Origin of the sequence: Pseudomonas sp. CCNWLW23, from assembly GCF_037095675.1 — a bacterium.
Classification (GTDB): Bacteria; Pseudomonadota; Gammaproteobacteria; order Pseudomonadales; family Pseudomonadaceae; genus Aquipseudomonas; species Aquipseudomonas atacamensis.
In genome coordinates this window covers 1-56,137 of the sequence record NZ_JBAWKM010000023.1, presented here as the reverse complement: position 1 = coordinate 56,137, position 56,137 = coordinate 1, and the positions used below count along the sequence as shown (strand labels likewise).

Genomic DNA, 56,137 nt, shown 5'->3' with positions numbered 1-56,137 from the left:
GCTTCCTTGAACTCGATCACCCGACGAGCGGTGAGCGCATGAGCTGGGAATCGCCGCTGCCGGAAGATTTCGTCTGGCTGCTGACCCTGCTCAAGCAGGATCGCGAGGCCTTCGTCGGATGAACTGGCTGACGCCGGACTGGCCTGCGCCGGCCAGCGTCAGGGCCTGTGTCACCACCCGCGAGGGTGGTGTCAGCGAGGCGCCGTTCGACAGCCTGAATCTGGGGGATCACGTCGATGATCGCCCGCAAGCGGTGGCCGAAAATCGTCGCCGCTTGACCGAACACTTCTCCATACAGCCTGCCTGGTTGCAGCAAGTGCACGGGATCACCGTTGCGCATGCTGATCCGGGCATCGTTGCGACTGCAGATGCCAGTTGGACGGCAACGCCGGGTATTGCCTGTGCGGCGATGACGGCAGACTGTTTGCCGGCATTGTTCTGCGATCGTGCCGGCACGCGTGTCGCGGCCGCTCATGCCGGTTGGCGTGGGCTGGCGGCGGGCGTGCTTGAGGCAACTCTCGACAGCCTCGATGTTCCTGCTCACGAGGTACTGGTCTGGTTCGGCCCGGCCATTGGCCCCAAAGCCTTTGAGGTCGGTCCGGAAGTACGGGAAGTCTTCATCAATCAACTGCCTGAAGCAGCAGAAGCGTTCGTACCGAGCAACAATGCCGGCAAGTTCATGGCTGATATCTATCTGCTGGCGCGCCTGCGTCTGGCTGAACGGGGTGTCACGGCTGTTTATGGTGGCGGTTTCTGCACCGTGACCGATCCGCGTTTCTTTTCTTACCGCCGTGCGTCGCGCACCGGTCGTTTCGCCTCCCTTGTTTGGCTCACCCGCTAAACTCTCTGATCTGCATCAACTCTCCGACGCTTGAATCTCCCAGAATCGACCGCATCTACAGTGGTATCTGGCAGGTTTCTTTATTCAGGATGGTTTCTTAGGTCCGGCCTGCTCAAAAGGAAGGTGACCCATGCGTATTGACCGTTTAACCAGTAAATTACAGTTGGCCCTGTCCGACGCCCAGTCGTTGGCGGTTGGCCACGATCATCCGGCCATCGAGCCGGCGCACTTGATGCAGGCCATGCTTGAACAGCAGGGCGGTTCGATCAAGCCGTTGCTGATGCAAGTAGGCTTCGACGTCAACAGCTTGCGTAAAGAGCTGACCAAAGAGCTTGATCAACTACCGAAAATCCAGAACCCGACCGGCGACGTCAACATGTCGCAGGATCTGGCGCGTCTGCTCAATCAGGCTGACCGTCTGGCTCAGCAGAAGGGCGACCAGTTCATTTCCAGCGAACTGGTGCTGCTCGCCGCGATGGACGAGAACAGCAAGCTCGGCAAGTTGCTGCTCGGCCAAGGCGTGAGCAAGAAAGCCCTGGAAAACGCGATCAACAACCTGCGTGGTGGCGAAGCGGTAAATGACGCCAACCACGAAGAGTCGCGGCAGGCCTTGGACAAATACACCGTCGACCTGACCAAGCGCGCCGAAGACGGCAAGCTTGACCCGGTGATCGGCCGTGACGACGAGATCCGCCGCACCATTCAGGTTCTGCAACGCCGCACCAAGAACAACCCGGTGCTGATCGGTGAGCCTGGCGTGGGTAAAACCGCGATCGCCGAAGGCTTGGCCCAGCGCATCATCAACGGCGAAGTGCCGGACGGCCTTAAAGGCAAGCGCCTGCTGTCGCTGGACATGGGCGCGCTGATCGCCGGCGCCAAGTATCGCGGCGAGTTCGAAGAGCGCCTGAAAGGCTTGCTCAACGAGCTGTCGAAGCAGGAAGGGCAGATCATTCTGTTCATCGACGAACTGCACACCATGGTCGGCGCTGGTAAAGGCGAAGGCTCGATGGACGCTGGCAACATGCTCAAGCCTGCGCTGGCTCGCGGCGAGTTGCACTGCGTCGGCGCGACCACGCTCAACGAGTATCGCCAATATATAGAGAAGGACGCGGCGCTCGAGCGGCGTTTCCAGAAAGTCCTGGTGGACGAGCCGAGTGAAGAAGACACCATCGCCATTCTGCGTGGCCTTAAAGAGCGTTACGAGGTCCACCACAAGGTGGCGATCACTGACGGTGCGATCATCGCCGCAGCCAAGCTCAGCCATCGCTACATCACGGATCGGCAGCTGCCGGACAAGGCCATCGACTTGATCGATGAGGCCGCCAGCCGTATCCGTATGGAGATCGACTCCAAACCGGAAGTACTCGATCGTCTGGAGCGGCGCCTGATTCAGTTGAAAGTGGAATCCCAGGCGCTGAAGAAAGAAAGCGACGACGCAGCGAAGAAACGCCTGGAAAAACTCCAGGAAGAAATCGAGCGTCACGAACGTGAGTACTCGGATCTGGAAGAAATCTGGAACTCGGAAAAAGCCGAGGTGCAGGGTTCTGCGCAGATTCAGCAGAAGATCGAACAGTCGCGCCAGGAACTGGAAGCCGCACGCCGCAAAGGCGACCTGAACCGCATGGCCGAGTTGCAGTACGGGGTGATCCCCGATCTGGAACGCAGCCTGCAAATGGTCGACCAGCACGGCAAGAGCGAAAACCAGTTGCTGCGCAGCAAGGTGACTGAAGAAGAGATTGCCGAAGTCGTGTCGAAGTGGACCGGCATCCCGGTGTCGAAAATGCTCGAAGGCGAGCGCGACAAGCTGATGAAGATGGAGAGCCTGTTGCACAAACGGGTCATCGGTCAGGAAGAGGCGGTCGTGGCTGTGGCCAACGCCGTGCGGCGTTCCCGCGCCGGGCTGTCCGACCCGAATCGTCCGAGCGGCTCGTTCATGTTCCTCGGCCCTACCGGTGTCGGTAAAACCGAGCTGTGCAAGGCCTTGGCCGAATTCCTTTTCGATACCGAAGAGGCGATGGTGCGGATCGACATGTCCGAGTTCATGGAGAAACACTCCGTGGCTCGTCTGATTGGTGCGCCACCGGGCTACGTCGGCTATGAAGAGGGCGGTTATCTGACCGAAGCGGTGCGTCGCAAGCCGTACTCGGTGATCCTCATGGACGAAGTCGAGAAGGCGCACCCGGATGTGTTCAACATCCTTCTGCAAGTGCTTGAGGATGGCCGGCTGACCGACAGTCACGGGCGTACGGTGGACTTCCGCAACACGGTGATCGTGATGACCTCCAACCTCGGGTCGATGCAGATCCAGGAACTGGTCGGTGATCGTGAAGCGCAGCGTGCTGCGGTGATGGACGCGCTGACCTCGCACTTCCGTCCTGAGTTCATTAACCGGGTTGACGAGGTGGTGATCTTCGAGCCGTTGGCGCGGGATCAGATCGCCGGGATTACCGAGATCCAGTTGGGTCGCCTGCGCAGCCGCCTGGCCGAGCGCGAGCTGAAGCTGGAGCTGAGCCCGGAAGCGATGGACAAGCTGATCGCCGTCGGTTACGACCCGGTGTATGGCGCGCGTCCTTTGAAACGGGCGATCCAACGCTGGATCGAAAACCCGCTGGCGCAGTTGATCCTGTCGGGTCATTTCATGCCGGGCGACACCGCCACCGGCAAGGTCGAGAACGACGAAATCGTTTTCGGCTAAGCCTCAGCGGCAATGAAACCGGGAAGGCCTCGCATTGCGAGGCCTTTTTTTCGCCAGGCTGTTGAACTCAAAGGAAAAGGCTTGTAAAGTGCGCCCCGCAGTCAGTCACCGGCAGCGTTTCAACCCACCGGGTTGGAATCTGAAATAAGTTGCAAATCATTAACTTGAAAGCAATTTAGGGGGTTGACAGAGGTGTTCTAGGTTGTAGAATAGCGCGCCTCAGACACACGAACGCAGCGATGCGAACGAGTGGCGAGATGCAACAAAGCTTCACCGTTGTAAATTGAAATATGTAGTTCCGTGATAGCTCAGTCGGTAGAGCAAATGACTGTTAATCATTGGGTCCCAGGTTCGAGTCCTGGTCACGGAGCCAATTTCAAACCGGGGTATAGCGCAGTCCGGTAGCGCGCCTGCTTTGGGAGCAGGATGTCAGGAGTTCGAATCCCCTTACCCCGACCATATTTGGGTCGTTAGCTCAGTTGGTAGAGCAGTTGGCTTTTAACCAATTGGTCGTAGGTTCGAATCCCACACGACCCACCATTTTTGAAACCAGTTTGCGCTGGGATCGAATCTTAAGATCAGAGGCCAAAAGCGCTGATCGAAGAAGGCGATCTTTGAAAGGTCGCCTTTTTTTTACCGGGGTATAGCGCAGTCCGGTAGCGCGCCTGCTTTGGGAGCAGGATGTCAGGAGTTCGAATCCCCTTACCCCGACCATATTGAAAATCCTCGTATCGAAAGATACGGGGATTTTTTTTGCCTGCCGAAAGCTGAATCCCTTCAAGTCGTCATACAACCTGCCGATAGCCCGCTAACACGAGGGGACTGCCAACGCTTCGCCCCTTGATCTGGCCATTACAAGAATAAGGGCGTTCGTCATGTTGCTTCGTCAGTTGAATATTGCTCCCCGGGCTGCCTTGGGATTTGCCCTGATCGCGGTGTTGGTGGCCTTGCTCGGCGTGTTTGCGCTGGGGCAGATGTCGAGCATCCGCGACAGTGAGGTGGCGGTGGAGAACCGTTGGTTGCCGAGCATCCGTGGCGGCGACGAGATCCGCGAACTGATGCTGCGCATCCGCACCATCTCTCTGCGCATGGCGCTCGATCAGGATTCGGCCAATATCGCCACCTATCGCGGCCAGATGGACACCCGCGACAAGGAACTGAGCGAGAAGATCGCCGCCTACGACAAACTGGTCGACACTGCCGAAGGCCAGCAGCTGTATGACCAGTTCAAGAAAACCTTCGCCGCCTATCGCACTGGCATTGCCCAGTCGTTCACCCTTGCCGAGCAAGGCAAGCGTGACGAGCTGACCAAATTGCTCCTGGTTGACATGAAGACCGTGGTCGACGGCTCCGGCAAGCAACTCAACGATCTCGCTGATCTGTTCGCCCGCCAGGTCGCCGCCGAAAGCGAGAAGTCCGCCGCGCATTATGAAACCTCGCGCACCATCGTTACTCTTTTCATTGCCTTGGCAGCGCTGGCCACGGTGGCGCTGGCGATGTTGCTCACGCGCAGTATCGTGCGCCCGCTGAGCAGCGCCGTGGATGCCGCAGAAAGTGTCGCCAAGGGCGATCTCACGCGGCCGATCGAAACCCATGGCAACGACGAAGTCAGCCGCTTGCTCAAAGCCTTGGCGACGATGCAACAAAACCTGCGCGAGACGCTGCAAGGTATCAGCGGCTCAGCCACACAACTGGCCACCGCCGCTGACGAACTGAGTGCCGTCACCGTCGACAGCACCCAAGGCCTGCAAGAGCAGAACAACGAAATCGAACAGGCCGCCACGGCGGTTAACGAGATGACCGCTGCGGTGGAGGAGGTCGCGCGCAACGCGGTGTCGACGTCCGATGCCACGCGCCAGTCCAGTCAGTCGGCGCAATTGGGCCAGGAGCGCGTCAGCGAAACCGCCAGCGCGATCAATGCGCTGGCCAGTGATGTGCAGAACACCGGTGAACTGGTGCAGTCGCTGGCCAATCAGTCGCAGGACATCGGCAAGGTTCTGGACGTGATTCGCGCCATCGCCGAGCAGACCAATCTGCTGGCGCTCAACGCTGCCATCGAAGCAGCACGCGCCGGTGAAAGCGGTCGCGGCTTTGCGGTGGTAGCCGACGAAGTGCGCGCGCTGGCGTATCGCACCCAGCAATCGACGCAGGAAATCGAACAGATGGTGCAAGGCATGCGCAGCGGTTCGAGCCAGGCGCTGGAATCAATGCAGGCCAGCGCATCTCGTGCGGCGAGCACGCTGGTTCTTGCAGAGCGGGCAGGTGAGGCGTTGGTGACGATCACGGCGTCGGTGCACGAGATTCACGAGCGCAACCTGGTGATCGCCAGCGCCGCCGAGGAGCAGGCGCAAGTGGCGCGGGAAGTGGATCGCAATCTGGTGAATATTCGCGACCTGTCGGTGCGTTCGGCTGCGGGGGCTGATCAGACCAGCACATCGAGCCACGAACTGTCGCAACTGGCCAATGCGCTGCAGGGCATGGTGCGGCGCTTCCAGCTGTGATGAACAGCGATTCATTGCAGGCCTTCGCCCACTGATTTGAGAACAGCACGAAACAATGTGGGAGCGAGCCTGCTCGCGAAGGGGCCGGATCATTCAACGACAGTGTTGACAGACCCACCGCTTTCGCGAGCAGGCTCGCTCCCACAGGTTGGCGTTTTAGTGCAGCTTCAGACGCGGTTCGGTGCCACGACCAATCTTGCTCCCCAGCATCAGCATCGCCGTGCGGAACGGCCCGTACAGCGCCATCTGGTGCATACGGTACAGCGACACATAGAACATCCGCGCCAGCCAGCCTTCGAGCATGACGCTGCCGGTCAGGTTACCCATCAAGTTACCCACAGCAGAAAAACGCGACAGCGAGATCAGCGAGCCGTAGTCGGTGTACTTGTACTCCGGCAGGGTCTTGCCTTCGATGCGCAGTTTCAGCGACTTGGCCAGCAGCGACGCCTGTTGATGCGCCGCTTGTGCCCGTGGCGGCACGTTGCGATCAGTGCCCGGTTGCGGGCAGGCCGCGCAGTCACCGAAGGCAAAGATGTTTTCGTCGCGCGTGGTTTGCAGAGTCGGCAGCACTTGCAGCTGATTGATGCGGTTGGTTTCCAGACCGTCGATGTCCTTGAGGAAGCCCGGTGCGCGAATGCCGGCAGCCCAGACTTTCAGGCTGGCCTTGATCTCGTTGCCATCGGCGGTGATCAGGCTGTCGGCAGTCACTTCGCTGACTGCTGCGTTGGTCATCACATTGACCCCGAGCTTCTCCAGGGTTTTGTGCACCGGCCCGCTGATGCGCTCCGGCAGGGCAGGCAGCACTCGTGGGCCGGCTTCGATCAGCGTGATGTGCATGTTTTCCGGTTTGATCCGGTCCAGACCATACGCGGCCAATTCATGGGCGGCGTTGTGCAGCTCTGCCGCCAGTTCGACGCCAGTGGCGCCAGCGCCGACGATGGCCACGCTGATTTGCTCGACCACATCGGTCTGCCCGGCGTGGGCGCGCAGATAGTGATTGAGCAATTGCTGGTGGAAGCGCTCAGCCTGTTTGCGCGTATCGAGGAACAGGCAATGCTGCGCCGCGCCCTGGGTGCCGAAATCGTTGGTGGTGCTGCCGACGCTGATCACCAGCGAGTCATAAGCCACTTCACGCGCCGGCACCAGCTCGACGCCGTTTTCGTCATAGGTCGCGGCCAGCTGGATTTTCTTCTGCGCGCGATCGAGCCCGCTCATGCGCCCGAGCTGGAACTCGAAGTGGTTCCATTTCGCCTGGGCGACATAGTTGAGTTCGTCTTCGGAGGAGTTCAGGGAACCGGCGGCCACTTCGTGCAGCAGCGGTTTCCAGATGTGGGTCAGGTTCGCGTCGACCAGCATCACGCTGGCCGTGCCGCGCTTGCCCAGAGTCTTACCCAGACGGGTAGCCAACTCCAGACCGCCGGCGCCGCCGCCGACAATGACAATACGATGGGACATAGGGATAACTCGCAAGGTTTTTAAAGGAAATCGGTGCGGTTACCCGAGGGAGCGCAAGGCAGCTCATAACGTCAGGTAACTGATAAATCGGCTCAACAGGCCCAGACCAATGGTCACTGCCAGCACCAGCACCAGGAGCATCCACGGCCGGAAAGGCCGGCGCTCGACACGGTGTTGGGACAGTTGCAGGTACTCTTCGACATGCTTTTGGTCTTCGGGGTTCAGGCGGCTGGTCATATTTGCCTCGTCAGGTAGACGTTACTGAATGAGCACAGGCTACAGCGGTTTTCAGCCCGGATTGAACGCAGCGTAGCCGCTGTCCGGAACCGGTTCGACACACACGCTATCGTCGAGGCGAATGATGCCGCTTTGTAACACCCGGGCGGTGATCCCGCCATGCCCGCGCACGGCTTGAAAAGTGCCCGGGCCGAGATTGTTCTGCAAGCGTGCACAGGGCTGACACCAGCCAGTGGTTTCGAGTATCGCCTGCCCGATGCGAAAGCGCCGCCCCTTCAGGCTAAACAAATTGATTCCGCTTATAACGAGATTGCGCCGCAGATCTTCAGGCCGGACTGGCTGGTCAGCGGGACGGCCCATCAATGCGTTGATCACCGCCAGGTGCTCCCACTGAATCAGCGTCACCTGTCGCGCATTGCGAATGCCCGGGCGGGCGTGGTCGCCGGTGAGCCCGGCCTCCAGCCGCGCCTCGACCGCGTCGAGCTCAAGCATCGGCCCACGGGATTCTGGACGCACGCCGATCCAGCGCACACGACCGGTTTGCGGAACCTCGGCGATCAACTGCTGCAGCGGCGTCACAGGCTGATGCCCACGTCGAACACAATGCTGCGGCCGAGGTTGCTGCGCAGAAAGTCCGGTGCGTCGGGGTGGGCGAACAGCACGCGGGCGAATGTCGGGCCGACCAGCGACAGCGAGCGCCAGCCCTGACGCAGGTATTCGGTCGGTGGCGGGAAATGACTGTTGAGGTCGAGCACTTCGCGCTTGAGGCTGGCGAAGGCGATGATGTCAAGTTCACCCAGATCCATGCCGCGTTCCTTGTAGTTGTGCGCCTTCTTGCGCAGGGTCGGCGCCAGACGCAGGAGAAATTCATTGGCCGGGATGCGCTTGGGTTTGGCTTCGCGGCGCACCAGTTGGCTCAGGGAAAACGCGCTGCGCCGACGCTGCAATTCGTCGCGCCACTCGTCATTGAGACGGCGGCCTTCATCGAGGACGAAAAAAACTTCGAAATTGGCATCGCGGAACAACACGTCCGGCGGCTCACCGGCCGGGGCGAACTCATCGGCGCGGTAGGGGATGTTCAGACCTTGCAGCAGGCGCTGGCAGACCCAACGCTCACGCTCCCATTTGCGGGCATTGGACAGGAACGCATTGGCCTGCTCGGCCGCGATGGTCAGCAGGCGTAAATAATCTGAATCATCCATAAGCCCAAGCTTAGCGTCCAAATGCGACAAGCAGATAGCTTTGCATCGGCTGGTGCACATACATCGGCGGTGTAGACTGCGACAAAGCGGTAAGTCCATGGAGAAGGTGAGGGAATCATGATCGGTGCCGAACTGCTGTCCTCGGCAAGCCTGACGCTCGGCTGGCTGATTTATCTGCCGGTGCTGCTCTGGGCGATCATGCGTGCGCCATGGGTCGAGCTGTTCAGCGACAGTCGCCGGCAGCACTTGCTGTTCGGCACGGTGTTCGCGCTGTTTCTGCTGTGGCTGGTGCGCAGGGATTTCGACACCGGCGTGTCTTATCACTTCATCGGCATGACGGCCGTGACGCTGCTGCTCGATTGGCCGCTGGCGATCGTCGGCGGGCTGGTTGCGCAGATTGGCCTGGTGCTTTTGGGCCGTCAGGACCTGGCTGCGGTCGGCGTCAATGGCGGGTTACTGATTCTGCTGCCAGTGCTGATCACCGAATGCGTGGCAATCCTCGTGGAGCGTGCGCAGCCACGAAATCCGTTCGTTTACATCTTCTGTTCCGGTTTCTTCGCCGCTGCGTTGTCAGGCCTGTTGTGCCTGATTCTGAGCCTGACGTTGCTGTGGTACGACGGCCTCTTCGCCATGCCGGAATGGCTGGAAGATTTCGTCGGCTACCTGTGGTTGCTGCTGTTTCCCGAGGCCTTTATCAACGGCATGGTTGTCAGTGCGTTGGTGGTGTTCTGCCCGGAATGGCTGGAGACCTTCAACCGCACCCGTTACCTTTCAGCGCCGTGGAAGGACGACGATCCGAAGTCTTGATCCACATCAAACCGGCCATGCCGCAGAGATTTCATGCTCGCGCAAATTCCTTCAGGAGCAGTGGCATGGGCGTTTACGAATGGGCGCGGCAGGAAACCCGGCAGAGTCTGGAGCTGGCGCAGGAGGTGGGCTTTGACCCGGGCCTGAGTTTGCGCGCCCTGCTCAGCGCCGTGGTGCAGCAGAGCAAGGCCGTGCGCAATGCCGAAGACCTGGCCGACGAGTTGCGCTTTCTCGCGGAGAACCTCGACGACAGTCAGGACTACGGCTTTATGCGGCCCTGATCAGCGATCAGTGACGCGGATCGAAATCGCCGGAAAACAGCTCGTCTTCGGCATCCGGGGCGACCGGAATCTTGTGCTCTTCCGAGGCCCAGGCGCCGAGGTCGATCAGTTTGCAGCGATCGGAGCAGAACGGACGGAATTTGTTCGCCGGGGTGAATTCGACGGGGGCGCCGCAGGTTGGGCATTCAACGGTTGGAATCTGGCTCATGCTTGGCCTCCGGATAAAGTCAGATAAAAGTGATGCAGACGCTCGACCTCGCTGTGCAGCCAGGCGAGGTCGCGGTCGTTGACGATCACATCGTCGGCACGGCTCACGCGGTCTTCACGGCTCGATTGCGCCTTGAGGATCGCCTGCACTTGTTGTTCGCTGGTCTGGTCACGCTGCAAGGTGCGTTCGATCTGCAGTTGTTGCGGCGCATCGATGACCAGAATGCGCTGGGTCATCGCGTATTGCCCGGATTCGATCAGCAACGGTGAAACCAGAATCGCGTAAGGCGATTTTGCCTGCGCCAGGTGATGAGCGATTTCTTCGCCGATCAACGGATGCAACAGCGCCTCTAGCCAACGCCGCTGTTCAGGGTCTTCAAAAATCAGTTTGCGCAGGGCGGCGCGGTCCAGCGTGCCATCGGCCTGCAACACGCCGGAACCGAAATGCTCGGCGATTTTCGCCAGCGCCGGACGCCCCGGCTCGACTACCCAGCGCGCCGCATGATCAGCGTCCACCACGTGCACGCCGAGGTCGATGAAGTGCTGCGCCGCCGCACTTTTGCCGCTGCCGATGCCGCCGGTCAGGCCGAGGATCCAGGGTTTTTCCACAGGGGTATTCATTTCAAACCGACAGACTGCCAATAGAAGTCGGTTATTTGACCACCCCAGAGCAAGGCAATCCAGCCGGCAATTGCCAGAAAGGGTCCGAAGGGGATCGGCGTCGAGGTTGCCTGGGCGCGCAGGCGCAGCATGACGACGCCCAAAATCGCCCCCACCAAGGATGACAACAGAATCGTCAGCGGCAGAATCTGCCAGCCACCCCAAGCGCCAAGCAAGGCCAGCAGCTTGAAATCACCATGACCGATGCCGTCCTTGCCGGTGAGCAGTTTGAACAGCCAGAACACCGACCACAGCGCCAGATAACCCGCGACCGCGCCCCACAACGCATCGGGCAACGCCACGAACACGCCGAAGCTGTTGACGATCAGCCCCAGCCACAGCAGCGGCAGCACCAGCACATCGGGCAGCAGCTGATGTTCGCAGTCGATCAGACTCATCGCCAGCAAGCCCCACGTCAGCAAGATCAGCAAGCCCGCCGGCCAGCCGAAGCCCAGATGCCAGGCAATGAATGCCGACAGCAGGCCGCAGGCCAGTTCGGTCAGCGGGTAACGTTTACTGATCGGCGCCGAACAAGCCGAGCAGCGCCCGCGCAGGCACAGATAACTGAGCAGCGGAATGTTTTCCCACGGGCGGATTCGATGTCCGCAATGCGGGCACGCGGAGTGCGGCAGCATCAGGTTGTAGGTCGGCACGGGCGTTTCGCTGGGCAGGCCGAGCACATCATGGGCTTGCTGGCGCCAGTCACGCTCAAGCATCTTCGGCAGGCGCCAGACCACAACATTGAGGAAGCTGCCGACCACCAGCCCGAGCAGCAGCGCGCTGACCACAAAGGCCAGCGGATACACGGCAAACAGTTCATCGATAGGCATGTCAGATCGCTGAGCCGAGTTGGAAGATCGGCAGGTACATGGCCACCACCAGTCCACCGACGATGACCCCCAGCACCACCATGATGAACGGCTCCATCAGGCTGGTGAGGTTGTCGACCATGTTATCGACTTCCGCTTCATAAAAACCGGCGACCTTGTCGAGCATGTCATCCAGCGCGCCCGATTCCTCGCCGATGGCGGTCATCTGCACCGCCATGTTCGGAAACACACCGGTGCTGCGCATCGAGAAATTGAGCTGCATGCCGGTCGAGACGTCCTGCCGCACGCGCAGCACCGCGCGCTTGAACACCACGTTGCCGGTGGCGCCGGCGACCGAATCCAGCGCCTCCACCAACGGCACCCCCGCCGCGAAAGTGGTCGACAGGGTGCGGGCAAAGCGGGCAACGGCGGACTTGTACATCAAAGTGCCTACCAGCGGCAGCTTCAGCAGCCAGGCATCGCGCCGGTCGCGCAGGGCCTGCGAAGTCTTCAACGCGTGGCGAGTGCCGAAAAACGCTGCCACCAGCGCAAAAAGAATCGCCCACCACCACTGCTGCATGAATTCCGACAGGCTGATGATCATCAGGGTGAAGCCCGGCAGTTCTGCGCCGAACCCGGAAAACACCGACTGGAACTGCGGCACCACCTTGACCAGCAGAATGCCGGTCACCACCGCCGCCACCAGCACCACGGCGGTGGGGTAGGTCATGGCCTTCTTGATCTTGGCCTTGAGCGCTTCGCTTTTTTCCTTATAGGTCGCGACCCGTTCGAGCAAAGTGTCGAGGGCACCGGACTGTTCGCCGGCGTCGACCAGGTTGCAGTACAACTCGTCGAAGTATTGCGGCTTCTTGCGCAGGGCCGTGGCGAAGCTGTTACCGGCGGCGACCTCCTGTTTGACCTCGTCGACCAGCTTGCGCATGGCCGGGTTTTCGAAGCCCTCGCCGATGATGTCGAAGGACTGTAACAGCGGTACACCGGCCTTCATCATCGTTGCCATCTGCCGGGTGAACAGGGCGATGTCCTGCGGTTTGATGCGTTTGCCCAAGCTCAGCAGGGAGGCGGATTTCTTGCGCACCTTGCCCGGGTTGATCCCTTGTTTGCGCAGCTGCGCCTTGATCAGTGCGGGGTTCTGCCCGCTCAACTCGCCGCTGACTTTACTGCCTTTGCGGTCGGTGCCTTCCCAGGCGTAAACGCTGACTTTCGCTGCCTTGACCGCCATGTTCAATCCTTGGTGACCCGGTTGATTTCCTCAAGGCTGGTGATGCCTTGCATGGCCTTGTGCAGCCCGGAGGTGCGCAGATCGGCGAAACCGTCGCGGCGCATCTGAATGTCGATTTCCAGCGAATTGCCTTCGGCCATGATCAACCGTTGCAGGTCCGGTGTGTTCTTTACCACTTCATAAATCCCCACGCGTCCTTTGTATCCGCCGTTGCAGTGATCGCAACCGACCGGCTCGTAGATCGTGAAATGACCGATGCGTTCCTCGGGGAAGCCTTCCTTGAGCAAGGTTTCGTGCGGGATTTCCAGCGGCCGCTTGCAGTGCGCGCACAATTTGCGCGCCAGACGCTGGGCGATGATCAGGCTGACCGAGGTGGCGATGTTGAACCCGGGAATGCCCATGTTGTGCAGGCGCGTGAGGGTTTCCGCTGCGCTATTGGTGTGCAGGGTCGACAGCACCAGGTGGCCGGTCTGCGCGGCCTTGATCGCGATCTCGGCGGTTTCCAGGTCGCGGATCTCGCCGACCATGATCACATCCGGGTCCTGACGCAGAAATGAGCGCAGCGCCTGGGCAAAGTCCAGCCCTTGGCGAGGATTGACGTTGACCTGATTGATGCCTGCCATGTTGATTTCCACCGGGTCTTCGGCGGTGGAAATATTGATGTCGACGGTGTTCAGGATGTTCAGCCCGGTGTACAGCGACACGGTTTTACCGGAGCCGGTGGGGCCGGTGACCAGAATCATCCCTTGCGGCTGTTTCAGCGCGGCCAGGTACAAGGCCTTCTGTTCGGCCTCGTAGCCCAGCGCATCGATGCCCATCTGCGCACTGGACGGGTCGAGAATCCGGATCACCACTTTTTCGCCCCACAGGGTCGGCAGGGTGTTGACGCGAAAATCGATGGATTTGCTTTTGGACAGGCGCATCTTGATCCGCCCGTCCTGGGGTTTGCGTCGTTCCGAAATATCCAGACTGGCCATGACCTTCAAACGTGCGGCAATACGCCCGGCCAGCTGAATCGGCGGCTTGGCCACCTCGCGCAGCATGCCGTCGGTGCGCATGCGCACCCGGTAGTTTTTTTCGTACGGCTCGAAATGCAGGTCGGACGAGCCGCTCTTGATCGCATCGAGCAGCATCTTGTGCACGAAGCGCACGACCGGGGCATCGTCGGCATCGAGGCCGCCGATCACGTCCTGTTTGTTGTCATCAATGGACTCGACGTCGAGGCCGTCGAGATCGACATCGGCCATTTCTTCCAGACCCGAGGCGTGGCTGTCGAAGAACTTGTCGATGGCGTCGCTGAGTTTGTCGTCCTCGACCAGAATCGCTTCGGTGCTCAGGCCGGTGCTGAACTGGATGTCGCTGATCGCCTGCTGATTGCTCGGGTCGGAAAGGCCCACGAACAGTTTGTTGCCGCGCCGCCACAAGGGCAGGGCGCAATGCTGACGAACCAGTTTTTCACTGACCAGCCCCTTGGGCTGAGTCTCCTTGTCGAGGCAATGCAGATCGAGCAGGGCCATGCCGAAATGTTCGGAAGCGATCTCGGCGATCTGCCGGCTGTTGACCAGTTTGTTGTGTACCAGGTAATTGACCAGCGACACGCGATTGCGCTGGGCCTGCGCCCAGGATTGCCGTGCGCTTGTTTCCGTGAGCAGTTCGGCCTGGACCAATTGCTTGGCCAGACCGCTCAGAGCGATGTCATTCATGGGGATTCCGCACGCTTGCCGTTCATGACTTATAGCCTAGTCAAGTGACAGCGCCAAACACGGCCGGTGCAGGTGACAAAAAGTGTCAGATAGTGCGGTTGCGGGTTGTAGGAAACGGCGCAGAAAATCGCGCGCGCCCAGCAGGCGGGGCCTGAAAGGCGTTGGCATGGGCTGTGCTGAGCCTTGTTCAGATCATGAGATTTCGACTCATGCATGGAGCGTGTCTATGAAAAAACAACAAGGTTTCACATTGATCGAGCTGCTGATCGTCGTGGCGATCATCGGCATTCTGGCGACTATCGCCCTGCCTCAGTATTCGAAGTATCAGGCGCGGTCGAAGGTGACCGCTGGGATTGCGGAAGCATCAGCTCTTAAGGTTAATTTTGAAGACGTGATCAATGCCGGATCGACTGACCCGAGCATCACCAACGTGAACGGCGGCACAGCGGCCACGCAGAATTGCACGTTGGCGGCATCCGGAAAAGTCGCCGATGGGACGGGTACTATTACTTGTACGCTGCTCAACGCTCCAGCGCCTGTTCTCGGCCAGACCGTAACGCTGACACGCAGTCCTACCACTGGCTGGACCTGTAAGTTCTCCGGCTCGAAAGAATATACAACTACGAGCTGCCCAGGCGTTTGACACGCACCTGCAACTTAAAAAGCTCCGCAATTGCGGAGCTTTTTATGGCGCAACGGTTTTTAAAAGCTCCAATAATTTCAGCAGCTTATGAACTTTCCGAAAAACCGCAACTTGCATGCGAAATTGCGTTGAGTCATGCATTTTGCATGAAAACGAAAAACAGCTTTTTTTATAACTCATTGTTTTTAAACAGTTTTATGCGACTGAAAAAGTTGGCACAGCGTTCGCAATATCTCCGGTAACCCTGCTGACAAGCGTTACAGCAGACTTCCAGTAAAAACAGGAGTTACTCGTATGAAGAAGTTCGCTATCACTGCCGCTGCTACCGCTCTGACCCTGACCATGGCTGGTGGCGCTTTCGCCCAGTCCGCTCAGGCTACCCAAGCACCAATGGTTCTGGCTGCCGGTGAAGTTACCGAAATGAAACAAGATACCAGCGACACCTGGATCACCACCAAGGTCAAAGCTGACCTGGTTACCGAAAAAGGCATTCCAGGCACCGACATCAAAGTCGAAACCAACAAGGGTGTAGTTTCCCTGTCGTCGACCACTGCGGTAACCGAGTCGCAGAAAGAAGTCGCCGTAGGCATCGCCAAGAAAATCAAAGGCGTTAAAGCGGTCTCCGCTGACGGCCTGAAAGCCGAGTAAGGCAAGACTTCTCGCCTGAACCGGGAGAAGACGCGACAGACGGGCCGAGCAATACGTCTGCCGCAACTTTAGAGTTCATGCGAACGGTCACACGGATGTGACCATTACAGGCCCCGGCACTTGTGTCGGGGCCTGTTCTATTTTGGGCAATACCAATGTGGGAGCGAGCCTGCTCGCGAATGCGTAGTGTCAGCCGACAAGTTCGTCAGTAGACAGAGCGTATTCGCGAGCAGGCTCGCTCCCACAGGGTGAATTTCGTTCGGCTTAGTTACCGCGTTTGCTGTTGATCTGCCGCAGGCGATTACCTTCGAAGCGCAGGTACTGGTACATGCCGTTGTTCGGGCCGTAGGTCCATTCCTCGACCTGAAACTCTTCGCGGCGATTGGCACTGCGCTTGTAGCCAAGCACATCGCGACTGACCGGCTCGCCGCATTTTTGCAGCACCTCGCTAGCGCGGTCGCCGAGGCTGATCAACTGGCTGCCGCAGCGCAATGTATCCGACGCCGACGCATGGCCGGCGGCGCACGTCAGAGCGAGCGCCATCAACCAGCTATGCACGGTCATTCGGCATCCAGGTGCATTTGCGTGACCACGCGGCCATCGCTTTCGGCCTCGCCGAGGTTGGCGTCGATGAAATACACGCGGTCATCCTCGAGCTTGCCCTTGTCGACCAGGTAATCCTTGATGGTGCTGGCGCGATCCTGGCCCAACTGGCGCAACAGCACCTCGCTGCCACTCCAGAACGCGATCACGCCCTGGCGCATTTTCGCCGTGCGTTCTTCCTTGCCGAGGTCTTTCCATTCTGCCGGTGGCTGGGTTTTCAGGCGGGTGCGGTAGATGCCTTCGAGCAACGCGCCTTTCTCGCTTTCGGGCACTTGCAGCAGCGAGGCCTGGGCCGGAACTTTGTCGCCACGGCGCTGGAGCATCTTGTAGTAGTTGTATTGGTATTCGCGTTCCAGACGTTGCTCGGCGAGCAGTGGCCCATCACTGCTCTTCGCGGCAGTGCCTTCGATTTCCAGACGCAGCGCCGGACGTTCCTTGAGCGCTTGCGACAGTTTCACCAGCGCCGCTTCGGCGTCCTTGCTCAGATCGCTGGAGCCCGGCGCGAAGGACACCGTGCCGAGGTCTTCGGAGCCGCCGCCACTGACCAGCCCGCCGATCATCTTGAACGGCGCGGCGGCAGCTTTGACGATGAGGTTGCGCAGGGTCTGCCAGACGATCGGCATGACGCTGAACTGTGGATTATTCAGGTCGCCGGTCACCGGCAATTCGATGGAGATCTTGCCGTCGACGTCCTTGAGCAGGGCGATCGCCAGTTTCAGCGGCAGACTCACTGCATCAGGGCTGTCGACCTTCTCGCCCAGTTGCAGTTGCTCGACGACGACTTTGTTCTCGGCTTTCAGTTGGCCTTTGGTGATCAGGTAGTGCAGATCAAGGTTGAGCCGGCCCTTGCGGATGCGGTAGCCGGCGAATTTGCCGGAGTAGGGCGTCAGGGTCGTCAGTTCGACGCGCTTGAAACTGGTGGCGATGTCGAGGCTGGCCATCGGGTCGAACGGATTGACCGCCCCCTTGATGGTCACCGGCGCATAACGGTCGACCTTGCCTTTGATGTCGACGCTGGCCGGTTTTGCCTGACGGCTGTCGATGGTGCCGATCTGACCGTTGAGCTGCTGCACGGCGGTGGCGAAATTCGGCGTCAGGCTGAAGTCGGCAAAGTTGGCCGAGCCGTCGTTGATCGCAATCGCACCGATGTGAATGCCCAGTGGTTTGTCCTTGCCGGCCGGTTTGGCTGCGGTGCTTTTTGCACCGCTGTCGGCCGGTTGCGGGATCAGCAGGTCGTCGACGTTGGTGGTGCGATCGTCGTTGATCATGAAGCGCACATACGGCTGCAACAGGTTGACCTTGTCGATCGACAGGCTGTCGCCGTGCTGATAATTGATGCCGTCGACCACGACTTGCTGCCATTTGAGGAAGTCGCGGGTCTTCAGCGTATCGAGGGTGTGCAGTTGATCGATCTGCGCGCGGCCGGTGACGCTGAGGGCCAGTGGCTCGGTGCTCTTCAGGTTGACCTTGAGGTCACTGCCGAGCATGCCGCTGCGCAGTTCCAGGCGAATGAACGGGTTGATGTAGGACTGCGCGACACGCAGGTCGACGTCCTCGGTTTTCACGTTGAGCTGCGCGTTGACCGGGGCCAGATTGACCGTGCCGTCGGCGCTGATCTTGCCTTGCTTGCCCAGGCCGCTGTCGAGCTTGAGCTTGAAAGGCGAGCCGTTGAGGCTGTCGAAATCCTGCAAGTCGACGTTCAGCGGGGTGATGTCCAGCGCCACCGCCGGTTGCGCCGAGCGGTCAGCGAGATGGACCGTGTAGTTGCGCAGTTGCACATCCTTGACCAGCACCTGCCATGGCTTGCTCGGGGCGCTTGGCTCAGGTTTCGGCGAGTCGGCGGCGGCCGGTGTATCCGTAGGTTCGGCAGCGGCTTTGGCCGCCGGTTTCGACGGTTGGCTGACGAACAGCTTCTGCCAGTCCAGTTGGCCGTCGGCTTCCAGCGCCGCCCAGGTTTCCAGTTTGTTGCTGCGGATCTTGCCGACCACCACTTGCTGCTTGGCCAGGTCCAGCGAGGTGTCGCTGACGTCGAGGCGTTCGAGCCTGGCCAGCGGACGTCCGTCCGGAGCCTTGATGGCGAATGGCGCAATGCTCACCGCGACGTTGTTCAGCAGCAGTTCGGTCTGTTTCGACAGGTTGAGTTTGTACTCGGTGCTGAGGCTGACCACGCCGTTTTCCAGCACCAGCGGCACGGCGTCGCGCACGTAGGGCCAGAAGGATTTCATCTGGCCATCGGTGACTTTCAGGGTGCCTTCGGAGGTGAACGGGATCAGGCTGAAATTGCCGGTCCAGTCGATCCGCCCGCCAGCGGGGCCGATGGCGACGAGGGTCATGTCGGCGCTGTCCTCGGGCAGGGTGCTGAGGTTTTTCAGCTCGAAACTGAGGTCGTCGTAAAGAAATTCGATCGGCTCACTGGGCCGCATATCCTCGAAATGCACCACACCGCCGGCCAGTTTGATGTTGTCGATACGCAGCGGAAATGGCTTGGCGTCGGGATCGGCGGGTGTCGGCTCGCTCGGCGGCAGGTTGAACAGGCCGAGCAGGTTGAGCTTGCCGTCCTTGGCGAAGAGGATTTCGCTTTTGGGTTTGTCCAGTTCGATGTCGGACAGATGCAGCGCTTTGGTCCACAGGCTGTCGATTTGCAGGTTGGCATAGAGGCGATCGAAGCCGACCTGCTCCTTGCCCGGTTCGCCGATGATCAGGCCCCACAGGGTGACCTCAAGGCTGAAGGGGTTGAGTTCGATACGCTGCAGATGCGCCGGCACCGTGGCGTAGTTGGCCAGTTGCTGGTTGGCCACGCGCAAGGCAATGCCCGGCAGGATCAGAAACCCCAGCAGGCTGTAGAGGGCCAGGGCTGTCAGCAGTGCGCCAATCGCGCGAATCAATCCTTTGGGCATGTGCGGCTTCATCTGTCTGAATCGGAGTGCCTTGGAGTATGGCACGCGATTCTGGTTCCGAAGTGCTTGATGTGGGACAGGATTGTTCAGAAATTTCTGTAGGAATAGATCTCCCCGGTGGGAGCGAGCCTGCTCGCGAATGCGCTGGTTCAGTGAAAAACAAGTCGACTGACACTGCGCTTTCGCGAGCAGGCTCGCTCCCACAGGGGAATGTAATCGCTCATGCTTGAGGGATTAGAGCTGCAAAATCAGTGTCTTCAAGGGTGGCTGCTGGTCCCGCGAGGGGAAGTCGGCACCCGGGGTCATCACGCTCCATTCGCGCACCGGGCGGCCGGCCTTTTCGGCGCAGCGCAACACTTGTTCGCGCCAGTCGTCCATGCTGACTTTCGCCAGGTTGTTGCAGCAGATCAGCACGCCGTTGTCAGCGGTGGTTAGCAGCGCCGGTTTGAGCAGGCTCTGATAATCGCGCAGCAAATCGACGGTGCCGAACGCACTTTTGGCCCACGCCGGCGGATCGAGCAGGACCAGATCGTATTGGCGTTGTTCGAGGCGCTGATAGCTCGGCAGCTTCTGCCCGCGCCGCTGGCTGATCGGCAGGCCGGCGAGCTGGCGGATTGCCGGGAAGTAATCGGACTGAATGAATTGCATCGGCGGCAGTTGCGGGTTGAGCAAACCATTCTCGCGACCGACCGCCAGATTGCCCTCGGCAAAATCGAGGTTGCACACCTCACGTGCACCGCCGGCCGCAGCACTGAGGCCAACGCCACAGGTGTAGGCGAACAGGTTGAGCACACTTTTGCCTTGCGCGTGATCCTTGACCCAGCCACGGGTGTTGCGCAGGTCGAGGAACAGTAGCGGATCCTGCCCGGCATGACGCCCGCGCACGCGGTAGTTCAGGCCCCATTCATGCCCGACCAGATCCGCCAGTGCGGCGTCATCGGCTTTATAAACGCTGTCCTCGCGATCGATCCGCGAGTTGCCACGGGAGCGGTCGTTGTAGACCAGCAGGCTGTCGAAGCCCAGGGTCTGGTTGACCATGGCGTGCAGTTGCAGCAGATCGTCACGTTCGAGCGTCTGGTGAAAACTCTGCACCAGCAGTTGCGGGCCGTAGCGGTCGATGGTCAGGCCGCCGGCACCTTCCTGGCTGCCATGGAACAGCCGATAGCAATCGGTGCCCTGGCCGTGCAGCGCAGCGAGCAGGTCCTGGCGTTGATCGAGGGCGGCGCGCAGCGCCTGATTCAAGGAAGACATGCGGGCGCCTTGCTGAGGGGAATTGGGCGCGGGAGTTTAACAGTTTGCCGGGGGATCGCGTGATGGCCTTCGCGAGCAGGCTCGCTCCCACATGTGCAATGCGATCACCTGTGGCAGCGAGCCTGCTCTTGAAGCTATTGATTCAAACGTTTATCAACGAGGTCCTGCACCACGCTTGGGTCTGCCAGGGTCGAAGTATCGCCAAGGCTGTCGAGCTCATTGCAGGCAATCTTGCGCAAAATCCGCCGCATGATCTTGCCCGAACGGGTCTTGGGCAATGCTGGCGCCCACTGGATCAGGTCCGGTTTGGCGAAGCTGCCGATCTCCTTGCTGACATGCGCCAGCAGGTCTTTCTTCAGCTCTTCGTTGGCCTCGGTGCCGTTCATTGGCGTCACGAATGCGTAGATGCCCTGGCCTTTGACGTCGTGGGGATAACCGACCACGGCGGCCTCGGCGATGCTGTCGTGCAGCACCAAGGCGCTCTCCACTTCGGCGGTGCCGATGCGGTGGCCGGAGACGTTGATCACATCGTCGATGCGTCCGGTGATCCAGTAATCGCCGTCCTCGTCGCGGCGGGCGCCGTCGCCGGTGAAGTAATAGCCGGGGTAGGGTTTGAAGTAGGTGTCGATCATCCGCTGCGGATCGCCGTAGACGCTGCGAATCTGCGCCGGCCAGCTCGATTTGATCGCCAGCACGCCACTGCCGGCGCCTTTGATTTCCTTGCCGACTTCGTCAAGCAGCACCGGTTGCACGCCAAACATCGGTTGCGTCGCGCAGCCCGGTTTGATCCGTTGCGCGCTGACCAGCGGGCTGAGCATGATGCCGCCGGTTTCGGTCTGCCACCAGGTGTCGACGATCGGGCAGCGCTGTTCACCGACAGCATTGAAATACCATTCCCACGCTTCCGGGTTGATCGGCTCACCGACGCTGCCGAGCAATCTGAGGCTGGCGCGCGACGTTTCCTTCAACGGTCCGGCGCCTTCGCGCATCAGCGCGCGCAGGGCGGTGGGTGCGGTGTAGAAAATGTTGACCTTGTGCTTGTCGATGACCTGCCAGAAGCGCGAACTGCTCGGGTAGCTCGGCACGCCTTCGAACATCAGTGTGGTCGCACCGTTGGCCAGCGGCCCGTAGACGATGTAACTGTGGCCGGTGACCCAGCCGACGTCGGCGGTGCACCAGAACACTTCGCCGTCGCGGTAATCCAGCACGTACTTGAAGGTCATTGCTGCTTGCAGCAGATAGCCGCCGGTGGTGTGCAGCACGCCTTTGGGTTTGCCGGTGCTGCCGGAGGTGTAGAGGATGAACAGCGGATCTTCGGCGTCCATCGGTTCCGGCGAGCAGTCGTCGCTGACCTCACGCACGGCCTGGTGGTACCAGAGGTCACGGCCCTCGACCCAATCGACCTGGCCCTGAGTGCGCTCGACCACCACCACGGTGCTGACGTTCGGGCAACTTTGCAGGGCTTTGTCGACGTTGTTTTTCAGCGGCACGAAGCGGCCGCCGCGCACGCCCTCATCGGCGGTGATCACGGTGCGGCAATCGGCGTCGAGGATTCGATCACGCAGGGAATCCGGGGAAAATCCGCCGAACACCACCGAATGAATTGCGCCGATTCGCGCGCAGGCGAGCATGGCGTAGGCGGCTTCGGGGATCATCGGCATGTAGATGCACACCCGATCGCCTTTCTTCACGCCACGGCTTTTCAGTACGTTGGCCAGACGGCAGACGTGGTGATGGAGTTTGTTGTAAGTGATCTGCGCCGATTCGGCAGGATCATCGCCTTCCCAGAGCAGGGCGGTCTGCTCGCCGCGTTGCTTGAGGTGACGGTCGATGCAGTTGTAACTGACGTTGAGCTTGCCGCCGGCAAACCAGGCCGCTTCACCGGTTTTCAGGTCATAGCGCTGAACGGTCTGCCACGGCGTGCTCCAATCGAGGAAACGCGTGGCCTGCTCGGCCCAGAAGGCGCTGGGGTGCTCAATCGATTCGCGGTACAGGCGCCGATACTCGTCCTGGCTCAACTGAGCGGCCTGGCGCACGGCATCGGCTTTGGGGAACGTGCTGATATCGAACATGACGGTTCCTTATTCTTGTGGTGCGACACGAATAAAGATGCGCCGAGCGCTGCACAGGTTCAAGTCATGCGCCAAAACAACTGTGGGAGCGAGCTTGCTCGCGAAGGCGGCGGATCAGTCAACACAGTGTTGAATGACGCACCGATTTCGCGAGCAGGCTCGCTCCCACAGGGGAACAGCGTTGTGCCCGAAGGCTTTTATCAGCCGCGATGACGCCCGCGGAAGTAGTTGATCAGGCCCTGAGTCGAGGCATCGTCAGCCACGGTCTCGTCGCTGCCGACCAGACGGTTGTAGACGCCTTTGCCCAATTCCTTGCCCAGTTCCACACCCCACTGGTCGAAGGCGTTGATGCCCCAGACCACGCTTTGCACGAACACTTTGTGCTCATACATCGCAACCAGCGCGCCGAGGCGACGCGGGCTGATGCGTTCGACCACCAGGGTGTTGCTCGGACGATTGCCCGGGATCACCTTGTGCGGCGCAAGTTTGCGCACGTCGTCTTCGCCCATGCCTTTGTCGCGCAGTTCGGCTTCAGCTTCCGGCAGGGTCTTGCCGAGCATCAGCGCCTGGCTCTGCGACAGGCAGTTGGCGTACAGCCACTGGTGATGGTCGGAAACCGGGTTGAAGCTGACGATCGGCACGATGAAGTCGGCCGGGATCAGTTGGGTGCCCTGGTGCAGCAACTGGTGGTAAGCGTGCTGACCGTTGCAGCCGACGCCGCCCCAGATCACCGGGCCGGTATCGGTCGACACCGAGGTGCCGTCCTGACGCACGCTCTTGCCGTTGGACTCCATGTCCAGCTGTTGCAAGTGCTTGGTGATGTTGCGCAGGTAGTGGTCGTACGGCAGGATCGCGTGGCTTTGCGCACCCCAGAAGTTGCCATACCAGACGCCGAGCAGGGCCAGCAGCACCGGCATGTTCTGTTCGAACGGCGCGGTCTGGAAATGCTGGTCCATGGTGTAGGCACCGGACAGCAGTTCCTTGAAGTTGGACATGCCGATGGCCAGCGCAATCGGCAAACCGATCGCCGACCACAGCGAGTAGCGCCCGCCGACCCAGTCCCACATCGGGAAGATGTTTTCTTCGCGGATACCGAAAGCCACAGCGGCGGCGTTGTTGCTCGACACAGCGATGAAGTGGCGATACAGCTCGGCTTCCGAGCCGCCCTGCGCCAGGTACCAGGCGCGTGCGGCCTGCGCGTTTTTCAACGTTTCGAGAGTGTTGAACGACTTCGACGAAACGATGAACAGCGTGGTCTCGGCGCGCAGTTTCTGCGTCAGCTCGTGGAATTCGCTGCCGTCGATGTTTGCCAGATAGTGGCAACGTACGCCTTTCTGCGCGTAGGACAGCAGTGCTTCGGAGACCAGCTCAGGACCGAGGAACGAACCACCGATGCCGATGTTGACCACGTCAGTGATCGGCTTCTCGGTGTAACCGCGCCACAAGCCATCGTGGATGCGGCCGACCAGATCGGTGATCTGGTTCAGCACCTTGTGCACTTCCGGCATCACGTTGACGCCGTTGACCGACAATTTGTCGCCGACCGGGCGGCGCAGGGCGGTGTGCAGTGCCGGGCGGCCTTCGGAGGCGTTGACGATTTCGCCGTCGAACAGCGCTTTGATCGCGCCCTTCAGATCGACTTCATTGGCCAGGCCCACGAGCAGGTTGCGGGTCTCGGCGTTGATCAAATTCTTCGAATAGTCGAGAAACAGACCGCAGCTACTGAGGGTGAACTGATTGAAGCGCTGCGGATCGGCGTTGAAGGCTTCGCGCATGCTGAAATCCTGCATGGCTTGGCGGTGATCTTTCAACGCTTGCCAGGCGGGCAGAGCGGTAACGTCGTGAGGAGTGCGGTAGTACGCCATCGCTGCGGTTTTCCTTTTTACTTGAACGGCCTTTTGAACACGGTACAGATCAACCACGAGTTTTAGCGCATGGGATCAACTGCGTCGAGACACAGGGCGAATACAGTAAACCTCGCGCTGCGTTCTGTCTTGACTTTGTCTGACCAGATCCCTGTACTTTTTTAACATCCGTTGAAGAATCTGGCCGACAAACGGAGGTGCCCGGAACACTTTCGCCCAACCGGCATGCGCCGAAAACACCTGTGGGAGCGAGCCTGCTCGCGAAGGCGTGGTGTCAGGCAACTTATAAGTCGCTCATACACCGCCTTGGCGAGCAGGCTCGCTCCCACAGGGAAATTCGTTGCTGCTTAAATCGGGCTATCGAGATTCAGGTGCAGGTTGTCGATCAGCCGCGTGGTGCCGAGGAACGCCGCTGCCAGAATCACCAGATCGCGATCCTCCGCCGTCGCCGGACGCAACGTCAGGCCATGACGGATTTCCAGATAGTCCGGACGCAGCCCCGCCGCTTCCAGCACCTGCAACTGCGCAGTGATCAGCGCCGGGTAATCGCGCTCACCTTGCTTGATCGCTTCGGCAATGCTGCTCAGCACGCGATACACCACCGGTGCCACGGCGCGCTGGTCTTCATTGAGGAAGCCGTTGCGCGACGACAGCGCCAAGCCATCCGCTGCACGCACGGTCGGCTCGCCGATGATCTGGATCGGCATGTTCAGGTCATGCACCAGCGCGCGGATCACCGCCAGTTGCTGGTAATCCTTCTGGCCGAAAATCGCCAGGTCCGGCTGGACCATGTTGAACAGCTTGCTGACCACCGTCGCCACACCTTCGAAGTGCCCCGGACGGCTGGCGCCACACAGGCCTTCGGACAATTGCGGCACGCTGACCCGGGTTTGCCCGGCCATGCCGTCCGGGTACATCTCTTCAACCGTCGGCGCAAACAGCAGGTCGCAACCGGCTTCGAGGAGTTTTTCCTGATCGGCAGCGAGGGTGCGCGGGTATTTGTCGAGGTCTTCGCCGGCGCCGAATTGCAGCGGGTTGACGAAAATACTCGCAACCACGAAATCGACTCGCTGGGTAGCTTTGGTGATCAGGGCGACGTGGCCGCTGTGCAGGTTGCCCATGGTCGGCACTAAGCCGATGCGCTTGCCTTCACTGCGCGCGCGGGCGACGGCGGCGCGCAGTTCGCGTACGGTTTTGACGGTGTTCATGCAGAGAATCCGTGTTCGATGCCGGGGAACGTGGTGGCTTTGACTTCGCTGACGTAAGCCTTCAGCGCGGACTGGATGCTGTCCTGACCTTGCATGAAGTTTTTGACGAATTTGGGTACGCGGCCGGTGATCGACAGGCCGAGCATGTCGTGCAATACCAGCACCTGGCCGTCGGTGGCGTTGCCGGCACCGATACCGATCACCGGAATGCCCACGGCCTGGCTGATTTCTGCCGCCAGTTCGCTCGGCACGCACTCGAGCAACAGCATGGCCGCACCGGCCTGCTCCAGCGCGATCGCATCGGCACGCATCTGCCGCGCCTGATTCTCGTTGCGGCCCTGCACTTTATAGCCACCGAGAATGTTCACTGCTTGCGGGGTCAGGCCCATGTGCGCACACACCGGCACACCGCGCTCGGCGAGCAGGCGGATCGACTCCGCCAGCCACAGCTGACCTTCGACCTTGACCATGTGCGCGCCGGCCTGCATCAGCATGGCGCTGTTGGTCATGGTCTGTTCGAGGGTGGCGTTGGCCATGAACGGCAGGTCGGCGAGGATCAGGGCATCGCCATTGCCACGCTTGACGCTGGCGACGTGATAGGCCATTTCCGCCGTGGTCACCGGCAGGGTGCTGTCATGACCCTGCAGAACCATGCCGAGGGAGTCGCCGACCAGCAGCACTTCGACACCGGCCTCGTTGCAGGCGTGGGCGAAGGTCGCGTCATAGCAGGTCAGCATGGTGATTTTTTCACCTTTCTGCTTGAGGCTCTGGAGCGTGGTCAGGGTGATGGCTGGCATGTAAAAAATCCTCGTTCAGGCGCTCTGGAAACTGCTGCGAGTCACGCGCGTGATTCTTCATCTACTCAGGCGCACGGTCTTGTGTCGTGCTTTGAAAGGCCTGGATTGCGCCCGTTCATACCGGGTTGGCGGCAGCGGGACGCCTATAGTCGTGATGAGCCAACAGGAAGTCAATTGCGTGTGTTACCGCATTGTTACGCGGGCGGTGTTACCGGCGTTACTGATGCGATTCAGCGGCGCGGCGGGCCTGATTCGGGGGATTTTTGTCTGACAAAAACTGGAAATTGGCAGGTGACCTGTGGCGAGGGGATTTATCCCCGTTGGACTGCGAAGCAGGCCCAAATCTGAACTAGCTGTACACAACATGGGGCCGCTCCGCGACCCAACGGGGATAAATCCCCTCGCCACACAGCCACATTTCACAGAAGATTTTTGTCAGGGCTGGGAGAGGCGTTCAAGGCCGACGAACGGGCAGGCGGTCAGCAGGTCTGTCAGCGTGCGGCCATCGGCGAGACGCAGATCCTGCGGCGCCAGCTCAGCCAAGGGATAGAGAACGAACGCCCGCTCCTGAATCTGGTAATGCGGGACCTTCAGCCGTGGCTCATCGATCAGGCGATCGCCGAACAGCAGAATATCCAGATCCAGCGTGCGAGGCCCCCAGCGCTCAAGACGCTCGCGGCCCTGAGCGTTTTCGATCGCTTGCAAGGCGTCGAGCAGCTCGATCGGTGCGAGCGAACTGTCGAGGGCGGCGACGGCATTGGTGTAACGCGGCTGGCCCGGCAGCAGCGAATCGCTTTGATAAAAGGCTGAGACGCCGGCAAGACGTGTCTGCGGCAATTGGCCCAGCGCCGCGATGGCGCTGCGCAACTGGTCGGCCGGGTCAGCGAGGTTGCTGCCCAGGCCGATGTAGATGCGTTCCATCGCTTACTCGCCCGTCGCGCTCGAAGCACCGGCGCGCTTGCGCTTGGAACCGCCGCTGCGGCGACGTTTGCGCGGTGCGCCGCTGGCATCGTCGCCCTTGCCGCTGAGGTCGCGGATCATGTCGCGACGCTCGCTGTCATTGGCGTCCTGATAATCGGTCCACCATTCGCCGAGGCCATCGGTCTCCTCGCCGGCGCTTTCACGCAGCAGGAGGAAATCGTAACCGGCACGGAAGCGCGGGTTGTCCAGCAACAGATCGGCGCGTTTGCCACTGCGCCGTGGCAGGCGTTCCTGCATGTCCCAGATTTCGCGGATCGGCATGGTGAAGCGCTTCGGAATCGCGATGCGCTGGCACTGCTCGGCAATCAGTTCGTGAGCGGCTTCCTGCATCGCCGGAATCGGCGGCATGCCACGTTCCTGCAGACGCAACACTCGCGCCGGCAGCGCCGGCCAGAGCAGGGCGGCAAAGAGGAACGCCGGGGTCACCGGTTTGTTCTGCTTGATGCGCAGGTCGGTGTTGGTCAGTGCTTCGCTGATCAGCGTGTGGGTGTATTCCGGATTGTATTCCAGCGCCTCGGCACTGGCCGGGAACAGCGGGGCGAACAGTTGCAGATCAACCAGCATTTCAAAGGTGATCGCGCCGTGCCCGGAGAGGAACAGCTTGAGCACTTCTTCGAACAGTCGCGCCGACGGAATCTCGCGCAGCATCGGCGCCAGCTCACGGATCGGCTGCACGGTGTGCTTCTCGATGCCGAAGTTGAGCTTGGCGGCGAAACGCACGGCCCGCAGCATGCGCACCGGGTCTTCCTGGTAACGCTGCTTGGGGTCGCCGATCAGGCGGATCAGGTGATTGCGGATGTCGTGCACGCCATTGGCGTAATCGAGAATGCGCTCGCTGACCGGGTCGTAATACAGGGCGTTGATGGTGAAGTCGCGACGTTGCGCGTCTTCTTCCAGGGTGCCGTAGACGTTGTCGCGCAGAATGCGCCCGCTCTCGTTGCGCGAAGACTGGTTGCTGTCTTCGTCGTCTTCGTTGACCGGGTGATTGGCGCGGAAGGTCGCGACTTCAATGATTTCGCGACCGAAATGGATGTGCACCAGCTTGAACCGGCGGCCGATGATTCGCGCATTGCGGAATTCGGCCCGCACCTGCTCGGGGGTGGCGCTGGTGGCGACGTCGAAGTCCTTGGGCGTGATGCCCAGCAGCATGTCACGCACGCAACCACCGACCAGATAAGCCTGGTAACCGGCACCTTGCAGGCGTTCGACGATATTCACCGCATAGCGGCTGAACTGCGTTTTCTGCAGCGAATGTTGGCCGCTGTTGAGCACTTCAGGGGTGCTGCGGATGTGTTGCGTACGACGCACGGGAGTTCGGAATGACTGGAACAGCTTCTTCAGCATGGGATGCACTGTTTGAAGGAATGTTCGGCCATACCAAAAGAATGACCGCATGATGGGCGCAGATTCTAGCATTTAGTCGGGGGATGGTGTAGGACGCGGCAGATATGAGCTGCAAGCCCCAAGCTACAAGGGTCGAGCGAGGAAAACGGGGGGATTTCACGGAAGGGAGAAACTACAAGGGGAGCCGAAGCTCCCCAAGAAGTAGTTGCGTGCTCTTTTTATTATTGATTCGGGCTTCTTGTTTTTGTTGAGTGCCCTCGCCACGAAGTGTTTCCTTCGTGACCCTCCCAATCGGGAGCCAAGAGCAAACGGATTGCTTTGGTCGCTGAATTGCAGTGATCTGTCGATCCAACCAGTACAGGCTCTGTCTTAGGACAGTTTTTGTTGTTCTCGGCCTGGTCGTGGGGCAAGCCCCAAATACAACGCCTCTCCAAAAGAATCAGTTAGCTGCGCCTCTCGCCGTCTTGTTTTTATTGTGCGTGAGTCGATTCGTCTTATTTTTATTGTCTTGTGCATTGCTTGTTATTGTTCTTGTACCAAACATATAGCAGGGTGCGTGCCAACTTTTGTCTCGCCCAGTAAAACAAGGGGTTAGATCGATATAACCGTTTTGCAGGGGCGAAAAAAAGCCGGGGTTTCGTTACCGATAACCCCGGCTTCTGTTACGTGAATCGACTGCGGTAACAGTTTTTTCACATTGTCATGCGTTACCCGCGCACGCGGTGGGTAACGCTCAGCTCTCGCTGGCGACCCCGGTCTTGCGCCGTGGAATGCCCAGACGCTGGCGGCGTTCCCACAGGCATTTGCGGCTGACGCCCAGTTTGCGTGCCAGTTCGGTCTCGGTCATGTGGTCCTGATGCTCGAGGACGAAGTGCTGGAAGTAATCCTCCAGCGACAGATCCTCGGTCGGCTCATGGCTGCTGTTGCTGGCGTTACCGCCGGTTTGCGGCGGCAGACCGATGAACTCGTCGTCTTCCAGATCGCTCAGCTCGATGTCGATGCCCAGCAGGTCGGCCGAGATCTCCGGGCTTTCGCTGAGAATCACCGCGCGCTCGACGGCGTTTTCCAGCTCACGCACGTTACCCGGCCAGGAATAGTGCCGGATCGCCTGTTCGGCATCGGCGGCGAATTTCAGGTCGGTGCGATTGATCCGCGCGCTCTGGCGAGCGAGGAAGGCATTGGCGATTTCGTTGACGTCGGCGCCACGCTCGCGCAAAGGCGGCAGCTTCAGGGCAATCACGTGCAGACGGTAATAAAGGTCTTCACGGAACTGGCCGATTTTCGCCAGGCTCTTCAGATCGCGGTGAGTTGCAGCGATCAGGCGCACATCGACTTTCTGTGACTGCACCGAACCTACGCGGCGAATTTCGCCCTCCTGCAGAACCCGCAGCAAGCGAGCCTGGGCTTCGAGGGGCAGTTCGCCGATCTCATCGAGAAACAAGGTGCCGCCGTCCGCCGCTTCAACCAGACCGGCACGACCGGCGCTGGCGCCGGTGAACGCGCCTTTCTCGTGGCCGAACAGTTCTGATTCGATCAGGCTTTCCGGAATCGCCGCGCAGTTCACCGAAATCATCGGCGCCTTGGCGCGTTTCGACAGATTGTGCAGGGCGCGGGCCACCAGTTCCTTACCGGTACCGGACTCACCCTGAATCAACACGTTGGAATCGGTTGGCGCGACTTTGCGGATCTTGCTGTACAGGTCCTGCATCGGTGGGCAGGAGCCGATGATGCCAATTTCACCATTGCTGTTATCCACAGCAGCTTTGCCATTGCCAGCGGCAGGCTTGCTCGCCGTAGCTTCGCCGGCAGCCGGCGCCGACTGGCGATCGCGCAGGATCCGCGCAACCGCCTGGAGCATTTCATCGTGGTCGAACGGCTTGGCGATGTAATCGACCGCGCCCATTTTCATCGAGTCGACCGCCGAGCGCAGGCTGGCGTAACTGGTCATGATCAGCACCGGTGTGCCCTGGCCGAGCTTGATCAGCTCGGTGCCCGGAGCGCCCGGCAGGCGCAGGTCGCTGACGATCAGATCGAACGTAGGAATGGTGAAGCGTTCTTGTGCTTCCTGCACTGATCCGGCTTCGCTGACCTGGTACTGGTTGCGTTCCAGCAGGCGGCGCAAGGCGGAGCGGATAATGGTTTCGTCTTCGACGATCAAAATGTGCGGCATTGATTCGATACTCTCGACGGTCTCAGTTCACAGCGGACGTCGCTTCGACATGACGCGGTAAGGTCACCCGGATACGGGTGCCGCGTTGGCTTTGTACATCAGCCGGGCTGTCGATGGTGATTTGTCCATAATGCTCTTCAACGATGGAATAGACCAGTGCAAGGCCCAGACCGGTGCCTTCACCCGGATCCTTGGTGGTGAAGAAAGGTTCGAACAATCGGTCCATGATGCTCGACGGAATGCCACTGCCTTCGTCTTCGACGATCAGATCGACCGTGTGTTCGCCGGCTTCGCTCTTGACCCGTACCGCACTGTGCGGCGGCGAGGCGTCGCGGGCGTTGGAGAGCAGATTGATCAGCACCTGGGCAAGCCGTTGCGGGTCGCCTTCGACCCAATGGTCGGGATCGCACAGGTTGTAGAACTGCACTTCGAAATTGCGTCGGTTCAGCGCCAGCAGGCCGATGGCGTCCTGCGCGACTTCGGCCAGACACACCGGTTCGTCGTTGTGCTGATGACTGCCGGCATGGGCGAAGCTCATCAGCGACTGGACGATGCGCGAGACGCGTTTGGTCTGCTCGAGAATCTGCCCGCTGATTTCCGTCAGCTCGCCGTCGTCTTCGCGCTCTTCGCGCAGGTTCTGCGCCAGGCAGGCGATGCCGGTGATCGGGTTGCCGATTTCGTGGGCCACACCCGCTGCGAGTCGACCGATGCTGGCCAGCCGTTCGGAATGCACCAGTTTATCTTCGAGCATCTGCGTTTCGGTCAGATCCTCGACCAGTAACACCAGGCCACTGTTACCCGGGGCCAACGGCTCGTCGATTGCCGCTTTGTGCAGATTCAGCCAGCGGGTCTGACCATCGAGGGCCAGATGCTGTTTGTGCAAATGCTCGTCGGGCAGGTTGATAAAGCCTTGCAGCAGTTCTTTCCACGGGTTGGCGATGGTGCTCAAGCGAGAACCGACCACTCGCTGTGCGGCGATGCCGGTCAGCTCTTCCATCGCCTTGTTCCACATCAGGATCTCCTGATCCTTGGCCAGCGAGCAGACGCCCATCGGCAGTTCCTGCAAGGTCTGGCGGTGGTAGCGGCGCAGGGCATCGAGCTCGGCGGCCAGGCCGGTGAGGCGCGAGTGGTAATCCTCGAGACGGCTTTCAATGAAGTGAATGTCTTCGGTGACGTAGTTTTCGCCGCCAGCCTTATAGGGCAGGAAGGTTTCCACCATATCCTGCGCAACGCTCGGGCCCATCAGGCCGGACAGGTTGGCCTCAATGCGGTCGCGCAACCGGCGCAAGGCATAGGGCCGGCGTTCATCGAAGGGCAGATACAAGTCGCGCAGCGCTTGCTCGACTTCTTTCTGCGCAGCCTTGGCGCCGAGCGGTTTGGCCAGTTGCGTGGCGAATTCCTGCGGCGAGGCGGCGTGCAGTTCGCGGCGTTGCGGGCGCCGCACGTTATCCACCGCACAGGCTTCGGCGGCGCTGGCTTCTTCCGGGCTGGCGTTGGTGAACAGTGAGATCAGGGTGAACATCAGCACGTTGGCCGCCAGCGAGGCGATGGCCGCCATGTGCCAACTGGTGTCGTCGAGCACGTAGATCATGTTCAGCAGCGGGATATAGAAGCCCTGCAGATTGCCGACCAGCGGCAGCAGCATGGTCACCACCCAGACCGTGATCCCCGCCAGCAGACCGGCAATGAAGCCGCGGCGGTTGGCGGTGGGCCAGTACAACACCGACAACACCCCGGGCAGAAATTGCAGGGTCGCCACGAACGCGACGATGCCGAGGTTGGCCAGATCCTGCTCGACGCCGAGCATCAGGTAGAAGCCGAAGCCGGCCATGATGATCGCCACGATCAGCGCCCGACGGGTCCATTTCAGCCAGCGGTAGATATTGCCTTCGGCCGGCGGTTGATAAAGCGGCAGCACCAGATGGTTCAGCGCCATGCCCGACAGGGCCAGGGTGGTGACGATGATCAGGCCACTGGCGGCGGACAGGCCACCGACATAGGCGAGCAAAGCCAGCGGTTTGCTGTTGGCGGCAATGCCGATGCCGAGGGTGAAATATTCCGGGTCGGTGGTGGCGCCGAGTTTCAGCCCGGCCCAGAGGATCAGCGGTACGGCGAGACTCATCAACAGCAGAAACAACGGCAGGCCCCAACTGGCGCTGACCAGCGAGCGCGGATTGAGGTTTTCCGTAAAGGTCATGTGATACATGTGCGGCATCACGATCGCCGAGGCAAAGAACACCAGCAGCAGCGTGCGCCACGGACCTTCCTGCAACGGCGTGTGCAGGGCGGCGAGGGCGGTCTGGTTTTGCAGCAGCCACAGTTCGAGCTGTTGCGGGCCGTCGAACACACCATACAGCGCGTACAGGCCAACGCCGCCGAGAGCGATCAGTTTGATGATTGATTCGAAGGCAATCGCGAACACCAGCCCTTCATGTTTCTCGCGCGTGGCGATGTGCCGGGAACCGAAGAAAATCGTGAACAGAATGATCAGCGCACAGAACGCCAGCGCCACGCGGCTCTGCACACGTTCGCCGGTGAGAATGCCGATCGAGTCGGCCACGGCCTGAATCTGCAAGGCAAGCAATGGCAAGACGCCAATCAGCATGAAAATCGTGGTCAGCGCACCGGCCCAGGTGCTGCGAAAGCGGAAGGCAAACAGATCGGCCAGCGACGACAGTTGATAGGTGCGGGTGATCTTCAGGATCGGATAGAGCAGCACCGGCGCCAGCAGGAATGCACCGGACACGCCGAGATAACTGGACAGAAAGCCGTAACCGTACTGATAGGCCAGGCCCACCGTGCCGTAGAACGCCCAGGCGCTGGCGTAAACCCCCAGCGACAGGGTGTAGGTCAACGGGTGGCGAATGATCGCGCGCGGGATCATGCCCCGTTCGCTGACCCAGGCAACGCCGAACAACGCCGCCAGGTACGCGGCGCTGATCAGGATCATCTGGGTCAGGCTAAAGCTCATCGGCATCTTTTTGGCTCTGCAGGATGAAGGTCACGACAATCAGGATCAGCCAGAGCAGATAAGGGCGATACCAGGCGCCCGTCGCGTCGATCCACCAATCCATGATGGCGGGGGAGAACAGGTAGATCCCGACGACCAGAAGCAGGACCAAGCGATAGATGTACATCCCGGCCTCTCTTTTTTATGCGCGTGCCCGAAAACGTGCGGCGATGGTAACGGATGGGCGCGCGACTGCAAGTGTCGTCATTGCAGTTGCGCTTCGGGCAGGGTCAGTGTGCGCGGGATCCCGTCGGCATCCCAATGCGCGCTGCCCCAGGCCAGCAGTTCGCCCGGCGAAGCGTGAGCCAGTTCGGTGCCGGGATTCTGCCCCAGCGCGCGCAAGGCCCGCAGCAGCAACGGCGTGGCCTGATCGGCTTCGAGCGGCGGCGAGCGGTAGGACTTGCCGAGTTTGTTGCCGTCCGGCTGGGTGATCAGCGGCAAGTGCAGATAACGCGGCTGTTTCAGACCGAGCAGTTCTTGCAGGTACAGCTGACGCGGCGTCGAATCGAGCAGATCGGCGCCACGCACAATATCGGTAATGCCTTGCCAGGCGTCATCGAGTACCACCGCGAGTTGATAGGCGTAGAGACCATCGCGCCGACGGATGACGAAGTCGCCTACGTCGCGGCCCAGGTGCTGGCGGTATTCGCCCTGCACGCGATCGATGAAGTGGTATTCCAGCTCCGGCACGCGCAGGCGGATCGCGGCGTCGTGCTGTTCATGCCCGGCATTGCGGCAAAACCCCGGATAAATCCCGTGATAGGGCTCCAGTTGTTTGCGCGAGCAGGTGCAGGCGTAGGCCAGGCCATGATTGAACAAGCTATCGAGCACTTCGGCATAAGCCGCGTGTCGATCGCTTTGGCGGACCATTTCGCCGTCCCATTCGAAACCGTAGCTTTCCAGCGCCTTGAGAATCGCCGCTTGTGCACCGGGCTCTTCGCGCGGCGGATCGAGATCTTCCATGCGCACCAGCCAGCGCCCACCGACGGAGCGGGCGTCGAGGTAAGACGCCAACGCAGCGACCAGCGAACCGAAGTGCAGGTGGCCACTGGGGGTGGGGGCGAAGCGGCCGATGTAGGCGGGGGATTTGGCAGTCATGGAGGCGATAAAGGCTATTCAGAATTTAAGCAGGTTACCCCTGTGGGAGCGAGCCTGCTCGCGAAAGCGCTGGGTCAGTCAATAATGAGCTGTCTGAAGGGACGCTTTCGCGAGCAGGCTCGCTGCCACAGAGGCAGAAGCAGGTTCCGTGGGCAAAACACAGAAACAAAAACGGAGCGTTCGCACGCTCCGTTTTTCGTTCAGGTCGAGATTACTTGCCGACCTGCTTTTCCTTGATTTCCGCCAGGGTCTTGCAGTCGATGCACAGATCCGCTGTCGGGCGGGCTTCGAGGCGCTTGACGCCGATCTCGATGCCGCAGGACTCGCACCAGCCGTACTCTTCGTCTTCGATCAGTTGCAGCGTCTTGTCGATTTTCTTGATCAGCTTGCGCTCGCGGTCGCGGGCGCGCAGTTCGAGGGCGAACTCTTCTTCCTGGCTGGCACGGTCGGCCGGGTCAGGGAAATTGGCCGCTTCGTCTTTCATGTGATCAACCGTGCGGTCGACTTCCTGCATCAAGTCCAGTTTCCACTTGTTCAGGATCTTGGTGAAGTGCGCGCGCATTGGAGCGCCCATGTACTCTTCACCCGCCTTCGAAACGTAAGGTTCGAAGCCGCTGATCGTGTCTTTCTGCTGTTGCTTTGCTTGGGTGGACATGAAATAGACCGCCTCTACTCTTGTAATCCATTGCGCAGGATTGCTCCATCACCGACACCTGCCGGCCCTGCGGCTGCAAGCGGGCGAACTTACCAGATCAAATCAGCCTGCGCTACTCCCGGATGTCGAGCCCCCGGCGGGTGGCGCTTGCAGATGTCTGACAAGCCGTGTCTGTGGGAAGGGAGACCTGTTCAATCACTGATTTTAGTCAATCCTGGAGCGTACGTTCAGATCGTTACAGTCCAGCGTTCTTGAGGCTGTGACCTTCACGGGTTCTCGCTCGTTCCGGCAGACAGGTAGAATCGTCTCTTTTTTCCGTCAAAGGCATTCCAATGGGCCCCTACAGTGCGCGCAGTCGTGCGATCGAACCGTTCCATGTGATGGCGCTGCTGGCGCGGGCCAATGAATTGCAGGCCGAAGGCCACGACGTGATCCATCTGGAAATCGGCGAGCCGGACTTCACCACCGCCGAGCCGATCATCCGCGCCGGACAAGCTGCGTTGAGCGCCGGCAAGACCCGTTACACCGCCGCCCGTGGCATTCCCGAACTGCGCGAGGCGATCGCCGGTTTCTACCAATCGCGGTACGGCCTGAATATCGACCCACGGCGGATTCTGATCACGCCGGGCGGCTCCGGCGCGCTGTTGCTGGCCAGTGCCCTGTTGGTCGATCCGGGTAAACACTGGCTGCTCGCCGACCCGGGCTACCCGTGCAATCGGCATTTCTTGCGGCTGGTCGAAGGCGCGGCGCAGCTGGTGCCGGTCGGGCCGGAGGTGCGTTACCAACTGACCCCGGATCTGGTCGAGCGGCATTGGGACCACGACAGCGTCGGCGCCCTCGTCGCTTCGCCGGCCAACCCGACGGGCACTTTGCTCACCCGCGATGAACTGGGCGGATTATCCACAGCGATCAAGGCCAGGCACGGGCACTTGGTGGTGGATGAGATCTACCACGGCCTGACCTACGGCACTGATGCCGCCAGTGTGCTGGAAGTCGATGACAACGCTTTTGTCCTCAACAGTTTCTCCAAGTATTTCGGCATGACCGGTTGGCGCCTGGGCTGGCTTGTCGCGCCGGACGCGGCGGTCAGCGAGCTGGAAAAACTCGCGCAGAACCTCTACATCAGTGCGCCGAGCATGGCGCAGTACGCGGCGCTGGCCTGTTTCGAGCCAGCCACCATCGCGATTCTCGAAGAGCGCCGCGCCGAGTTTGCGCGCCGTCGCGACTTCCTCCTGCCGGCGCTGCGTGAACTTGGTTTCAACATCGCCGTTGAGCCGGAAGGTGCGTTTTATCTGTACGCCGATATCAGCCGTTTCGGCGGTGATGCCTTCGCATTCTGCCGACATTTCCTCGAAACCGAGCACGTTGCCTTTACGCCGGGACTGGATTTCGGTCGTCATCAGGCCAGCCATCACGTGCGCTTCGCTTACACACAAAACCTCGCACGTTTACAGGAAGCGGTTGAGCGCATTGCGCGCGGCTTGAAGAGCTGGCAAGGCTGATGCGCTTTTATCCTGCCCTGGAAGAAGCGCGGCTGATTCGCCGATACAAGCGTTTTCTCGCCGATATCGAAACCGTTAGCGGCGAGTTGCTGACCATTCACTGCCCCAACACCGGTTCGATGCTCAATTGCCAGGTCGAGGGCGGGCAGGTCTGGTTCAGTCGCTCCAATGACCCGAAACGCAAATTGCCCGGCACTTGGGAAATTGGCGAAACCCCGCAGGGCCGGCTGTTTTGCGTCAACACCGGGCGCGCCAACGGCTTGGTTGAGGAAGCCTTGCAGGCGGGTGTGATCACCGAGTTGAACGGCTTTACCGCGTTGAAGCGTGAGGTTGCCTACGGACAGGAAAAAAGCCGCATCGACTTCCGCCTCGAATACCCCAGCGGCCCGGCGTATGTCGAAGTGAAAAGCGTCACCTTGGGCTTCGACGGTACGGCGGTGGCGGCGTTTCCCGATGCGGTGACCCAGCGCGGCGCCAAACATCTGCGCGAGCTGGCGCATCTGGCGCGCGACGGTATTCGGGCGGTGCAGTTGTACTGCGTGAACCTCACCGGCATCGATGCCGTGCGCCCGGCCGAGGAAATCGATTGGGCTTACGCCGAGGCGCTGCGTGAGGCGGTCGCCTGCGGTGTCGAGGTGTTGGCGTATGGCGTGCGCCTAGACCATGAAGAGATGGTCATCGACCGCCGACTCGACGTGCGGCTAAACGGTTAAACGTCGACCCACACGCCTCGTGTATCTTCCCGGCATTCAATTGCCGTGAGCGACTGCCCGGCGCAGGGGCCGGCGACGCATTCGCCGTCCTCGATCAAAAACAGTGCACCATGGGTGGCGCACTGGATCAGGCTGTTGCTTGGGTCGAGAAACTGGTCGGGCTGCCATTCCAGCCCGACGCCGCGATGCGGGCAGCGATTGAAGTAGGCATAGACCTGCCCGCCACGACGCACGGCGAAAAGCTTTTTGCCTTCGATAACGAAACCGCGACTGCCACCTTCGGCCAGCTCACTGCCGGCGCAGAGAAACTTCATGGCTATCCTCTAATGTCCGCTCGTGTCTGGATATGTCCGAGCTTGACGTTCAAATGCAAACAATTATCAAATGGCGACCTTCTCCCACAGGGAGTCTGGCCGTTGCCGAGGATACTTGGCTCGCTGCGCCGATGCCCGGGAAACCTTGTTCAAGGAAGCTGCTATGCGCCTGAAAACCCGCGTTGCCGTACTGTGCGTCGGCCTTTTTCTCAGCCATCAGGCGACCGCAGCGGATTTACCGCAACGCTGGGTCAGCGCTGGCGGCGCGCTGTCGGAATGGGTCAGCGCGTTGGGTGGTGAGTCGAAGCTGGTAGGGGTCGACACCACTAGTCAGCATCCCCAATCGTTGCAGGCCCTGCCGAGTATTGGTTATCAGCGCAGCCTGTCGGCCGAAGGCATCTTGAGCCTGCGCCCGGACATTCTGGTCGGTACCGAAGAAATGGGCCCGCCGCCGGTTCTGGCGCAAGTCAAAGCGGCCAAGGTCAAGGTCGAGTTGTTTTCAGCCCAGCCTGATCTGCCGACATTGGAAAAGAATGTCACTCATCTGGGCCAGTTGCTCGGCGCACAAAGCCAGGCAGCGCAGCTGCTGCAGAGTTATCAACAGCAGCTCCAGGCGCAGAAAGCGCGCGTTGCCCAAGTGCAGACCACGCAGAAAGCTCCGGGCGTGTTGCTGTTGCTTGGGCACGCCGGCGGCAAGCCGTTGATCGCCGGCAAGGACACCGCCGCCGATTGGTTGCTGCAACAGGCTGGCGGGCACAACCTTGCGACGCATACCGGCTACAAACCGTTTTCTGTCGAATCCCTCGCCAGCCTTGATCCCGAAGTGCTGGTGTTTGCCGACCGTGCGCTGACCGGCGAGGCCGCAAAAGCGGCATTGTTCAAGGAAAACCCCATCCTCAATTCCAGCCGGGCGGCGAAGAGCGGGCGGGTGATGGAGCTGGATCCGACGCTGCTGGTTGGCGGCCTCGGGCCACGGTTGCCGGCTGCTTTGCAAACCCTGACTGACGGCTTCTACCCGGCCAAGGGCGGCCAATGACCACACTGGTCAAACCCCGTGGCCTGTTTATCGGCCTGACATTGCTGTGTCTGCTCGCGATCTGGCTGTCGCTGGCGCTGGGGCCGGTGAGCCTGCCGCTGTTCGATACCTTGCGCGCGGCGCTGCGTCTGATCGGCGTGCCGTTGGCGCCGCAAGGTCTGGAGCAGGCTGAGCTGATTCTCGGCCAGATCCGCCTGCCGCGAACCTTGCTCGGCTTGGCGGTGGGCGGCGTGCTGGCGCTGTCCGGGGTGGCAATGCAGGGCCTGTTTCGTAATCCGCTGGCCGATCCGGGGCTGGTCGGGGTGTCCAGTGGCGCGGCACTTGGCGCAGCGATTGCGATTGTCGGTGGTTCGTTATTCGGCGGCCTGCCGGAGTGGTTCGGGCCGTATCTGTTGTCGGTGTGTGCGTTTCTTGGCGGGCTCGGGGTGACGGCGCTGGTCTATCGGCTGGGCCGGCGCAACGGTCAGACTCACGTCGCCACCATGTTGCTGGCCGGTATCGCGCTGACGGCGCTGGCCAGTTCGGCGGTCGGTCTGTTCACCTATCTGGCCGATGACGCCACGCTGCGCACCCTGACCTTCTGGAATCTGGGCAGCCTCAACGGCGCCAGTTACGCGCGGCTGTGGCCACTGCTGATCATCACCATCGGCGTGGCGCTGTGGCTGCCGCGTCGGGCCAAGGCATTGAATGCCTTGTTGCTCGGTGAATCCGAGGCCGGTCATCTGGGCATCGATGTCGAACGGCTCAAGCGCGAACTGGTGTTCTGTACCGCGCTGGGTGTCGGCGCGGCGGTGGCGGCGGCGGGCATGATCGGTTTTGTCGGGCTGGTGGTGCCGCATCTGGTGCGCCTGCTGGCCGGCCCCGATCACAAAGTTCTGTTGCCAGCCTCGGTTTTGGCGGGTGCGAGCCTGTTATTGCTCGCCGATCTGGTGGCGCGCCTGGCGCTGGCGCCGGCGGAGTTGCCGATCGGCATTGTCACGGCGTTTATCGGCGCGCCGTTCTTCCTTTATCTGCTGCTGCGAGGGCGTGCCTGATGTTGTCTGCGCACAATCTGCATGTCCGCCGTGGCCGCAAAGCAGTGCTCAGTGGGGTTACGCTCGGGCTCGAACCCGGCGAGGTGCTTGGGGTGCTGGGGCCGAACGGCGCCGGGAAAAGTACGTTGCTTGGCGCATTGTGTGGTGAGTTGCCCGCCAGCGACGGCAATGTCTCGCTCGATGGTCAGACGTTGAGCCACTGGAGCGGAACGCAGCGGGCACAACGACTGGCGGTGTTGCCGCAGGTTTCGACGCTGGATTTTGCCTTCGCCGTGGAAGAGGTCGTCGGCATGGGCCGCTTGCCGTACCAGACCGGGCGCGTACGTGATGACGAAATCGTCGCGGCAGCGCTGGCCGCCGCCGATGCCGGGCACCTGAGTGGGCGCAGTTATCTGGCGTTGTCCGGTGGCGAGCGTCAGCGCGTGCATCTGGCGCGGGTGCTGGCGCAACTCTGGCCGGGCCAGGCCGGGCAAACCTTATTGCTCGACGAACCGACATCGATGCTCGATCCGCTGCATCAGCACACCACCTTGCAAGCGGTGCGCGAGTTCGCCGATTGCGGCGCGGCGGTGCTGGTGATCCTGCATGATCTGAATCTGGCGGCACGCTATTGTGATCGTGTGCTGTTGCTGGAGGAGGGGCGCCCGGTTGCGCTGGATACTCCGCAGCAGGTGCTGCGTCCGGATACGCTTAAAGCAGTGTTCGGCCTGGAGGTTTTGGTGCAACCGCACCCGGAGCGTGGGCATCCGCTGATCATCGCCCGCTGAATCATCATCGAGGTGTCGCATGCGTGGATTGTGGTTGTTGGCGCTGGTGTTGCTCGCGGGCTGTCAGCACGTGGCGGCTCCGCCTGTGGGCGCTGATATCCGCGATCTGCGCAGCGGCGAGGTACTTACGGCGCAGCAATTGCTGACGCGTCTGGCTGAGCCTGAGCGTTTGATCATCGGTGAGCAGCACGACAACGCCGATCACCATGCCGCACAGTTGTGGCTGTTGCAGTCGCTCGGCGAGCAGCGAGCGCAAGGCAGTCTGCTGCTGGAAATGCTCTCGCCGGTTCAACAAGCGAAAGTCGATGCGGCACGCCAGTCGAAATCCGTTCCGGCAGATCTGCCCGCGGCATTGGCCTGGCAAGAGGGCTGGGACTGGAACCTTTACGGGCCGATCGTGCGCTTTGCCCTGTCGCAGCCGTATCCGCTGCTGGCGGCCAATCTCGATGACAGCGAAATCCGCGCGTTCTACCGCAATCCACCTGCTCTGAACGGTCCGCGCAGTAATGCGCTTTCGGTTAAAAAAACCTTGCTTGGGCAAATCAGTGAATCCCACTGCGGCCTGCTGCCCGAATCACAGATGCCAGCAATGCTGGCGATTCAGCAACAGCGTGATCGACGCATGGCCGAACGCATGCTGGCGGCGCCGATGCCTTCGATTCTGCTGGCCGGTGCCTGGCATGCGCGCAAGGATGTCGGCGTGCCGCTGCATCTGTCGGATATCGGCGCTGGCAAGGCGCCGATCGTATTGATGCTGGCCGAGCAGGGCGCTGCGGTATCGGCGGCGATGGCCGATTACGTCTGGTACACGCCGGCCACGCCGAAGCCGGATTACTGCGAGCAGATGCGCCAGCAATTCGCTAAATGACTTTTCTACGGGCAAAAAAAGACCCGGTAAAACCGGGTCAAATAACCGTGATTAGCCTGATGAGGAGATAATCTGAGAGTCCGAACCAAGGGCTTTTCAGAATATCGACTGATCTCGCGACCAGTTGTGATAATCATAGCGATTCTCATTACCGCGTCAACCGCTGATTTTGCAAATCTGTAATTTAGTTTTGCGAGCGGTGGTGAGGCCCTGTGAATAAAGGGCTTTGCGCTAGGTGCGCTGCGTCGTCAACTGCGTGATCCTGCGATTCAACTGGCCGATGCGTCGAGCCATACCCTCAATCAGGCAATGGGCGATCTTCGGATTGCTGCGGGTCATGCTCAAAAATTGATCACCGGGAATCAACATCAACGTGCTCGGCTCGGACGTCACCACCGAAGCGTTGCGCGGCTCGCCGGTAAACAACGCCATGGCGCCGAAAATCTCGTCCTTGGCCACGTCACCGACCTTGTACCCGTCGACGAACGCCTCGGCGTGCCCGTCGATGATCACGAAGACATGATCCGCTGCATCGCCCTGTTGAATCAGCACGGCGCCCGCCTCAACGCGTTTGAAGCCGTTGGTGCTGCGAAACTCCCGAGGTTTCAGCTCGGCCACGGCATGGGCGAGCAGCGCCATTTGCCCGAGCAGATAGCTCAGCAACTGCTCCGCTCGATCAGGGTCGGCATACAAATGCTGCAAAACCTCAGCGCGCCCATAGGGCACCAGGCGCACAGCGCTGTCGCTGCAAATGCGGCAGTCGCTCCATTGCTCGCCACGTTGCAGGCCGAGCAGATCACCTTCCTGCCAGTAGAACAGCGCACGGCCCGCGATGCAGCCATGTACCACGCCCTCGCTCAGCAGAAACAATTGATCGCTCGGCAACTGTGCAAACAGATCTTCCGTTGCCTCCAGCTCGATGACCGGCGCGCACGGTGACAAATCCTGCAGCCACTGCCCGGGAAGATTCTGCAAGCGATTGATCAATGCGTCGGCGTGGGCCGATTGTTCCCCCAGTAAATACATGGCGTCAGCGCCTGTTCAGTTCTTATGGCGCGCGGAAATGGCTTCGAGCTGTTTGTTCAAGGCGTCCTTGCGCTCGGCGGGGATGTCGTTCCAGTGCACGTCCATCAACGCGCCTTCGATCGCATACAACAACACCTTCGATGCGCGAAACCCCCGAGTACGCACGGCCCGGTAGGCATCCACTGCACCGAGGCGACGCAAGTCCGAGGCGCTGTGGATGCCCACGGCATGCAGCCATTGCGCCGATGTCTTGCCAAGATTTTTCAGGTGTTGCAGTTCATCATTCATCAAGCCTCCTTGCGACGGCCGAATGGTGCGTGGGCGAGCTTCTCAGCAGTGTAGCCATCAGTAGGAAAAGCGTGGTTGTTTGGTCGGATTCGACGCAAAAGCTTCTAAGAAAGGGGGGTAAAGGAGCTGCGAACGCAGAGGGAAGCGAGTTAGGCGTTAACAATGTGGGAGCGAGCCTGCTCGCGAAGAGGGCGTATCAGACACAATCGATATCAGCTGACACTACGCCTTCGCGAGCAGGCTCGCTCCCACAGGGGAAAGGCGTGGCGTCAGGAAGATTTCCAGATTTCAGCGGGTGCGATAGCGCAACCGCGTGCCGAAATTCATCGACATCAGAATCTCGTCAGCACTCAGCTCCGGCGGAAAGTACGCCCCGGAAATCTGCGCATGGGCCAGGCTGGCGCCTTCGAGCGAAGCCTTGCGGAAGTCGATGCCGCGCAGGTCGGCGGAGCGGAAGTACGCATCGCGGAAATCCACGCCGTCGGCGTTCAGCTCGCGCAGGTCGAGACCACGGAAATCGCCGCCGACCATGTCGATCGGGCCATCCTGTGGACGTTCCTTGTTGAAGCCTGCAACGTCATCTTTGTGCAGCAGGGCGTAAAGCGGAGTGTCGAGCAGTTTTGGCTGGCTCATGTCAGATCACCTGTTGGTTTTATGACGCCAGTATAGTGCCACTATTTGCCGGCCGTGAAGCGAGCGTGGGCTTCACGGCCGAAATAGTTTTTTACAGACCCGGCAGGCGCTGACGGATCTGCGCGACCACGGTGTCCAGCGTGCCGGATTCATTGGTCTGCACGCGTTTGCTGCGCAGGATTTCTTCCGGCGTCAGTGCTTCGCGGTTGGCCTGTTGCGCTTCGATCACGGCGAGGGTGGCGTCGGACGGATCCTTCTGGTCGGCTTGACGCATCGCCAGCCAGCTCTCGATCACGGCTTGCGGGGCGTTGCAGTCGAGGATCAAAAACGGCGTGCCAGTAGCTTCGGCAATCTTCGCCGCGTTGTCGCGCTGCTCACGCTTGAGGTAAGTCGCGTCGATCACTACCGGGAAGCCGGCGTGCAGGATCACCTCGGCGATTTCATGCAGGCGCGCATAGGTCGCGGTGCTGGCATCGGCGCTGTAAATGCCGGCCTGCACATCGTTGGCAACGGTCTGCTCACCAAACAGGCGCTTGCGCTCGACATCGGAACGCAGGCGAATCGCGCCCAGCGCTTCGACCAGGCGCATGGCCACATGGCTCTTGCCGACTGCGGAAACACCGTGGGTAATGGCCATGAAGCGCGAAGGAATGGTGCTGTAGCTTTCCGCCAGGTTGGCGTAGTTGCGGTACTGGCGCAGGGTGGTGGCGCGCTGCACCGCAGTCGCTTCCGCCGGCATGCTGAACAACGCCACCTTGGCCCGCACCAGCGCGCGGTAGGCTTTATAGAAGTTCAGCACTTCCAGGCCCTGATAGTCGCCGGTCAGTTCCAGATACTGGCTGACGAGGCGACGTGCCAGTGACTTCAGGCCACGGTCTTCCAGATCCATCGCGAGGAAACCGGTGTCGGCCCAGACGTCAGTGAAACGGAACGGCTCGTTGAACTCGATGCAGTCGAAGATCACCACGTTGCCGTCGATGACCGTGGCGTTGCCCAAATGGATGTCGCCGTGGCATTCACGGGTGAAACCTTGCGCCTTGCGCTGGGCGAACAGTGGCTTGAGGCGCTCGAAGCTGCTTTCGGCCCAGGCTTTCAGGGCCTCAAGTTGCAGCAAATCGTTCTTGTCGCTGAGGAACGGCAGGATCTGCTCGAAGTTTTGCGCGACCGGTGCCATCACGCTGTCCGGCGTGCCGGCGTCGTGTTCGGCCGGGACTTTCGGGGCGTTGAGATGGAAATGGGCGATCTGCTCGGCCAACGCATCAATGTGCTGAGTGGTCAATTCGCCATTGGCTTGCAGGGTGCTGAGCAACCCGCTCTGGGGGAACTGGCGCATTTTCAGCACGTATTCGATAGCCGGGCCGTCGCCGCCCAATTGCGGTGCCTCGACGCTGCCGGTGATTGGCAACACGTCCAGATACAAATCAGCGGTCAGACGCTGGTTCAGACGCAGCTCTTCAGCGCAGAAATGCGCACGTGCGTCGAGGCTGGTGAAGTCGAGGAAGCCGAAATTCACCGGCTTCTTCACTTTATAGGCAAAGGGGCCGGTGAGAATCACCCACGAAATGTGGGTTTCGATGACCTGAAATCCTTCGACGGGATGCGGGTAGAGGGCCGGGTTTTGCAGGGCAGCGATCAGGGACTGGCTCACGGGCGATCCTTCAGAGGCGGGGGAATTCGAGGCGGCCATTATGGCTGCTTGCCCGCCTGACGCAAACCTCCGCGCGTGCCTGTTGAGGATCGATAAAGTGCGTATAATCCGCCGCCATGACTCGATCCCGATCCCCCCGTACCAAGAAAAAACCACCAGCCAAGGGCCTCAGCCCATGGTTGAGCTGGGCCATTAAACTCAGCCTGGTCGGCCTTGTAGTGCTGGCCGGCTTCGCCGTTTACCTCGATGCCGTGGTGCAGGAGAAGTTCTCCGGCAAACGCTGGACCATCCCGGCCAAGGTGTACGCGCGCCCGCTTGAGCTGTTCGTCGGACAGAAGCTCAGCAAGGACGATTTCCTCACCGAACTCGATGCCCTCGGCTATCGCCGCGAAGCCGTGAGCAATGGCCCCGGCGCCGCAGCCGTCAGCGGCAATACGGTTGACCTGAACACCCGTGGCTTCCAGTTCTATGAAGGTCTGGAAAAGCCGCAGCCGGTGCGTGTGCGCTTCTCCGGCGACTACGTCGCCGAACTGTCCTCGACCAACGGTTCGAAACTGTCGGTGGTGCGCCTCGAGCCGCTGATGATCGGCGGCATTTACCCGAAAAATCTTGAAGACCGCATCCTGATCAAACTCGATCAGGTGCCGCCGTACCTGCTCGAAACCTTGATCGCTGTGGAAGACCGCGACTTCTACAGTCACTGGGGTGTGTCGCCGAAATCGATCGCCCGCGCCGTGTGGATCAACACCTCCGGCGGCAAGATGACCCAGGGCGGCAGTACGCTGACCCAGCAGTTGGTGAAGAACTTCTACCTGACCAGCGAACGCAGCCTGACCCGCAAGCTCACCGAAGCGATGATGGCGTTGCTGCTCGAACTGCATTACGACAAGAAGGAAATCCTTGAGGCCTACCTCAACGAAGTCTTTGTCGGCCAGGACGGTCAGCGTGCGGTGCACGGTTTCGGTCTGGCCAGCCAGTTCTTCTTCGGCCAGCCTTTGTCCGAACTGAAACTGCATCAAGTGGCGTTGCTGGTCGGCATGGTCAAGGGGCCGTCCTACTACAACCCGCGTCGCAACCCGGAACGCGCGCTGGAGCGGCGTAATCTGGTCCTCGACGTGCTGGCGCAGCAAGGCGTGGCAACCGCCGAGCAGGTCGAAGCGGCGAAGAAAATGCCGCTCGGCGTGACGACTCGCGGCAAGCTCGCCGACAGCTCGTTCCCGGGCTTCATCGATCTGGTCAAACGTCAGTTGCGCGAAGACTACCGCGACGAAGACTTGACCGAAGAAGGCCTGCGCATCTTTACCAGTTTCGACCCGATTCTGCAGATGAAAGCCGAAGCCTCGGTCAATGACACGTTCAAGCGGCTGGCCGGGCGCAAGGGCTCGGATGACGTCGAAGCGGCGATGGTCGTGACCAACCCGGAAACCGGTGAAGTCCAGGCGATGATCGGCAGCCGTCAGGCCAGCTACGCCGGGTTCAACCGTGCACTGGATGCGGTGCGCCCGATTGGTTCTTTGATCAAACCGGCGGTGTATCTGACCGCGCTCGAGAAGCCGAGCCAGTACACGCTGACCAGTTGGCTGTCGGACGATCCGCTGTCGGTCAAGGGCGCCAACGGTCAGGTGTGGAAGCCGCAGAACTACGATCGCCGCTCCCACGGTACGGTGTTCCTCTATCAGGGCCTGGCGCATTCCTACAACCTGTCGACCTCGCGTCTGGGCCTGGAAGTCGGTGTGCCGAATGTGCTCAAGACCGTGGGTCGCCTGGGCGTCACTCGTGAATTCCCGGCGTTCCCGTCGATGCTGCTCGGTGCCGGCGGCATGACGCCGATCGAAGTGGCGACCATGTATCAGACGCTGGCCAACGGTGGTTTCAATACGCCGATGCGCGGCATTCGCAGCGTGTTGACCGCCGAGGGCGAGCCGCTCAAGCGTTATCCGTTCCAGATCGAACAGCGCTTCGATCCTGCCTCGATTTACCTGATCCAGAACGCCATGCAGCGGGTGATGCGTGAAGGTACCGGCAGTTCGGTTTATAACGTGCTGCCCAAGACCCTGACCCTGGCGGGCAAGACCGGTACCAGTAACGATTCGCGCGACAGCTGGTTCGCCGGTTTCAGTCAGGATCTGCTGGCGGTGGTCTGGCTCGGCCGCGATGACAACGGCAAGACGCCGTTCACCGGGGCCACCGGTGCGTTGCAGGTCTGGACCAGTTTCATGCGCAAGGCCGATCCGCTGCCGCTGGACATGCCGCAGCCGGACAACGTGGTGCAGGCCTGGGTCGATTCGCGCACCGGCCAAGGGTCGGATGCCAACTGCCCCGGCGCGGTACAGATGCCGTATATTCGCGGCAGCGAACCGCCACCCGGCGCCGCGTGTGCAAGCGAAACACCTGCCTCGCCGGAATCGGTGATGGACTGGGTCAAAGGCTGGATGAATTAAGCAAAGAGGGTTTCAAGTGAACAAGTGGTTGATTCCAGCGGTGACCGCCGTGGCTTTGCTCAGCGGCTGCTCCACCGTACAGCGTGGTTCGATTCCTGTGGTGGATTCGGGCACCGCCGTGTCCAACAGCGAGCGCATCGGCGCCAATGGCGGTTTCCGCCAGACCACGGTCAAGCGCCCGGTGCAGGGCCAGACTCAGGCGATTCCGCAAGGCGATACCGGCGTAGTGGTGATGGTGCCGGGTGGTGGTGCTGCGGTGTCGACACCGATCAGCTCTTCGCCGATCGTCCCGGGGCCGGCATCCGGAGGCATCACGTCGGGGCCTTACAATCCATCGGCGGTTGAGTCGGCGCCGATCAACTCCGGCAGCTACAGCATGCCGTCGACGCCAAGTGGCATTCCTTCGGCCAGCAGTGGCGGCGGTCTGTCGGCGGATGAGCAACTGGACGGTCCGGTACTCGCCTTGCTGACCACCGCGCAACAGCAACAGGCCGGTGGCGACCTCAACGGTGCTTCTTCCAGCCTGGAGCGGGCGCAACGTGTCGCCCCGCGTGAGCCACAAGTGCTTTACCGTTTGGCGCAAGTACGTATGGCCCAAGGCGATGCGCCGCAAGCCGAGCAATTTGCCCGTCGTGCGCTGACCATGGCCAACGGTCGTCCGGACCTGCAAGCCAGCCTGTGGGAAATCATCGCTCAGTCTCGTGAGAAGCAAGGCGATTCCGCCGGCGCCGCACTGGCCCGTCAGAAGGCCAAGGTTTCCCTGTAATGGACGTGCGCTTCCCGAAAATCGCCGATCAGCTGTTGCTGATCGAACGCGAGCTGCGTACCCAGGGTTGGTGGGATGAGGTTGAGCCGTCCGCCGAAGCGCTAAGCAGTGTCGAGCCGTTTTCGGTCGACACGCTGGACTTCGAGCAATGGCTGCAATGGATCTTCCTGCCGCGCATGAAGATGATCCTCGAACAGGATCTGCCGCTGCCGAACGCCTCGGGCATTCAGGAAATGGCGGAAATGGTCTTTGCCCAGCGCAACCTTGGCGGAAAGGATCGGCAGTTGCAGGTGCTGCTCAAAGAGTTTGACCTGCTGATCACTGCATCCCGCTGAACTAAACTGGGAACTGCCAGGCCTACTGGCAGTTCTCGGCAATCTGCTTCTTCGCTTCGACGATGCGTTCCTGACGCTGTGTATCGTCGAGCCTGCGCACATCCCCCTCGACCTCCTCACGCAAACGTGGATTGTTCTGCAGTTGCGCCAGGTTCGTGCGTGCCTGTTCGCAAAACGCCTTGAGCTGCGCCTGCTGCTCGGCGACCTGTTTCTTCACCTTGGCATCAATGGCTTTCTGATCGCCAAGTACGCCGCCGCCCGGCATCGGCGCAGCTTTCGGCGCGGGTGAGGAGGGTGTGTGTACGGTCGTCGACGGTTGGTCCTGCGGAGGCTGCGCATCGAAATGCGTGACGCCTTGGGCGTCGACCCATTTGTAGATTTGAGCGGCCGAGCACCATGGGCTGAGGCCGATCAGTAGAGTGAGGAGGAGCGTTCGCATGCTGATTCCTTGGCAAAAATGCGCAATTGACGCTAACAGAGTAGCGCTTTTCAGGTTTTTTCTTGCGTTCTCATGTGCTTACCCACAATTAACCACACAGACGACTTGACTTGCAGAGGGCGAAACAGAAGAATCCAAAGTCCGCTGTAGAGGGACTGCCAGAAGCAGACCCACTCGGTAGATCATGAGGCGCACATCCGCGCCGACCTGTTACACCCGCAACGCGTTACCTCGCGCTGGGTGGGAAAGGCCCGCAACACTTGGGACGATCCCAATACTTGCTCAGTCAGTGCTGACGTAGTCGGCGACCACCGTCGCTCATGCTCTGCCGAGAAGTAAACCTATTAAGACCCGCCCCTTTTTTGTGGACGGTATTCTGGCGTTTTAGAGGTGAACAACGTGGAGCTTTTATCTGGCGGTGAGATGCTCGTCCGCTTTTTGCGTGACGAAGGCGTCAAATATATCTACGGGTACCCGGGTGGTGCTCTCCTGCATGTTTACGATGCCCTGTTCAAAGAACCGGAAGTGACCCACATCCTGGTTCGTCACGAACAAGCGGCTACCCATATGGCTGACGGCTACGCCCGTGCCACCGGTAAAGCCGGCGTGGTATTGGTGACATCCGGTCCAGGCGCCACAAACGCCATCACCGGTATTGCCACCGCCTATATGGACTCGATTCCGATGGTGATCATTTCCGGTCAGGTGCCAAGCACCATGGTCGGCACCGACGCGTTCCAGGAAACCGACATGATCGGTATCTCCCGGCCGATCGTGAAGCACAGCTTCATGATCAAGCACGCTTCGGAAATCCCGGAAGTCATGAAGAAGGCCTTCTACCTGGCGCAATCCGGTCGTCCGGGCCCGGTTGTTGTCGACATCCCGAAAGACATGACCAACCCGGCCGAAAAGTTCGAATACGTTTTTCCGAAAAAAGCCAAGCTGCGCTCCTACAGCCCGGCCGTTCGCGGTCACTCCGGGCAGATCCGCAAAGCAGCCGAAATGTTGTTGGCGGCCAAGCGCCCGGTGCTGTACTCCGGCGGCGGCGTGATTCTCGGCAATGGCTCCGCGCAACTGACCGAACTGGCAAAAATGCTCAACCTGCCGGTGACCAACACCTTGATGGGTCTGGGCGCATTCCCTGGCACTGACCGTCAGTTCATCGGCATGCTGGGTATGCACGGCAGCTACACCGCGAACCTGGCGATGCACCATGCCGACGTGATCCTCGCAGTGGGCGCACGCTTCGACGATCGGGTGATCAACGGCCCGGCGAAATTCTGCCCGAACGCCAAGATCATCCACATCGACATCGACCCGGCGTCGATTTCCAAGACCATCAAGGCCGACGTGCCAATCGTGGGTCCGGTCGAGAGCGTCCTGACCGAAATGGTCGCGATTCTCAAGGAAATCGGCGAGACCCCGAACAAGGAGTCCGTAGCGAGCTGGTGGAAGCAGGTGGATGAATGGCGCGGTGATCGCGGCCTGTTCCCTTATGAAAAGGGCGACGGCAGCAAGATCAAGCCGCAGACCGTGATCGAAACCCTCTGCGAAGTGACCAAGGGCGACGCCTTTGTGACCTCCGACGTTGGTCAGCACCAGATGTTTGCCGCGCAGTACTACACGTTCAACAAGCCGAACCGCTGGATCAACTCCGGTGGTCTGGGCACGATGGGCTTCGGTCTGCCAGCCGCGATGGGCATCAAACTGAGCTTCCCGGACGACGACGTTGCCTGCGTCACCGGCGAAGGCAGTATCCAGATGAACATCCAGGAGCTGTCGACCTGCCTGCAATACGGCTTGCCGGTGAAGATCGTCATCCTCAACAACGGTGTGCTGGGCATGGTTCGCCAGTGGCAGGACATGAGCTACGGCAGCCGTCACTCGCACTCCTACATGGAATCGCTGCCGGACTTCATCAAGCTGGCTGAAGCCTACGGCCATGTTGGCGTACGCATCACCGAATCGAAAGACTTGAAGTCGAAGATGGCCGAAGCGTTCGCCATGAAGGATCGCCTGGTGATCATCGATGTTGCGGTCGACACCAGCGAGCACGTCTACCCGATGCAGATCAAAGACGGCTCCATGCGCGATATGTGGCTGAGCAAGACGGAGCGTACTTAATCATGCGGCACATTATTTCCCTGCTTCTGGAAAACGAACCCGGCGCTCTCTCTCGCGTAGTCGGCCTGTTCTCGCAGCGCAACTACAACATCGAAAGCCTGACCGTGGCCCCGACCGAAGACCCGACCCTGTCGCGTCTGACGCTGACCACCGTGGGCCACGATGAAGTGATCGAGCAGATCACCAAAAACCTGAACAAGCTGATCGAAGTGGTCAAGCTGGTGGACCTGTCGGAAAGCGCTCACATCGAGCGTGAACTGATGCTGGTCAAGGTCAAGGCCACTGGCGCTCAGCGCGCCGAGATCAAACGCACCACCGATATCTACCGTGGACAGATCGTCGACGTTAGCGCCAGCGTGTATACCGTTCAATTGACCGGTACCAGCGACAAGCTCGACAGCTTCATTCAGTCCATCGGCACCGCATCGATTCTGGAAACCGTCCGTAGCGGCGTGACCGGCATTGCTCGCGGCGACAAAGTACTCAGCATCTAAACCAAATTAGCGCATGGCCTGAACGGCCGGATATAAGGGGAAATTCATGAAAGTTTTCTACGATAAAGACTGCGACCTGTCGATCATCCAGGGCAAGAAAGTTGCCATCATCGGTTACGGCTCCCAGGGCCACGCTCAAGCGTGCAACCTCAAAGACTCCGGTGTCGACGTTACCGTCGGTCTGCGTAAAGGTTCGGCCACCGTTGCCAAAGCCGAAGCTCACGGCCTGAAAGTGACCGACGTTGCTTCCGCTGTTGCCGCTGCCGACCTGGTCATGATCCTGACCCCGGACGAGTTCCAGTCCTCGCTGTACAAGAACGAAATCGAGCCGAACATCAAGAAAGGCGCCACTCTGGCCTTCTCCCACGGCTTCGCGATTCACTACAACCAGGTTGTTCCGCGTGCCGACCTCGACGTAATCATGATCGCGCCGAAAGCCCCGGGCCACACCGTGCGTTCCGAGTTCGTCAAAGGCGGCGGTATCCCTGACCTGATCGCGATCTACCAGGACGCCTCGGGCAACGCCAAGAACGTCGCACTGTCCTACGCCGCTGGCGTTGGTGGCGGTCGTACCGGCATCATCGAAACCACCTTCAAGGACGAGACCGAAACCGACCTGTTCGGCGAACAAGCCGTTCTGTGTGGCGGTACCGTTGAACTGGTGAAAGCCGGTTTCGAAACTCTGGTTGAAGCTGGCTACGCGCCGGAAATGGCCTACTTCGAGTGCCTGCACGAACTGAAGCTGATCGTTGACCTCATGTACGAAGGCGGTATCGCCAACATGAACTACTCGATCTCCAACAACGCCGAATACGGCGAGTACGTGACTGGCCCGGAAGTGATCAACGCCGAATCCCGTCAGGCCATGCGCAACGCCCTGAAACGTATTCAGGACGGCGAATACGCCAAAATGTTCATCAGCGAAGGCGCAACCGGCTACCCTTCGATGACCGCCAAGCGTCGTAACAACGCCGCTCACGGCATCGAAATCATCGGCGAGCAACTGCGCTCCATGATGCCGTGGATCGGTGCCAACAAGATCGTCGACAAAGCCAAGAACTGAGTCGTCGTTCCTTGTACGAAAAACGCGGCCTCGGCCGCGTTTTTTCGTTTGGGCCGGTGCTTCTGGTATAAAGCTGCATCGTTTGTGGCCGAACTGTCGTCCTCAAGCCTCTGTCGAATTTTTTCCAAACCGTTGCAAGGTAATGTCCATGAGCGAACGTCCCGAAGAGCCGAACAAGGCTTCCGACGCCGAAAGCCTGCTGCCCATCGATGAACACATCGAAGAAGGGCACGACGCTGAAGGTCGTAAAGTCCGGCATCGTGGTATCTATCTGCTGCCGAACCTGTTCACTACTGCCAACCTGTTCGCAGGCTTCTATTCCATCATCAACTCGATGAGCGCCCAGGCCGCGTTGAGCGCCGGCGACTCGGTGAATGCGAGCAAGTACTTCGCCTTCGCTGCGATCGCGATTTTCGTCGCGATGGTGCTCGACGGCCTCGACGGTCGCGTGGCGCGCATGACCAATACGCAAAGTGCCTTCGGCGCCGAGTACGACTCGCTGTCGGACATGGTCGCCTTCGGTGTTGCGCCGGCATTGCTGGCCTTCGGCTGGGCGCTGGGAGACATGGGCAAGGTCGGCTGGATGGTCGCCTTCATATATGTAGCGGGTGCGGCGTTGCGTCTGGCGCGTTTCAACACCCAGGTCGGCACGGCGGACAAACGCTACTTCATCGGTCTGGCCAGCCCGGCGGCGGCAGGTGTGGTGGCCGGTATTGTCTGGGCGTTCAGCGATTACGGCATCCAAGGTTCGAAGATGTCGTTCCTGGTGGCCTTGATGGTGGCGGCGGCCGGCATGCTGATGGTCAGCAACATCAAGTACAACAGCTTCAAGGAGCTGGATCTCAAAGGTCGCGTGCCGTTCGTGGCGATCCTCGCGGTGGTGCTGGTATTCGCTGTCGTGTTCAGCGATCCGCCGCGCATTCTGCTGCTGGTGTTCCTCGCCTATGCGGCGTCCGGTCCGGTGCAATATCTGTTGCGTCTTCGTCGTCACAAAAACGCCGAGTGATGTAATTTCCCGCATACTCCGCAGTCTATGGGTGCACCTGTCCTCCAAAGCTGCGGAGTTGTCATGTTGATCAAGATCCCCAAAGCATCCGACTGCCATGAGTCGGATGTCACGCCTGAAGCCATTTATCTCTCCCGCCGCCAATTGCTCGGCGCCACTGCTGCCGGTATTGCCGTGAGCAGCCTGCCACGCTGGGCCAGTGCCGCTGATGCCCCTCGCTACTCTGATGTCGAATCCGGCAAGGCTCCGGCCTGGTTTGCCGAAAAGCTTCCTTCTACTCAATGGGGGGCGGTCAACGTCAAGGACGAGGCGATCACGCCTTATAAAGACGCGACGAACTACAACAACTTTTATGAGTTCGGTACCGGCAAGGGCGATCCCGCGAGGAACGCTGGCGACCTGAAAACCGAACCCTGGAGCGTGGTGATTGACGGGGAGGTGGGTAAGCCGGGGCGTTATGCGCTGGAAGACTTCATGAAACCGTATCAGTTGGAGGAGCGTATTTATCGTCTGCGCTGCGTCGAGGCGTGGTCGATGGTCATTCCCTGGATCGGCTTTCCCATCTCGGCCTTGCTCAAGCAGGTCGAACCGACTTCCAAAGCGAAGTACATCCGCTTCGAAACCTTGCAGGATCCCAAGAGCATGCCCGGCCAGCGTTCCGGTTTTGCCTTGATCGACTGGCCGTATGTCGAAGGCCTGCGTCTCGATGAGGCGATGAATCCTTTGGCGATCCTGGCGGTGGGCATGTATGGACGCGAACTGCCGAACCAGAACGGCGCGCCTTTGCGTCTGGTGGTGCCCTGGAAGTACGGCTTCAAAAGCGTGAAATCCATTGTGCGCATCAGTCTGGTCAGCGAGCAGCCGAAGACCACCTGGCAAAGCATTGCTGCCGATGAGTACGGCTTCTACGCGAATGTGAATCCTACCGTCGACCATCCACGCTGGACCCAGGCGCGCGAGCGGCGCTTGCCGAACAGCCTGTTCAAACCGAATGTGCGCGACACGCAGATGTTCAACGGCTACTCGGATGAAGTCGCTTCTTTATATACAGGGCTCGATCTGCGGAAGAACTACTGATGCGTTATCCGTTCTGGCGAGTGGGCGTTTTCATTGCTGCGGCGGTCTGGCCATTGCTGTGGTTCTATCAAGCGTTCGCCGATCTGCTCGGGCCTGATCCGGGCAAGGTGCTGGTTGATCGTCTCGGGCTTGGCACGCTGGTGTTGCTGTTGATTACGCTGAGCATGACGCCGTTGCAAAAGCTGAGTGGCTGGGCGGGGTGGATTGCAGTGCGCCGGCAGTTAGGGCTTTGGTGTTTTGCTTATGTGACGCTGCATCTGTTCAGCTATATGGCGTTTATCCTCGGGTTCGATTGGTCACAGTTGGGCGTTGAGCTGCGCAAGCGGCCTTACATTATTGTTGGTGCGCTGGGCTTTCTCGGATTGCTGATACTGGCGGTGACGTCCAATCGTTATAGTCAGCGTCGTTTGGGCGCTCGCTGGAAGAAGCTGCATCGTTTGGTTTACCTGATTTTGGGGCTGGGTTTGCTACATATGCTGTGGATCGTCCGGGCTGATCTGGAGGAGTGGGCGATTTATGCCTTTATAGGTGGCGTGCTTTTGCTGCTTCGTCTGCCGCCGGTGACGAAGCGAATCCCGCGTTTACTGGGTAAAAAGCAGAATCTGCAAGAAAAGCGAAATTAACGGTTGACGGCAGATTCCAGAGGTCTATAATTCGCCCCACTTCCGGCGCAGTCGAAACGG

General features: G+C 60.3%; 52 protein-coding genes, 4 tRNA genes and 1 pseudogene (1 of these 57 cut by a window edge). 28 read left to right on the top strand and 29 right to left on the bottom strand.

Annotated features, from left to right (window positions below; translation table 11 throughout):
* The 9 genes and pseudogenes from rluD to V8J63_RS27895 all read left to right on the top strand — a co-directional run.
* Positions 1-122 carry the 3' portion of a 23S rRNA pseudouridine(1911/1915/1917) synthase RluD gene (gene rluD / locus V8J63_RS23700; protein ID WP_042610487.1) on the top strand. It extends 841 nt beyond the left edge of the window, so 122 of the gene's 963 nt are visible here — the last part of the coding sequence; its start codon lies off the left edge, out of view; the stop codon is at positions 120-122.
* Positions 119-841: a peptidoglycan editing factor PgeF gene (pgeF, locus tag V8J63_RS23695; RefSeq protein ID WP_130902289.1), complete on the top strand. Its 723-nt coding sequence runs from the start codon at positions 119-121 to the stop codon at positions 839-841. The genes rluD and pgeF overlap by 4 nt, the downstream gene beginning before the upstream one ends.
* Positions 842-971: 130 nt before the next feature.
* Positions 972-3,536, top strand: a complete 2,565-nt coding sequence (gene clpB, locus V8J63_RS23690; RefSeq protein ID WP_016773142.1) for an ATP-dependent chaperone ClpB — start codon at positions 972-974, stop codon at positions 3,534-3,536.
* 297 nt (positions 3,537-3,833) lie between these two features.
* A tRNA-Asn gene (locus V8J63_RS23685) sits at positions 3,834-3,909 on the top strand.
* Between the two features lie 9 nt (positions 3,910-3,918).
* Positions 3,919-3,995: transfer RNA gene (locus V8J63_RS23680), tRNA-Pro, on the top strand.
* 5 nt (positions 3,996-4,000) lie between these two features.
* Positions 4,001-4,076 (top strand) — tRNA-Lys (locus tag V8J63_RS23675).
* 97 nt (positions 4,077-4,173) lie between these two features.
* A tRNA-Pro gene (locus V8J63_RS23670) sits at positions 4,174-4,250 on the top strand.
* 161 nt (positions 4,251-4,411) lie between these two features.
* Positions 4,412-5,182: pseudogene (locus V8J63_RS27900) on the top strand (MCP four helix bundle domain-containing protein); the annotation flags it as partial.
* On the top strand, positions 5,174-6,037 hold the full coding sequence (locus tag V8J63_RS27895; RefSeq protein WP_442963538.1) for a methyl-accepting chemotaxis protein: 864 nt from the start codon (positions 5,174-5,176) through the stop codon (positions 6,035-6,037). The pseudogene V8J63_RS27900 and the gene V8J63_RS27895, both read left to right, overlap by 9 nt.
* 156 nt (positions 6,038-6,193) lie before the next feature.
* On the opposite strand, the gene V8J63_RS23660 is transcribed toward V8J63_RS27895, so the two are convergent.
* The 4 genes from V8J63_RS23660 to V8J63_RS23645 all read right to left on the bottom strand — a co-directional run bounded on the left by V8J63_RS23660 (position 6,194) and on the right by V8J63_RS23645 (position 8,931).
* Positions 6,194-7,492 carry an NAD(P)/FAD-dependent oxidoreductase gene (locus tag V8J63_RS23660; protein ID WP_016773144.1) on the bottom strand — a complete coding sequence of 433 codons (1,299 nt, stop codon included), beginning with the start codon at positions 7,490-7,492 and terminating at the stop codon, positions 6,194-6,196.
* Positions 7,493-7,555: 63 nt separating this feature from the next.
* Positions 7,556-7,729 carry a DUF3094 domain-containing protein gene (locus V8J63_RS23655; RefSeq protein WP_007909875.1) on the bottom strand — a complete coding sequence of 58 codons (174 nt, stop codon included), beginning with the start codon at positions 7,727-7,729 and terminating at the stop codon, positions 7,556-7,558.
* A 51-nt stretch (positions 7,730-7,780) separates the two neighbouring features.
* Entirely contained in the window at positions 7,781-8,308 is a 528-nt protein-coding gene (locus V8J63_RS23650; RefSeq protein ID WP_024014346.1) for an MOSC domain-containing protein, read from the bottom strand.
* Positions 8,305-8,931, bottom strand: a complete 627-nt coding sequence (locus tag V8J63_RS23645) for a DUF1780 domain-containing protein (RefSeq protein WP_007909887.1) — start codon at positions 8,929-8,931, stop codon at positions 8,305-8,307. The genes V8J63_RS23650 and V8J63_RS23645 overlap by 4 nt, the downstream gene beginning before the upstream one ends.
* 117 nt (positions 8,932-9,048) lie before the next feature.
* On the opposite strand from V8J63_RS23645, the gene V8J63_RS23640 reads away from it, so the two are divergent.
* Positions 9,049-9,738 (top strand): energy-coupling factor ABC transporter permease, encoded by a 690-nt coding sequence (locus tag V8J63_RS23640; protein ID WP_336464694.1) that lies wholly within the window; start codon positions 9,049-9,051, stop codon positions 9,736-9,738.
* Between the two features lie 65 nt (positions 9,739-9,803).
* Complete coding sequence (locus V8J63_RS23635) at positions 9,804-10,019, top strand: hypothetical protein (RefSeq protein WP_016773148.1); 216 nt, start codon at positions 9,804-9,806, stop codon at positions 10,017-10,019.
* A 7-nt stretch (positions 10,020-10,026) separates the two neighbouring features.
* Here V8J63_RS23635 and yacG read toward each other — a convergent pair whose 3' ends face one another.
* The 5 genes from yacG to pilB are packed head-to-tail and all read right to left on the bottom strand — an operon-like array spanning position 10,027 to position 14,638.
* Positions 10,027-10,227 carry a DNA gyrase inhibitor YacG gene (gene yacG / locus V8J63_RS23630; protein WP_016773149.1) on the bottom strand — a complete coding sequence of 67 codons (201 nt, stop codon included), beginning with the start codon at positions 10,225-10,227 and terminating at the stop codon, positions 10,027-10,029.
* A complete protein-coding gene (gene coaE / locus V8J63_RS23625) occupies positions 10,224-10,847 on the bottom strand; it encodes a dephospho-CoA kinase (protein WP_130887103.1) in 624 nt (207 codons plus the stop codon). Before coaE ends, yacG begins: the two co-directional genes overlap by 4 nt.
* Positions 10,844-11,716 carry a prepilin peptidase gene (locus V8J63_RS23620; protein ID WP_130901797.1) on the bottom strand — a complete coding sequence of 291 codons (873 nt, stop codon included), beginning with the start codon at positions 11,714-11,716 and terminating at the stop codon, positions 10,844-10,846. The genes coaE and V8J63_RS23620 overlap by 4 nt, the downstream gene beginning before the upstream one ends.
* Position 11,717: 1 nt before the next feature.
* Entirely contained in the window at positions 11,718-12,935 is a 1,218-nt protein-coding gene (locus V8J63_RS23615) for a type II secretion system F family protein (RefSeq protein WP_024014342.1), read from the bottom strand.
* Positions 12,936-12,937: 2 nt separating this feature from the next.
* A complete protein-coding gene (gene pilB, locus V8J63_RS23610) occupies positions 12,938-14,638 on the bottom strand; it encodes a type IV-A pilus assembly ATPase PilB (RefSeq protein ID WP_336464693.1) in 1,701 nt (566 codons plus the stop codon).
* A 226-nt stretch (positions 14,639-14,864) separates the two neighbouring features.
* Here pilB and V8J63_RS23605 point away from each other — a divergent pair, with 226 nt between their 5' ends.
* Together V8J63_RS23605 and V8J63_RS23600 are read left to right on the top strand one after the other, a co-directional pair.
* Positions 14,865-15,281, top strand: a complete 417-nt coding sequence (locus tag V8J63_RS23605; protein WP_056790436.1) for a pilin — start codon at positions 14,865-14,867, stop codon at positions 15,279-15,281.
* 294 nt (positions 15,282-15,575) lie between these two features.
* Entirely contained in the window at positions 15,576-15,929 is a 354-nt protein-coding gene (locus V8J63_RS23600; RefSeq protein WP_016773155.1) for a BON domain-containing protein, read from the top strand.
* 264 nt (positions 15,930-16,193) lie between these two features.
* Here V8J63_RS23600 and V8J63_RS23595 read toward each other — a convergent pair whose 3' ends face one another.
* The 14 genes from V8J63_RS23595 to dksA all read right to left on the bottom strand — a co-directional run bounded on the left by V8J63_RS23595 (position 16,194) and on the right by dksA (position 35,880).
* Positions 16,194-16,493, bottom strand: coding sequence for a DUF2845 domain-containing protein (locus V8J63_RS23595; RefSeq protein ID WP_232245551.1), 300 nt, complete (start codon positions 16,491-16,493; stop codon positions 16,194-16,196).
* Entirely contained in the window at positions 16,490-19,441 is a 2,952-nt protein-coding gene (locus tag V8J63_RS23590; protein ID WP_336464692.1) for a DUF748 domain-containing protein, read from the bottom strand. The genes V8J63_RS23595 and V8J63_RS23590 overlap by 4 nt, the downstream gene beginning before the upstream one ends.
* A 222-nt stretch (positions 19,442-19,663) precedes the next feature.
* Positions 19,664-20,680 (bottom strand): class I SAM-dependent rRNA methyltransferase, encoded by a 1,017-nt coding sequence (locus V8J63_RS23585; protein ID WP_336464691.1) that lies wholly within the window; start codon positions 20,678-20,680, stop codon positions 19,664-19,666.
* A gap of 134 nt (positions 20,681-20,814) precedes the next feature.
* Positions 20,815-22,752, bottom strand: coding sequence for an acetate--CoA ligase (acs, locus tag V8J63_RS23580; protein WP_110603187.1), 1,938 nt, complete (start codon positions 22,750-22,752; stop codon positions 20,815-20,817).
* 200 nt (positions 22,753-22,952) lie between these two features.
* Positions 22,953-24,617 (bottom strand): glucose-6-phosphate isomerase, encoded by a 1,665-nt coding sequence (gene pgi / locus V8J63_RS23575; RefSeq protein WP_016773160.1) that lies wholly within the window; start codon positions 24,615-24,617, stop codon positions 22,953-22,955.
* Between the two features lie 347 nt (positions 24,618-24,964).
* Entirely contained in the window at positions 24,965-25,825 is an 861-nt protein-coding gene (gene panC / locus V8J63_RS23570; RefSeq protein ID WP_125925992.1) for a pantoate--beta-alanine ligase, read from the bottom strand.
* Positions 25,822-26,622 carry a 3-methyl-2-oxobutanoate hydroxymethyltransferase gene (gene panB, locus V8J63_RS23565; protein WP_016773162.1) on the bottom strand — a complete coding sequence of 267 codons (801 nt, stop codon included), beginning with the start codon at positions 26,620-26,622 and terminating at the stop codon, positions 25,822-25,824. Before panB ends, panC begins: the two co-directional genes overlap by 4 nt.
* Before the next feature lie 435 nt (positions 26,623-27,057).
* The gene (gene folK, locus V8J63_RS23560) at positions 27,058-27,543 is read right to left on the bottom strand and encodes a 2-amino-4-hydroxy-6-hydroxymethyldihydropteridine diphosphokinase (RefSeq protein ID WP_336464690.1); all 486 of its coding nucleotides are present in this window, start codon (positions 27,541-27,543) and stop codon (positions 27,058-27,060) included.
* Positions 27,544-27,546: 3 nt separating this feature from the next.
* The gene (locus V8J63_RS23555) at positions 27,547-28,947 is read right to left on the bottom strand and encodes a polynucleotide adenylyltransferase PcnB (RefSeq protein WP_016773164.1); all 1,401 of its coding nucleotides are present in this window, start codon (positions 28,945-28,947) and stop codon (positions 27,547-27,549) included.
* 733 nt (positions 28,948-29,680) lie between these two features.
* Positions 29,681-31,117: a sigma-54-dependent transcriptional regulator gene (locus tag V8J63_RS23550; RefSeq protein ID WP_039761623.1), complete on the bottom strand. Its 1,437-nt coding sequence runs from the start codon at positions 31,115-31,117 to the stop codon at positions 29,681-29,683.
* A gap of 22 nt (positions 31,118-31,139) precedes the next feature.
* Complete coding sequence (locus V8J63_RS23545; protein WP_024014332.1) at positions 31,140-34,094, bottom strand: sensor histidine kinase; 2,955 nt, start codon at positions 34,092-34,094, stop codon at positions 31,140-31,142.
* Positions 34,078-34,254, bottom strand: a complete 177-nt coding sequence (locus V8J63_RS23540) for a hypothetical protein (RefSeq protein ID WP_003176118.1) — start codon at positions 34,252-34,254, stop codon at positions 34,078-34,080. Before V8J63_RS23540 ends, V8J63_RS23545 begins: the two co-directional genes overlap by 17 nt.
* A 77-nt stretch (positions 34,255-34,331) precedes the next feature.
* Positions 34,332-35,225 (bottom strand): tRNA glutamyl-Q(34) synthetase GluQRS, encoded by an 894-nt coding sequence (gluQRS, locus tag V8J63_RS23535; RefSeq protein ID WP_130927871.1) that lies wholly within the window; start codon positions 35,223-35,225, stop codon positions 34,332-34,334.
* 211 nt (positions 35,226-35,436) lie between these two features.
* Positions 35,437-35,880: an RNA polymerase-binding protein DksA gene (gene dksA, locus V8J63_RS23530; RefSeq protein ID WP_016773167.1), complete on the bottom strand. Its 444-nt coding sequence runs from the start codon at positions 35,878-35,880 to the stop codon at positions 35,437-35,439.
* A gap of 332 nt (positions 35,881-36,212) precedes the next feature.
* Here dksA and V8J63_RS23525 point away from each other — a divergent pair, with 332 nt between their 5' ends.
* Complete coding sequence (locus V8J63_RS23525; protein ID WP_336464689.1) at positions 36,213-37,382, top strand: pyridoxal phosphate-dependent aminotransferase; 1,170 nt, start codon at positions 36,213-36,215, stop codon at positions 37,380-37,382.
* Entirely contained in the window at positions 37,382-38,095 is a 714-nt protein-coding gene (gene sfsA / locus V8J63_RS23520) for a DNA/RNA nuclease SfsA (RefSeq protein ID WP_024014329.1), read from the top strand. Before V8J63_RS23525 ends, sfsA begins: the two co-directional genes overlap by 1 nt.
* On the opposite strand, the gene V8J63_RS23515 is transcribed toward sfsA, so the two are convergent.
* A complete protein-coding gene (locus tag V8J63_RS23515; RefSeq protein WP_336464688.1) occupies positions 38,092-38,409 on the bottom strand; it encodes a Rieske (2Fe-2S) protein in 318 nt (105 codons plus the stop codon). The two genes, sfsA and V8J63_RS23515, sit on opposite strands and share 4 nt — an antisense overlap.
* A gap of 163 nt (positions 38,410-38,572) precedes the next feature.
* On the opposite strand from V8J63_RS23515, the gene V8J63_RS23510 reads away from it, so the two are divergent.
* From V8J63_RS23510 to V8J63_RS23495, 4 genes are read left to right on the top strand one after another with little or no spacing between them, the layout of a single operon-like run.
* Positions 38,573-39,445, top strand: a complete 873-nt coding sequence (locus tag V8J63_RS23510) for a heme/hemin ABC transporter substrate-binding protein (RefSeq protein ID WP_336464687.1) — start codon at positions 38,573-38,575, stop codon at positions 39,443-39,445.
* 50 nt (positions 39,446-39,495) lie between these two features.
* Positions 39,496-40,479 (top strand): FecCD family ABC transporter permease, encoded by a 984-nt coding sequence (locus V8J63_RS23505; protein WP_167333571.1) that lies wholly within the window; start codon positions 39,496-39,498, stop codon positions 40,477-40,479.
* A complete protein-coding gene (locus V8J63_RS23500) occupies positions 40,479-41,246 on the top strand; it encodes a heme ABC transporter ATP-binding protein (RefSeq protein ID WP_130902756.1) in 768 nt (255 codons plus the stop codon). Before V8J63_RS23505 ends, V8J63_RS23500 begins: the two co-directional genes overlap by 1 nt.
* A gap of 19 nt (positions 41,247-41,265) precedes the next feature.
* Positions 41,266-42,114, top strand: a complete 849-nt coding sequence (locus V8J63_RS23495; protein WP_130888613.1) for a ChaN family lipoprotein — start codon at positions 41,266-41,268, stop codon at positions 42,112-42,114.
* A gap of 231 nt (positions 42,115-42,345) precedes the next feature.
* Here the strand turns inward: V8J63_RS23495 and V8J63_RS23490 are convergent, their stop codons facing one another.
* The 4 genes from V8J63_RS23490 to V8J63_RS23475 form a co-directional block, all read right to left on the bottom strand.
* Complete coding sequence (locus V8J63_RS23490; protein WP_130888614.1) at positions 42,346-43,140, bottom strand: Crp/Fnr family transcriptional regulator; 795 nt, start codon at positions 43,138-43,140, stop codon at positions 42,346-42,348.
* Positions 43,141-43,155: 15 nt separating this feature from the next.
* Positions 43,156-43,428 (bottom strand): TfoX/Sxy family protein, encoded by a 273-nt coding sequence (locus V8J63_RS23485; RefSeq protein ID WP_016773175.1) that lies wholly within the window; start codon positions 43,426-43,428, stop codon positions 43,156-43,158.
* Between the two features lie 288 nt (positions 43,429-43,716).
* On the bottom strand, positions 43,717-44,061 hold the full coding sequence (locus V8J63_RS23480; RefSeq protein ID WP_039761605.1) for a pentapeptide repeat-containing protein: 345 nt from the start codon (positions 44,059-44,061) through the stop codon (positions 43,717-43,719).
* Positions 44,062-44,152: 91 nt separating this feature from the next.
* The gene (locus tag V8J63_RS23475) at positions 44,153-45,709 is read right to left on the bottom strand and encodes a bifunctional aminoglycoside phosphotransferase/ATP-binding protein (protein ID WP_110603205.1); all 1,557 of its coding nucleotides are present in this window, start codon (positions 45,707-45,709) and stop codon (positions 44,153-44,155) included.
* 116 nt (positions 45,710-45,825) lie between these two features.
* On the opposite strand from V8J63_RS23475, the gene mrcB reads away from it, so the two are divergent.
* The 3 genes from mrcB to V8J63_RS23460 are packed head-to-tail and all read left to right on the top strand — an operon-like array spanning position 45,826 to position 49,251.
* Entirely contained in the window at positions 45,826-48,150 is a 2,325-nt protein-coding gene (gene mrcB / locus V8J63_RS23470) for a penicillin-binding protein 1B (protein ID WP_073475436.1), read from the top strand.
* A gap of 16 nt (positions 48,151-48,166) precedes the next feature.
* Positions 48,167-48,916 (top strand): tetratricopeptide repeat protein, encoded by a 750-nt coding sequence (locus V8J63_RS23465; protein ID WP_016773179.1) that lies wholly within the window; start codon positions 48,167-48,169, stop codon positions 48,914-48,916.
* Positions 48,916-49,251 carry a YqcC family protein gene (locus tag V8J63_RS23460; RefSeq protein WP_016773180.1) on the top strand — a complete coding sequence of 112 codons (336 nt, stop codon included), beginning with the start codon at positions 48,916-48,918 and terminating at the stop codon, positions 49,249-49,251. Before V8J63_RS23465 ends, V8J63_RS23460 begins: the two co-directional genes overlap by 1 nt.
* Before the next feature lie 22 nt (positions 49,252-49,273).
* Here the strand turns inward: V8J63_RS23460 and V8J63_RS23455 are convergent, their stop codons facing one another.
* Positions 49,274-49,690 (bottom strand): DUF4124 domain-containing protein, encoded by a 417-nt coding sequence (locus V8J63_RS23455; protein WP_223631255.1) that lies wholly within the window; start codon positions 49,688-49,690, stop codon positions 49,274-49,276.
* Positions 49,691-50,089: 399 nt separating this feature from the next.
* Here V8J63_RS23455 and V8J63_RS23450 point away from each other — a divergent pair, with 399 nt between their 5' ends.
* From V8J63_RS23450 to msrQ, 6 genes are all read left to right on the top strand, one after another.
* Positions 50,090-51,814: an acetolactate synthase 3 large subunit gene (locus V8J63_RS23450; RefSeq protein WP_039761986.1), complete on the top strand. Its 1,725-nt coding sequence runs from the start codon at positions 50,090-50,092 to the stop codon at positions 51,812-51,814.
* 2 nt (positions 51,815-51,816) lie between these two features.
* Positions 51,817-52,308 carry an acetolactate synthase small subunit gene (gene ilvN, locus V8J63_RS23445; RefSeq protein WP_003176102.1) on the top strand — a complete coding sequence of 164 codons (492 nt, stop codon included), beginning with the start codon at positions 51,817-51,819 and terminating at the stop codon, positions 52,306-52,308.
* A 46-nt stretch (positions 52,309-52,354) separates the two neighbouring features.
* Complete coding sequence (gene ilvC / locus V8J63_RS23440; RefSeq protein ID WP_003228216.1) at positions 52,355-53,371, top strand: ketol-acid reductoisomerase; 1,017 nt, start codon at positions 52,355-52,357, stop codon at positions 53,369-53,371.
* A gap of 148 nt (positions 53,372-53,519) precedes the next feature.
* Positions 53,520-54,377 (top strand): CDP-diacylglycerol--serine O-phosphatidyltransferase, encoded by an 858-nt coding sequence (pssA, locus tag V8J63_RS23435; RefSeq protein ID WP_016773182.1) that lies wholly within the window; start codon positions 53,520-53,522, stop codon positions 54,375-54,377.
* Between the two features lie 63 nt (positions 54,378-54,440).
* A complete protein-coding gene (gene msrP / locus V8J63_RS23430) occupies positions 54,441-55,454 on the top strand; it encodes a protein-methionine-sulfoxide reductase catalytic subunit MsrP (RefSeq protein WP_024014317.1) in 1,014 nt (337 codons plus the stop codon).
* Positions 55,454-56,077: a protein-methionine-sulfoxide reductase heme-binding subunit MsrQ gene (msrQ, locus tag V8J63_RS23425; RefSeq protein WP_130928038.1), complete on the top strand. Its 624-nt coding sequence runs from the start codon at positions 55,454-55,456 to the stop codon at positions 56,075-56,077. The genes msrP and msrQ overlap by 1 nt, the downstream gene beginning before the upstream one ends.
* The last annotated feature ends 60 nt before the right edge of the window (positions 56,078-56,137 follow it).

Bases quoted from the DNA above. Each gene is read 5' to 3' on its own strand.
- pgeF (WP_130902289.1), top strand. From the start codon at position 119: ATGAACTGGCTGACGCCGGACTGGCCTGCGCCGGCCAGCGTCAGGGCC.
- clpB (WP_016773142.1), top strand. From the start codon at position 972: ATGCGTATTGACCGTTTAACCAGTAAATTACAGTTGGCCCTGTCCGAC.
- V8J63_RS27895 (WP_442963538.1), top strand. From the start codon at position 5,174: ATGCAACAAAACCTGCGCGAGACGCTGCAAGGTATCAGCGGCTCAGCC.
- V8J63_RS23660 (WP_016773144.1), bottom strand. From the start codon at position 7,492: ATGTCCCATCGTATTGTCATTGTCGGCGGCGGCGCCGGCGGTCTGGAG.
- V8J63_RS23655 (WP_007909875.1), bottom strand. From the start codon at position 7,729: ATGACCAGCCGCCTGAACCCCGAAGACCAAAAGCATGTCGAAGAGTAC.
- V8J63_RS23645 (WP_007909887.1), bottom strand. From the start codon at position 8,931: ATGGATGATTCAGATTATTTACGCCTGCTGACCATCGCGGCCGAGCAG.
- V8J63_RS23640 (WP_336464694.1), top strand. From the start codon at position 9,049: ATGATCGGTGCCGAACTGCTGTCCTCGGCAAGCCTGACGCTCGGCTGG.
- V8J63_RS23635 (WP_016773148.1), top strand. From the start codon at position 9,804: ATGGGCGTTTACGAATGGGCGCGGCAGGAAACCCGGCAGAGTCTGGAG.
- yacG (WP_016773149.1), bottom strand. From the start codon at position 10,227: ATGAGCCAGATTCCAACCGTTGAATGCCCAACCTGCGGCGCCCCCGTC.
- coaE (WP_130887103.1), bottom strand. From the start codon at position 10,847: ATGAATACCCCTGTGGAAAAACCCTGGATCCTCGGCCTGACCGGCGGC.
- V8J63_RS23620 (WP_130901797.1), bottom strand. From the start codon at position 11,716: ATGCCTATCGATGAACTGTTTGCCGTGTATCCGCTGGCCTTTGTGGTC.
- V8J63_RS23615 (WP_024014342.1), bottom strand. From the start codon at position 12,935: ATGGCGGTCAAGGCAGCGAAAGTCAGCGTTTACGCCTGGGAAGGCACC.
- pilB (WP_336464693.1), bottom strand. From the start codon at position 14,638: ATGAATGACATCGCTCTGAGCGGTCTGGCCAAGCAATTGGTCCAGGCC.
- V8J63_RS23605 (WP_056790436.1), top strand. From the start codon at position 14,865: ATGAAAAAACAACAAGGTTTCACATTGATCGAGCTGCTGATCGTCGTG.
- V8J63_RS23600 (WP_016773155.1), top strand. From the start codon at position 15,576: ATGAAGAAGTTCGCTATCACTGCCGCTGCTACCGCTCTGACCCTGACC.
- V8J63_RS23595 (WP_232245551.1), bottom strand. From the start codon at position 16,493: ATGACCGTGCATAGCTGGTTGATGGCGCTCGCTCTGACGTGCGCCGCC.
- V8J63_RS23590 (WP_336464692.1), bottom strand. From the start codon at position 19,441: ATGAAGCCGCACATGCCCAAAGGATTGATTCGCGCGATTGGCGCACTG.
- V8J63_RS23585 (WP_336464691.1), bottom strand. From the start codon at position 20,680: ATGTCTTCCTTGAATCAGGCGCTGCGCGCCGCCCTCGATCAACGCCAG.
- acs (WP_110603187.1), bottom strand. From the start codon at position 22,752: ATGTTCGATATCAGCACGTTCCCCAAAGCCGATGCCGTGCGCCAGGCC.
- pgi (WP_016773160.1), bottom strand. From the start codon at position 24,617: ATGGCGTACTACCGCACTCCTCACGACGTTACCGCTCTGCCCGCCTGG.
- panC (WP_125925992.1), bottom strand. From the start codon at position 25,825: ATGAACACCGTCAAAACCGTACGCGAACTGCGCGCCGCCGTCGCCCGC.
- panB (WP_016773162.1), bottom strand. From the start codon at position 26,622: ATGCCAGCCATCACCCTGACCACGCTCCAGAGCCTCAAGCAGAAAGGT.
- folK (WP_336464690.1), bottom strand. From the start codon at position 27,543: ATGGAACGCATCTACATCGGCCTGGGCAGCAACCTCGCTGACCCGGCC.
- V8J63_RS23555 (WP_016773164.1), bottom strand. From the start codon at position 28,947: ATGCTGAAGAAGCTGTTCCAGTCATTCCGAACTCCCGTGCGTCGTACG.
- V8J63_RS23550 (WP_039761623.1), bottom strand. From the start codon at position 31,117: ATGCCGCACATTTTGATCGTCGAAGACGAAACCATTATCCGCTCCGCC.
- V8J63_RS23545 (WP_024014332.1), bottom strand. From the start codon at position 34,094: ATGCCGATGAGCTTTAGCCTGACCCAGATGATCCTGATCAGCGCCGCG.
- V8J63_RS23540 (WP_003176118.1), bottom strand. From the start codon at position 34,254: ATGTACATCTATCGCTTGGTCCTGCTTCTGGTCGTCGGGATCTACCTG.
- gluQRS (WP_130927871.1), bottom strand. From the start codon at position 35,225: ATGACTGCCAAATCCCCCGCCTACATCGGCCGCTTCGCCCCCACCCCC.
- dksA (WP_016773167.1), bottom strand. From the start codon at position 35,880: ATGTCCACCCAAGCAAAGCAACAGCAGAAAGACACGATCAGCGGCTTC.
- V8J63_RS23525 (WP_336464689.1), top strand. From the start codon at position 36,213: ATGGGCCCCTACAGTGCGCGCAGTCGTGCGATCGAACCGTTCCATGTG.
- sfsA (WP_024014329.1), top strand. From the start codon at position 37,382: ATGCGCTTTTATCCTGCCCTGGAAGAAGCGCGGCTGATTCGCCGATAC.
- V8J63_RS23515 (WP_336464688.1), bottom strand. From the start codon at position 38,409: ATGAAGTTTCTCTGCGCCGGCAGTGAGCTGGCCGAAGGTGGCAGTCGC.
- V8J63_RS23510 (WP_336464687.1), top strand. From the start codon at position 38,573: ATGCGCCTGAAAACCCGCGTTGCCGTACTGTGCGTCGGCCTTTTTCTC.
- V8J63_RS23500 (WP_130902756.1), top strand. From the start codon at position 40,479: ATGTTGTCTGCGCACAATCTGCATGTCCGCCGTGGCCGCAAAGCAGTG.
- V8J63_RS23495 (WP_130888613.1), top strand. From the start codon at position 41,266: ATGCGTGGATTGTGGTTGTTGGCGCTGGTGTTGCTCGCGGGCTGTCAG.
- V8J63_RS23490 (WP_130888614.1), bottom strand. From the start codon at position 43,140: ATGTATTTACTGGGGGAACAATCGGCCCACGCCGACGCATTGATCAAT.
- V8J63_RS23485 (WP_016773175.1), bottom strand. From the start codon at position 43,428: ATGAATGATGAACTGCAACACCTGAAAAATCTTGGCAAGACATCGGCG.
- V8J63_RS23480 (WP_039761605.1), bottom strand. From the start codon at position 44,061: ATGAGCCAGCCAAAACTGCTCGACACTCCGCTTTACGCCCTGCTGCAC.
- mrcB (WP_073475436.1), top strand. From the start codon at position 45,826: ATGACTCGATCCCGATCCCCCCGTACCAAGAAAAAACCACCAGCCAAG.
- V8J63_RS23460 (WP_016773180.1), top strand. From the start codon at position 48,916: ATGGACGTGCGCTTCCCGAAAATCGCCGATCAGCTGTTGCTGATCGAA.
- V8J63_RS23455 (WP_223631255.1), bottom strand. From the start codon at position 49,690: ATGCGAACGCTCCTCCTCACTCTACTGATCGGCCTCAGCCCATGGTGC.
- ilvN (WP_003176102.1), top strand. From the start codon at position 51,817: ATGCGGCACATTATTTCCCTGCTTCTGGAAAACGAACCCGGCGCTCTC.
- ilvC (WP_003228216.1), top strand. From the start codon at position 52,355: ATGAAAGTTTTCTACGATAAAGACTGCGACCTGTCGATCATCCAGGGC.
- pssA (WP_016773182.1), top strand. From the start codon at position 53,520: ATGAGCGAACGTCCCGAAGAGCCGAACAAGGCTTCCGACGCCGAAAGC.
- msrP (WP_024014317.1), top strand. From the start codon at position 54,441: ATGTTGATCAAGATCCCCAAAGCATCCGACTGCCATGAGTCGGATGTC.
- msrQ (WP_130928038.1), top strand. From the start codon at position 55,454: ATGCGTTATCCGTTCTGGCGAGTGGGCGTTTTCATTGCTGCGGCGGTC.